This is a genomic window from Pseudomonas sp. S07E 245, from assembly GCF_019599025.1.
Lineage (GTDB): Bacteria > Pseudomonadota > Gammaproteobacteria > Pseudomonadales > Pseudomonadaceae > Aquipseudomonas > Aquipseudomonas shirazensis.
Window position 1 is genome coordinate 4851611 of the sequence record NZ_CP080625.1, and the last position, 56769, is coordinate 4908379.

General features: G+C 62.5%; 49 protein-coding genes and 2 tRNA genes (2 of these 51 only partly in view). 25 read left to right on the forward strand and 26 right to left on the reverse strand.

What is annotated here, in order from left to right; all coding sequences use genetic code 11:
- The 13 genes from K3F44_RS22270 to K3F44_RS22330 form a co-directional block, all read right to left on the reverse strand.
- Positions 1 to 368 carry the 5' portion of an extracellular solute-binding protein gene (locus K3F44_RS22270; RefSeq protein ID WP_101315923.1) on the reverse strand. 646 nt of this gene lie to the left of the window's left edge, so 368 of the gene's 1014 nt are visible here — the first part of the coding sequence; the start codon lies at positions 366 to 368; its stop codon lies beyond the left edge, outside the window.
- 135 nt (positions 369 to 503) lie between these two features.
- Complete coding sequence (locus K3F44_RS22275) at positions 504 to 1562, reverse strand: glucuronyl hydrolase (RefSeq protein ID WP_220632981.1); 1059 nt, start codon at positions 1560 to 1562, stop codon at positions 504 to 506.
- Positions 1546 to 2724, reverse strand: coding sequence for a CynX/NimT family MFS transporter (locus K3F44_RS22280; protein WP_220632982.1), 1179 nt, complete (start codon positions 2722 to 2724; stop codon positions 1546 to 1548). The genes K3F44_RS22275 and K3F44_RS22280 overlap by 17 nt, the downstream gene beginning before the upstream one ends.
- Positions 2721 to 3929 (reverse strand): acyl-CoA dehydrogenase family protein, encoded by a 1209-nt coding sequence (locus K3F44_RS22285; protein WP_220632983.1) that lies wholly within the window; start codon positions 3927 to 3929, stop codon positions 2721 to 2723. The genes K3F44_RS22280 and K3F44_RS22285 overlap by 4 nt, the downstream gene beginning before the upstream one ends.
- Positions 3930 to 3932: 3 nt before the next feature.
- Positions 3933 to 5582, reverse strand: a complete 1650-nt coding sequence (locus K3F44_RS22290) for a class I adenylate-forming enzyme family protein (protein ID WP_188035226.1) — start codon at positions 5580 to 5582, stop codon at positions 3933 to 3935.
- A complete protein-coding gene (locus K3F44_RS22295; protein ID WP_220632984.1) occupies positions 5579 to 7387 on the reverse strand; it encodes a CoA transferase in 1809 nt (602 codons plus the stop codon). Before K3F44_RS22295 ends, K3F44_RS22290 begins: the two co-directional genes overlap by 4 nt.
- A 57-nt stretch (positions 7388 to 7444) precedes the next feature.
- A complete protein-coding gene (locus tag K3F44_RS22300) occupies positions 7445 to 7717 on the reverse strand; it encodes a MoaD/ThiS family protein (protein ID WP_101315935.1) in 273 nt (90 codons plus the stop codon).
- Positions 7718 to 7770: 53 nt separating this feature from the next.
- A complete protein-coding gene (locus K3F44_RS22305) occupies positions 7771 to 8181 on the reverse strand; it encodes a Mov34/MPN/PAD-1 family protein (RefSeq protein WP_150571127.1) in 411 nt (136 codons plus the stop codon).
- Between the two features lie 10 nt (positions 8182 to 8191).
- Entirely contained in the window at positions 8192 to 9367 is a 1176-nt protein-coding gene (moeB, locus tag K3F44_RS22310) for a molybdopterin-synthase adenylyltransferase MoeB (protein ID WP_150571128.1), read from the reverse strand.
- Between the two features lie 178 nt (positions 9368 to 9545).
- Positions 9546 to 12065, reverse strand: coding sequence for an aminotransferase class III-fold pyridoxal phosphate-dependent enzyme (locus K3F44_RS22315; RefSeq protein ID WP_220632985.1), 2520 nt, complete (start codon positions 12063 to 12065; stop codon positions 9546 to 9548).
- On the reverse strand, positions 12065 to 14440 hold the full coding sequence (locus tag K3F44_RS22320; RefSeq protein WP_220632986.1) for a thiamine pyrophosphate-binding protein: 2376 nt from the start codon (positions 14438 to 14440) through the stop codon (positions 12065 to 12067). The genes K3F44_RS22315 and K3F44_RS22320 overlap by 1 nt, the downstream gene beginning before the upstream one ends.
- Positions 14437 to 15717: an MFS transporter gene (locus K3F44_RS22325; RefSeq protein WP_220632987.1), complete on the reverse strand. Its 1281-nt coding sequence runs from the start codon at positions 15715 to 15717 to the stop codon at positions 14437 to 14439. The genes K3F44_RS22320 and K3F44_RS22325 overlap by 4 nt, the downstream gene beginning before the upstream one ends.
- Positions 15718 to 15721: 4 nt before the next feature.
- Positions 15722 to 16765, reverse strand: coding sequence for a class I SAM-dependent methyltransferase (locus tag K3F44_RS22330; protein ID WP_220632988.1), 1044 nt, complete (start codon positions 16763 to 16765; stop codon positions 15722 to 15724).
- A 220-nt stretch (positions 16766 to 16985) separates the two neighbouring features.
- On the opposite strand from K3F44_RS22330, the gene K3F44_RS22335 reads away from it, so the two are divergent.
- From K3F44_RS22335 to K3F44_RS22350, 4 genes are all read left to right on the forward strand, one after another.
- Positions 16986 to 17948 carry an AraC family transcriptional regulator gene (locus K3F44_RS22335; protein WP_220632989.1) on the forward strand — a complete coding sequence of 321 codons (963 nt, stop codon included), beginning with the start codon at positions 16986 to 16988 and terminating at the stop codon, positions 17946 to 17948.
- 144 nt (positions 17949 to 18092) lie between these two features.
- Positions 18093 to 21218: a TonB-dependent receptor domain-containing protein gene (locus tag K3F44_RS22340; protein ID WP_220632990.1), complete on the forward strand. Its 3126-nt coding sequence runs from the start codon at positions 18093 to 18095 to the stop codon at positions 21216 to 21218.
- A gap of 58 nt (positions 21219 to 21276) precedes the next feature.
- Positions 21277 to 22101 (forward strand): Slam-dependent surface lipoprotein, encoded by an 825-nt coding sequence (locus tag K3F44_RS22345; protein ID WP_220632991.1) that lies wholly within the window; start codon positions 21277 to 21279, stop codon positions 22099 to 22101.
- A 73-nt stretch (positions 22102 to 22174) separates the two neighbouring features.
- Entirely contained in the window at positions 22175 to 23668 is a 1494-nt protein-coding gene (locus tag K3F44_RS22350; RefSeq protein WP_220632992.1) for a porin family protein, read from the forward strand.
- Positions 23669 to 23757: 89 nt separating this feature from the next.
- Here K3F44_RS22350 and K3F44_RS22355 read toward each other — a convergent pair.
- Positions 23758 to 23844: transfer RNA gene (locus tag K3F44_RS22355), tRNA-Leu, on the reverse strand.
- Positions 23845 to 23924: 80 nt separating this feature from the next.
- Positions 23925 to 24011 (reverse strand) — tRNA-Leu (locus K3F44_RS22360).
- Positions 24012 to 24280: 269 nt separating this feature from the next.
- Here K3F44_RS22360 and rnr point away from each other — a divergent pair.
- The 8 genes from rnr to K3F44_RS22400 all read left to right on the forward strand — a co-directional run bounded on the left by rnr (position 24281) and on the right by K3F44_RS22400 (position 33945).
- On the forward strand, positions 24281 to 26935 hold the full coding sequence (rnr, locus tag K3F44_RS22365) for a ribonuclease R (RefSeq protein ID WP_220632993.1): 2655 nt from the start codon (positions 24281 to 24283) through the stop codon (positions 26933 to 26935).
- Positions 26932 to 27678: a 23S rRNA (guanosine(2251)-2'-O)-methyltransferase RlmB gene (rlmB, locus tag K3F44_RS22370; protein ID WP_101315960.1), complete on the forward strand. Its 747-nt coding sequence runs from the start codon at positions 26932 to 26934 to the stop codon at positions 27676 to 27678. The genes rnr and rlmB overlap by 4 nt, the downstream gene beginning before the upstream one ends.
- Positions 27679 to 27936: 258 nt before the next feature.
- Positions 27937 to 28359: a 30S ribosomal protein S6 gene (gene rpsF / locus K3F44_RS22375; RefSeq protein ID WP_101315962.1), complete on the forward strand. Its 423-nt coding sequence runs from the start codon at positions 27937 to 27939 to the stop codon at positions 28357 to 28359.
- Between the two features lie 28 nt (positions 28360 to 28387).
- Positions 28388 to 28618, forward strand: coding sequence for a 30S ribosomal protein S18 (gene rpsR / locus K3F44_RS22380; protein ID WP_101315965.1), 231 nt, complete (start codon positions 28388 to 28390; stop codon positions 28616 to 28618).
- A gap of 33 nt (positions 28619 to 28651) precedes the next feature.
- Positions 28652 to 29542: a hypothetical protein gene (locus K3F44_RS22385; protein ID WP_150571557.1), complete on the forward strand. Its 891-nt coding sequence runs from the start codon at positions 28652 to 28654 to the stop codon at positions 29540 to 29542.
- A 20-nt stretch (positions 29543 to 29562) separates the two neighbouring features.
- Positions 29563 to 30009, forward strand: a complete 447-nt coding sequence (rplI, locus tag K3F44_RS22390; protein WP_101315969.1) for a 50S ribosomal protein L9 — start codon at positions 29563 to 29565, stop codon at positions 30007 to 30009.
- A 111-nt stretch (positions 30010 to 30120) separates the two neighbouring features.
- Positions 30121 to 31518, forward strand: a complete 1398-nt coding sequence (dnaB, locus tag K3F44_RS22395) for a replicative DNA helicase (protein WP_101315971.1) — start codon at positions 30121 to 30123, stop codon at positions 31516 to 31518.
- A 129-nt stretch (positions 31519 to 31647) separates the two neighbouring features.
- Positions 31648 to 33945, forward strand: coding sequence for a YgiQ family radical SAM protein (locus K3F44_RS22400; protein ID WP_101315973.1), 2298 nt, complete (start codon positions 31648 to 31650; stop codon positions 33943 to 33945).
- 146 nt (positions 33946 to 34091) lie between these two features.
- On the opposite strand, the gene K3F44_RS22405 is transcribed toward K3F44_RS22400, so the two are convergent.
- Positions 34092 to 34679, reverse strand: coding sequence for a TIGR00730 family Rossman fold protein (locus K3F44_RS22405; protein ID WP_220632994.1), 588 nt, complete (start codon positions 34677 to 34679; stop codon positions 34092 to 34094).
- 346 nt (positions 34680 to 35025) lie between these two features.
- On the opposite strand from K3F44_RS22405, the gene azu reads away from it, so the two are divergent.
- Complete coding sequence (gene azu, locus K3F44_RS22410; protein WP_101315977.1) at positions 35026 to 35475, forward strand: azurin; 450 nt, start codon at positions 35026 to 35028, stop codon at positions 35473 to 35475.
- Between the two features lie 65 nt (positions 35476 to 35540).
- Here azu and nadE read toward each other — a convergent pair whose 3' ends face one another.
- A complete protein-coding gene (gene nadE, locus K3F44_RS22415; RefSeq protein ID WP_150572870.1) occupies positions 35541 to 36368 on the reverse strand; it encodes an ammonia-dependent NAD(+) synthetase in 828 nt (275 codons plus the stop codon).
- A 3-nt stretch (positions 36369 to 36371) separates the two neighbouring features.
- On the reverse strand, positions 36372 to 37577 hold the full coding sequence (gene pncB / locus K3F44_RS22420) for a nicotinate phosphoribosyltransferase (protein WP_220632995.1): 1206 nt from the start codon (positions 37575 to 37577) through the stop codon (positions 36372 to 36374).
- 663 nt (positions 37578 to 38240) lie between these two features.
- Between pncB and K3F44_RS22425 the strand changes: the two genes are divergently transcribed.
- The 6 genes from K3F44_RS22425 to K3F44_RS22450 all read left to right on the forward strand — a co-directional run bounded on the left by K3F44_RS22425 (position 38241) and on the right by K3F44_RS22450 (position 44801).
- Positions 38241 to 39377 (forward strand): branched-chain amino acid ABC transporter substrate-binding protein, encoded by a 1137-nt coding sequence (locus K3F44_RS22425; protein WP_101315983.1) that lies wholly within the window; start codon positions 38241 to 38243, stop codon positions 39375 to 39377.
- Between the two features lie 154 nt (positions 39378 to 39531).
- Positions 39532 to 40446, forward strand: a complete 915-nt coding sequence (locus tag K3F44_RS22430) for an ABC transporter permease subunit (protein ID WP_101315985.1) — start codon at positions 39532 to 39534, stop codon at positions 40444 to 40446.
- 2 nt (positions 40447 to 40448) lie between these two features.
- Positions 40449 to 41738, forward strand: coding sequence for a high-affinity branched-chain amino acid ABC transporter permease LivM (gene livM, locus K3F44_RS22435; RefSeq protein ID WP_101315987.1), 1290 nt, complete (start codon positions 40449 to 40451; stop codon positions 41736 to 41738).
- Positions 41735 to 42610 carry an ATP-binding cassette domain-containing protein gene (locus K3F44_RS22440; protein WP_101315989.1) on the forward strand — a complete coding sequence of 292 codons (876 nt, stop codon included), beginning with the start codon at positions 41735 to 41737 and terminating at the stop codon, positions 42608 to 42610. The genes livM and K3F44_RS22440 overlap by 4 nt, the downstream gene beginning before the upstream one ends.
- The gene (locus K3F44_RS22445) at positions 42607 to 43323 is read left to right on the forward strand and encodes an ABC transporter ATP-binding protein (RefSeq protein ID WP_103435867.1); all 717 of its coding nucleotides are present in this window, start codon (positions 42607 to 42609) and stop codon (positions 43321 to 43323) included. The genes K3F44_RS22440 and K3F44_RS22445 overlap by 4 nt, the downstream gene beginning before the upstream one ends.
- Positions 43324 to 44033: 710 nt before the next feature.
- Positions 44034 to 44801, forward strand: coding sequence for an SDR family oxidoreductase (locus tag K3F44_RS22450; RefSeq protein ID WP_103435868.1), 768 nt, complete (start codon positions 44034 to 44036; stop codon positions 44799 to 44801).
- Between the two features lie 48 nt (positions 44802 to 44849).
- Here K3F44_RS22450 and K3F44_RS22455 read toward each other — a convergent pair whose 3' ends face one another.
- The 3 genes from K3F44_RS22455 to K3F44_RS22465 form a co-directional block, all read right to left on the reverse strand.
- Positions 44850 to 45959, reverse strand: coding sequence for an AGE family epimerase/isomerase (locus K3F44_RS22455; RefSeq protein ID WP_220632996.1), 1110 nt, complete (start codon positions 45957 to 45959; stop codon positions 44850 to 44852).
- A 58-nt stretch (positions 45960 to 46017) separates the two neighbouring features.
- Positions 46018 to 46650 (reverse strand): HTH-type transcriptional repressor FabR, encoded by a 633-nt coding sequence (gene fabR, locus K3F44_RS22460; protein WP_103435870.1) that lies wholly within the window; start codon positions 46648 to 46650, stop codon positions 46018 to 46020.
- Positions 46651 to 46773: 123 nt separating this feature from the next.
- The gene (locus tag K3F44_RS22465) at positions 46774 to 47139 is read right to left on the reverse strand and encodes a hypothetical protein (RefSeq protein WP_220632997.1); all 366 of its coding nucleotides are present in this window, start codon (positions 47137 to 47139) and stop codon (positions 46774 to 46776) included.
- 328 nt (positions 47140 to 47467) lie between these two features.
- Between K3F44_RS22465 and K3F44_RS22470 the strand changes: the two genes are divergently transcribed.
- The gene (locus tag K3F44_RS22470) at positions 47468 to 49531 is read left to right on the forward strand and encodes an AsmA family protein (RefSeq protein ID WP_220632998.1); all 2064 of its coding nucleotides are present in this window, start codon (positions 47468 to 47470) and stop codon (positions 49529 to 49531) included.
- A 60-nt stretch (positions 49532 to 49591) separates the two neighbouring features.
- Here K3F44_RS22470 and K3F44_RS22475 read toward each other — a convergent pair whose 3' ends face one another.
- Together K3F44_RS22475 and osmE are read right to left on the reverse strand one after the other, a co-directional pair.
- Positions 49592 to 50122, reverse strand: coding sequence for a bacterioferritin (locus K3F44_RS22475; RefSeq protein WP_101316002.1), 531 nt, complete (start codon positions 50120 to 50122; stop codon positions 49592 to 49594).
- Positions 50123 to 50165: 43 nt separating this feature from the next.
- On the reverse strand, positions 50166 to 50507 hold the full coding sequence (osmE, locus tag K3F44_RS22480) for an osmotically-inducible lipoprotein OsmE (RefSeq protein ID WP_101316004.1): 342 nt from the start codon (positions 50505 to 50507) through the stop codon (positions 50166 to 50168).
- A 123-nt stretch (positions 50508 to 50630) separates the two neighbouring features.
- Between osmE and K3F44_RS22485 the strand changes: the two genes are divergently transcribed.
- From K3F44_RS22485 to K3F44_RS22495, 3 genes are all read left to right on the forward strand, one after another.
- Positions 50631 to 51521, forward strand: coding sequence for a triacylglycerol lipase (locus K3F44_RS22485; protein ID WP_220632999.1), 891 nt, complete (start codon positions 50631 to 50633; stop codon positions 51519 to 51521).
- 78 nt (positions 51522 to 51599) lie between these two features.
- Positions 51600 to 51872: a PsiF family protein gene (locus tag K3F44_RS22490; RefSeq protein WP_220633000.1), complete on the forward strand. Its 273-nt coding sequence runs from the start codon at positions 51600 to 51602 to the stop codon at positions 51870 to 51872.
- Between the two features lie 71 nt (positions 51873 to 51943).
- The gene (locus K3F44_RS22495) at positions 51944 to 52951 is read left to right on the forward strand and encodes an AI-2E family transporter (protein ID WP_101316010.1); all 1008 of its coding nucleotides are present in this window, start codon (positions 51944 to 51946) and stop codon (positions 52949 to 52951) included.
- Positions 52952 to 53002: 51 nt separating this feature from the next.
- Here the strand turns inward: K3F44_RS22495 and K3F44_RS22500 are convergent, their stop codons facing one another.
- Positions 53003 to 54274 carry an Hsp70 family protein gene (locus K3F44_RS22500; RefSeq protein ID WP_220633001.1) on the reverse strand — a complete coding sequence of 424 codons (1272 nt, stop codon included), beginning with the start codon at positions 54272 to 54274 and terminating at the stop codon, positions 53003 to 53005.
- Between the two features lie 164 nt (positions 54275 to 54438).
- On the opposite strand from K3F44_RS22500, the gene cbpA reads away from it, so the two are divergent.
- Together cbpA and K3F44_RS22510 are read left to right on the forward strand one after the other, a co-directional pair.
- The gene (gene cbpA / locus K3F44_RS22505) at positions 54439 to 55401 is read left to right on the forward strand and encodes a curved DNA-binding protein (RefSeq protein ID WP_101316014.1); all 963 of its coding nucleotides are present in this window, start codon (positions 54439 to 54441) and stop codon (positions 55399 to 55401) included.
- Between the two features lie 2 nt (positions 55402 to 55403).
- Entirely contained in the window at positions 55404 to 55709 is a 306-nt protein-coding gene (locus tag K3F44_RS22510) for a chaperone modulator CbpM (RefSeq protein ID WP_150571347.1), read from the forward strand.
- A gap of 145 nt (positions 55710 to 55854) precedes the next feature.
- Here K3F44_RS22510 and K3F44_RS22515 read toward each other — a convergent pair whose 3' ends face one another.
- Both K3F44_RS22515 and urtE read right to left on the reverse strand, forming a co-directional pair.
- Positions 55855 to 56364 (reverse strand): GNAT family N-acetyltransferase, encoded by a 510-nt coding sequence (locus tag K3F44_RS22515; protein ID WP_150572861.1) that lies wholly within the window; start codon positions 56362 to 56364, stop codon positions 55855 to 55857.
- A gap of 31 nt (positions 56365 to 56395) precedes the next feature.
- On the reverse strand, positions 56396 to 56769 hold the 3' portion of the coding sequence (gene urtE / locus K3F44_RS22520) for an urea ABC transporter ATP-binding subunit UrtE (protein WP_101316020.1). The gene runs 325 nt beyond the window's last position; 374 of the gene's 699 nt are visible here — the last part of the coding sequence; its start codon lies beyond the right edge, outside the window — the gene reads right to left on this strand; its stop codon occupies positions 56396 to 56398.

Genomic DNA, 56769 nt, shown 5'->3' on the forward strand with positions numbered 1-56769 from the left:
CCGTTGCTGGCCACGTATTCCTTGGGCAGCATGTTCAGGGTGGCGTCGTCGATCTTGGCCAGCAGGCCGAGCTCGCCGAGGTTGTTCAGCGGTGGCGACTCTTCGGTATAGATGACATCGGCGGGCGAGCGGTCGCCTTCTTCGATGATCTGGCTGGCCAGCTGGTTGCTGCTGCCCTTGCGGATATTGATATGGATGCCGGTCTTGGCCTCGTAGGCCTTGGCGATGGCTTCGCCGATTTCCTTGTGCTGACCGTTGTACAGGGTCAGGCTGACCGGCGCGTCTGCCATGGCGGCCGGTGCGCCAATCACCAGGCTCAGAACAGCGGCGGCCAGGGTGCGCATCAGCGGTTGCGGACGGATCGTCATGCGGGTACTTCCTCGCTTACGGCTACATATTTGGAAACAATGGTAAACGAAATCGTTTCTCATGTGGCCGAGTGACGAGAAATTCATGGGCGGTCTAGCGCCTGACCAGCGCTGCGCGCCCCGCTCCGGTGGTACTCACCAACCGGCAATGCCGCCGCGTAGTGCCAACACCTGATCCTGAGCGATCAGCGCTTCTAGCAGAAAATAGCTCGCACAGGCTGATTCGACCAGTTGCTCCTGATCTGGCCCGATTCGGTACAAGTGGCCGACGAAGCAGCCCTGCTGCACCGGAGCGGACAGCAGCGTGGCAAGTTGCCGGCAGGCCTGCTCGCGCCAGTGGTTCAACCCCGGCAGGCACTGCCACAAGCGCAGCAGCGCCAGCGACGCAATCGCTACCGCGCAGGGGTCGGCCTCTTCGGCCTTGAGCGTGCCCTGGCCGGCAGCCAGGCCCCAGCGCCGGATCCAGTACTCACAGGCCTCGCGTGCCGGCTCGGCATAAGCCCCGCCGTATAAGCCGACCGCTTCTGCCAGACCTAGCATGGCCCAGGCCTGCCCACGCGCCCACTGCCCGGCCGGGCCCTGCACGACCCAGCCTTCGGCGTGCCAGCGGGCATGGCTGGCCCACGCGCCAGACGCGGTCCGCAACGTGCGCAGGCACAACTGCAGGTGGCTGCGGGCCATGGCCATCTGCTCGGGATCGCGCTGCAGGTGCATCAGCGCCAGGGTTGGTGCCAAGGCGTCGATATCCAGGCTCAGCTGGCCTTTGTCGCCTGCGCCCATGCCGGGGCCCAGCGGCCAGCCGCCGAGGTCTGGGCGATAATCCCGGGCCAGGGCATTTGCCGCGCGGCAAGCCAACTGGCGTGCGTCGTTGGCTGCGCTCAGGCGGCCGCCAAGCGCGGCGCCGTACCAGAATACGAAGCTGCGATTGACGCTCGGTTCGTCCAGTTGAGCGGCCAGTTGCCGGCTCCAGAACGAGGCCTGGTCGAAGTCCTCACTAAGCTCGGTGAGTGCCGCACGGCGCCACCACAGCGCCGCCCAGAAGCCGCCAAGCCAGGAGCCGCGGCGGGACAGCTTCCACTGTTTTTCCCGCGCCAGGCGGTACAGTGGAAATTGCTCGCCGCACTGGCGTGAAACCGCCTCCAGCTGCTTGAGCAGTGCGTTGATCGTGGCGTGGCGTTTACGCTGTTCCGGCATGCTTGCAGGCCTCCTCGGCACGGCGCGCACGGTACAGGCTGCGGCACAGCGCAGCCCCTGCGCAGAGGGCGACGAGCAGCAACGACCACGCTGCGGAAAAACCACCTGGCTGGCGCAGCAGCAGGCCGAATAGCGGTGGGCCGAGCGCGATACCGCCAAAGAACCCCAGCGACAGCATGCCTGCGCTGCTCGCTGCAGCGCCGAAACGTGGCTCGCGCAACAACATGCTCATCGCCACCGCATTGCTCGCCACCAGGCTCAGGCCCATACCGCTCACGCCTGCCCACAGCGGCCAGTGGCGCCCCGCTGTGGCCTGCTGCATGGCCAGCAGCGTGACCAAGGCAAATAGGAACAGCCCGCCCAACAGCACTGTTTCGTCCTTCAGGCCAGCGGCCAGTGGGGTCAACAGCAAGCGCGAAAGGATGCCCATCAGACCAAACACACTGACCATCAGGCCGATGGCGGCAGGATCGACGCCAAGGCTGTTGGCATACACCCCGAAATAGCTGATGAAGCCCGACAGGCACAGCCCGGCGCAGGCCTGAATCGCCATCAGCCGCAGCAGCCAGCCGTTGGTTCTGATCAGGCGCAGCGGTGGTTTTGGCCCTGCCGCCGGCGGCGGGATGCGCAAGGGCACCAGCAGCGCCAGCAATACCGCCAGCGGCACCCAGCAGGCCAGTGCCAGACGCCAGCCGAGCCAGGCGCTGAGGGGCGGCAAGGCCAGCCCGGCGATCAGCGCCGATGCCTGCACCCCAGCCTGCTTGAGGCCCACCAGCGTGGCCTTGGGTGCATTGGCAGTGAGGGCGATGGCCTGGTTGGTAGCGGGGTTGGCCAGCGCCTGGGCAATGCCACAGAACAGCAGCGCGATGACCACGCCAGTGAAGCCAGGCAGCACCGCCATCAGGCTGAACGACAGCGCCACCAGCAGGAACAGCGCCATCAAACCTGCGCGCGAACCGATCCGCTGCACCAGCGTGCCAGCCCATGGCGACAGCACTGCCGCCAGGCCAAAGGCACTGGTGGTCAGCCAGCCCAACTGATCACGGCCGATACCGAGTTCGGCGATCAATTGTGGTCCGAGCACGCCGAGGGCGTAGAACACCATCATCGGCAGGCCCATGGCGCAGATCAACAGAACGGCCAGTGGCGCGTGCTTGCTCATGGCGCCACCTTGTCCAGGCTCAGCGACGGCGAGCGGTAGTCGAAAGCACGACCCGGCGCGGTAGCGCTGAGCAGGTCGCGGCCGAGGTTGCTGATCAGCGCGTCGTCGGTGCCATCAAGAATGTGGGTCGTGCGCGCACAGCGATAGATCCCGGATAAAGGCGACAAGTCACTGAGGCCCTCGGCGCCCATGATCTGCACTGCCGAATCGACCGCAGCGGACAGTGCCTCGGATGCCGCCAGCTTGGCCAGGTTGACCTCGATGGCATTGGCCTGGCCACGATCGAACTTGTCGGCAGCATCTTCGAGCAGGCCACGGGCCGCAGCGATATCGCGAAACACCCGGTAGACCCGCGCGCGCACCAGCTGCTTGTCGGCCAAGCGCGCCAGCTCGCCGCGGGGCGAATGCACCCGCTTGCAGAGGTCGTCGAAACAGCGCTGGGCCAGGCCCAGCCAATGCGCAGCGCGCAGCAGGCGGCCAAGGCCGAGCCGCTGTTGCATCAGCGCGATGCCCAGGCCGGCTTCCCCGAGCACATGCTCAGGCTCGACGCGCACGTCCTTGAACAGCAATTCGCCCTGGCCTTGCTGACGCCCAAGCAGGGCCAGCGGGCGCACCCACTCGAAGCCTGGGCTGTCGGTGGCGACCAGCAGCATCGACAGCGACTGCTGCAGCGGGCCATCGGCAGTGCGCGCGATAACAGTGGCGAAGTCGGCCCGGCCGGCCCGGCAGATGAACCACTTGCGGGCGTTCAGCGTCCAGTGATCGCCCTGCCACTGGGCGTGGCTGGTCATGGTTGCCGGGATCGAGCCGATGCTGTCCGGCTCGGACATGGCGTAACACGGCACCCGCTCACCGCGCAGCAACGGCAGCAGATAGCGTTCGCGTAGCTCGGCGTTGGCATGGCGGCTGAGCATGTAGGCGTCGAGGCTGGCATCGCCGCCCAGAATCGCCGGCGCGAACTCGCTGCGGCCCTCTTCAGCTGCGATGGGCAGATACTCGCGCAGGGTCAGCGGCCGTCGACCATCAGCGTGCGGGTAGAAATTACCGAATACCCCGGCGGCCTTGGCTTGGTCCTGCAGGCTGGCTGCGAGCGTGGCGGCGGCCGCATTACAGGCGCCCAGTTCAAGCTCGCGCGGCAGAATGTGCTGCTCGACGAAGCTGCGTACGCGCGGCGCGAGTTGCAGCTGGTCAGGATTGATTGGCATGGCTCAGCCCACCTGCCGTACGGGTTCGGTGAGCCCAGCGGCATCTTCGGCAAGCGCGCGCTTGTCGATCTTGCCGGCAGGGGTCAGTGGGAGATGGCGGTAAAAGCGCAGGTACTCTGGGAGCTTGTTGACCTCCAGGCCCTGCTCGCGCAAAAAGCTGCTGATGTCAGCCAGGGCGAAGCGCTGCGCACCGTCGCGCAGGGTTACGCACAGGCACACGCGCTGCCCCAGGTCGGGGTCTGGCACCGCCACGCAGGCCACGGTGACCACATCAGGGTGAGCCATGACCAGGCCTTCGATCTGTACCGGGCTGATGTTGGCGCCGCCGCGGATGATGATGTCTTTCTTGCGCCCTGCCAGCACCAAGTAGCCCTGGGGGTCGATAAAGCCGAGGTCGCCAGTCTTGACCCAACCCTCCGCATCCCGGTAGCGCTCGTCGAGCTCGGGTGCGTTGACGTACTGCATCGGGCTCAGCGGTCCGCGCGCGGTGATCTCGCCGACATCGCCCTGGGGCAGCTCATGGCCGAGGTCGTCGACAATGCGAATTTCACATACCGCAGGGTTCGGTTTGCCAACGCTGCCCAGCACCACCTCGATGGGGTCGTCGAGGGTGTTGTGGCAGTTCACGCCGTCGGCCGAGCCATACAGGCTGATGAAGCCGCAGCCGAAGTTTTCCGTGCAGCGCAGCACCGTCGCTTCATCGATCAGCGAGCCCCCGCAGATCAATCCGCGCAGGCTGGACTTGTCGATGTTGGCCAGGGCGGGGTCGGCGGCAATTCGCTGAAGCATGGTCGGCACGCCGAGAATGAAGCTTGGGCGCAGTTGCTCGATCGCCTTGATCGCTTCAGTGACGTCGAAGCGTGGTAGCACCACCAGCGATCCGCCCAGCCAGCTCAGTACACCAAAGGTTGCGGTCGAGCCGAATGACGAACCCAGCGGAACCAGGTACAGCCCGCGAAATGCCGCGCCGTCGTCGCTGATACGTTGCAAAAACCGGCCGCGGCCTCCCACCAGCGCATTGTGTGAATAGGCTACCAGCTTGGGTTCTGACTCGGTGCCGGATGACACCAGCAAGCGTACCGGCGAGTCTGGGCAGACTGCGCACAGGCTGGCCAGCGCCAATGGCGGCTGGGCGAGCAGCGCGTCCAGCGTCGACCACCCGGCGCGCGGCGCGCCATCGACGATCAACACCCGCAACGAGAGCAGGGTCGGGCGCAGCGACTCGATCACTTCGCACAGGTCGATGTCGGCATAGCTCTGCGGCACGATCACTGCACGCGCATCACAACGGCGCACCATGGCCTGGATATCGAGCTTGCCGCGTCCTGGCGGGAACGGCGCGACAATGGCGCCCAGCGCGGCCACCGCCAGGTCAATGGCACAGCAGCGCCAGCTGTTACTCAGCTGATAGGCGACCACGTCGCCGGCGACGATGCCCGCCTGGCGCAAGCTGTTGGCCAGGCGCAGGGCGGCGTCGAGCAGTGCGGCATAGCTGATGTTGCCCTCTGGCGACAACACGGCAGCTTTGTCAGGTGCTTGCGCAACCCGCGCGCGGAACAGGCTGAATACATCCTGATTGGGGTAGCTGCCGTCTTCAGCCCAGCGGCGGCGGGTATGCAAAGGGACCAGGTCGATGATGCCGGCAGTATTCATGTGAAACTCCACGGAGATTGGACAGATCGATAGGCGCGTTGGCCCAGTCTTGGCGCCAGGCGCGGATCGGCAGCGAGTACGGCAAGGTCTTGATGGGCAATGCTGGCGGGGACGCCGGCTTGTTGGCAGGCATCCAGCCAGTCTTCGCCGCTGGCGTCAGCCAAGCGCTGCGGCAGGTGCCGTGGATCAGGCTCGGCACCCAGCACTTGGGTCAACGCCTGGTACTGCTGGCGGGTCTGGCAGTCGATCGCGAGCAAGCCATCGGCGGTGGCGAACACACCTTGCAGCAGGCTTGTCGCAAGCGCGCCGCTGTCGCGGTCGAGCAGCAGGTCGGCAGCGCCTAGCAGAGAGCTGTGCAACTGGCTGCCGTGGCCATGCAGCTCACGTTCGAGCAGCGCGGCGCAGATCCCTTGGGCGCTGATGACTCCGCCGAGGACATCGAGTGCGGTAAACAGCGTACCGCCCCGTGTGCCGGAAGCGCTGGCAACGCGTGCTGCCACCCCTGACCAGGCTTGCACGGTGAAGTCGGTGCCCGGCGCGTCGACCTGCGCTGCACCCCAGCCGCCGGCATAGGCGTGTATCAGAGACGGTTGGCTGGCATGCAGGTCAGCTGCATCCAAGGCCAGCTCGGCAGCCTTGCCCGGGGCCCAGTTGTGCAGGAAGACGTCGGCGTCGGCGCACAGTGCATGGATCTGCGCACGGCCTTGAGCCGACTTGATATCCACTTCAATCACCTGCTTGCGATGGTTGAGGGCATCGAAGCGCACCGAGCAGCCGTCGGCGCAGGGCGGCATGCTGCGCAGTGGATCACCGCCTGGCGGTTCGAGACGGATCACTTCGGCGCCAAGCAGCGTCAGCAGATGGCCGGCCAGCGGGCCTTGGATCCGGCGGCACGACTCCAGCACCCGAATGCCTTGTAGCGGCAGCGTGGCGGGGGCCTGGCGTGGGCCGGGCACGGCGGCGGGGCCGTGCTGCATCTGCCAGGGCGCAGCCGCACTGGCCGGGTAATCGGCATCGGCGTAGCGCTGCGCCGGGCTGCGCAGCACCACCAGCGCCACGCCGCAGTCTGCCGCCATCGCCTGAATACGGGCCAGCGGCAGCCGTGCCAGGGCGTCCAGGCACTCGGCCGGCATCGGCGCGACCGCGCGGGCATAGCGCAACAGAAACTGCTGCCAGGCCCGACCGGCAATCGCATCGCTGACCTGCAGTGCAGTCCAGAAACGGCGCCACGGTTGGCTGTCGAGGGTTTCCAGCTCGAACAGCACACCCTCGGCGGAAACGAACGGTGGCCGGGCAAGGGCGTCATCCTGGCCTGGCAGCAGCTGTTCTGCCTCGTCGGCAGCGGTAGCGCCGGCGAGGTACTGGCCGATGCTGAGCAGGGCGCCGCCGGCCGGGGCCAAGCTGACATCAGTGAAGGCGCCGCCGCGCAGTTGGCCAACGGCGGCGGCCAGAGTGCCTTGCCAGGCCAGTGCGGCGTTGATGCTGGCGAGGTAATTCACGCCCAGAGCCTGCGGCCTGCCACTGGCGCGGCCGTGCACCGACATGAGACCACAGGCGGCCTGGAGCGTGAACTCGGTAGACAGCTCCAGAGGCAAGGCGGGCAAGCCCACCAGGCGGGTCTGGAGCGGACGTAGATCGGAATGCAGCAGTTGCAGCGCCGGGCTGCCAGGCTCGGCCTGGCTGTCCTGATGGCGCAGGCCCAGGCACTCACCGTGGCGCGCCAGTGCCGCGCTCAGGCTCTGCCACGCGGGCAGGCAGGCGCCGCTGCGCCAGGCGAAGCCGCCTTGTTGCAGAATACGGGACATGTGGGGGTTACCTTGGAGTAGGGCGGTGGTGCCAGGGACTGCGTGCTGGGGCCGATTTCAGCCGCCGGCCACGGCCGGCAGCACGGTAAGGCGGTCGCCTGCGGCGATCACTGTGGCGAGGCCGTCGGCGAAGCGGATGTCGTCATCGTTGACGTAGATATTGACGAAGCGGTGCACTTGGTCGTCGTGCACCAGGCGTCCCTTGATGCCTGGGTAACGTTGGTCGAGCTGGTCGATCAGCTGGCGCACTGTCTCGCCTTGCGCTTCGACTTTTTTCTGGCCTTCGGTAAGGGGACGCAGCAGGGTTGGGACCATGACTGAAACCGACATGTGACTCTCCTTGAAAGGGTGCTGTTGGGTCAGCCGTGTGTGGCTGACCAGGTTCATTCCTGGATGGCCAGGTGTTCTTCGAAAACCCGCCCGGCGACGATGCGAAAGCTGCGCAGTGCGTGCCTGGCTGCGGGCCAGGTCGAGACGATCAGGTAGTGCAGCTCAGGGTCGCTGGCGTGGGCGATGTCATCGCGGCTCGGCCAGGCTTCGCTGGCCGTGTGCGAGTGGTAGATCACCCGGCATTCCTCATCACGCTCGTCGAGTTCGCTCCAGACCCGCAGTTGCTCGCGCGAGTCGAAGCTGAACCAGGTCGGCGAGGCCGCCTGATTGCGCATCGCGACAACGCGATGGGCCAGCGCCGAGCCGCTGGCGGCAGCGACCAGGCCGCAAGCCTCGAGCGGGTGTTCGGCAGCGGCGTGGCGGCGGATCTGCTCCAACGCCTCGCGGGTAATGCACAGTGGCATGGCTGCGCCCTCAGTAGCTCGGCAGCGCCGGGTCGACTTCGCGCACCCAGGCCAGTACGCCACCGTCTAGATTGCGCACCTTGTCCAGCCCCAGCTTGCGCAGGTCACTGGACACCGCCTGCGAGCGCACCCCCGATTTGCAGGTGACCACCAGGTCAGTGTCGCGGCCAAAACGCTCGACGATCTGTGCGGCCAGCTCGGCGGTCTTGGGCATCAGCAGGGCGCCGTCGATGTGCACGATGTCCCACTCGGTCTGTTCGCGCACGTCGATGATCACCGGTGCCTTGCCGGCGTCCTTGAGCGACTTCAGTTGCAGGCTGCTGATCAGCGGCACGCTGTAGTCGTGATCAGGCTTTGCCTGACCAAGACCACAGAACGCCTGGTAGTCGCTCAGGGCGGTGACCGCCTGGCGATCACGCAGCGGTCGGATGCGCAGTTCGCGATAGCTCATCTCCAGCGCGTCGTAGACCATCAGGCGGCCCAGCAGCGGCTCGCCGATACCGGTCAGCAGCTTGATCGCCTCAGTACTCATGATTGACGCGATGGCTGCGCAGAGCACGCCGAGCACGCCGCCTTCGGCGCAGGAAGGTGCCAGCTCGGGCGGCGGAGGCGCTGGATACAGGTCGCGGTAGTTGAGCCCACGGCCGTCCGGGGCATCCTCCCAGAACACCGAGGCCTGGCCTTCGAAGCGGAAGATCGAACCCCATACGTAGGGTTTGTTGGCCAGGATGCAGGCATCGTTGACCAGATAGCGCGTGGCGAAGTTGTCGGTACCATCGAGGATCAGGTCATAGCGCGAGAACAACTCGACGGCCATCTCAGGTTCGAGCCGGTCATTGTGGGCAATGACCTTGACCAGCGGGTTGAGCCGGGCAATCGCCTGGCGGGCGCTCTCGACCTTGAGCTCGCCGATGCTGTCGACGGTGTGAATCACCTGGCGTTGCAGGTTGGATTCGTCGACCCGGTCGAAATCGATCACGCCCAGGGTGCCAATGCCGGCAGCAGCCAGATAGAGCAGAGTCGGCGAGCCCAGGCCGCCGGCACCGATCACCAGCACCTTGGCGTTTTTCAAGCGGCGCTGGCCGATCACTCCGAGGTTGGGGATCAGCAGATGACGGCTGTAGCGGTTGATTTCTTCACGCGTGAGCTCGGCACCGGGCTCGACCAGCGGCGGTAGGGTGGTCATATCGCTTTCTTCCATTCAGTAGATACGAACTGGAACCATTTTCAATTGTGTCGGAGGTGGATTCAATCCACTCAAGGAGGGCTTTTGTATGAGCCTGGGTGAAAAACCTATGCAGAGTGCTGAAGCGCTGCGGCGGCCGCCTGCGCACCTGCTGTGCACTGCGGCCGCCGCGCCTGATTCATGACTCGAAGGTCGCCAGGTCGGCGCAGCTGCTGGCAAACGCCTGCAGGAAACCCTCTGCTTCAGCCATGCTCAATACCAGCGGAGGCTGGATGCGCATCACCCGGTTGTTGTTGGCGGTGACGAAGGTGAGGATGCCGTGTTCCTCTGAGAGTTTGGTCATCAGGCGCAGTACGAACATGTCTTCCAGGCTCTGCTCGAGCTCGACCATGGCCGCCTGCAGATGCTGGCGAGCCTTGCTCGAAAGCATGCGGTAGATGGCCGCCGGCTGCCCCGGAATCCGCCCTGCCATCTCCCTGACCAGTGCCTCGATGGCGCCGCTCATGTCGTTGTGAAACTCGATCGCCAGCATCAGCCCGCGGCCGCGCACCGCCTTGATGAACGGGTAGCGCGCGGCCACCTGCTGCAAGCCTTGCTGCAGGTGCGCGCCGACCCGTGCGGCATTGCCGGTGAGGTCCTCCTGCTCGTGCACATCCAGCGCCGCCAGTGCCGCGGCTGCCGCGAAGTTGTTGCCGCCGAAGGTCGAGGTGTGCAGGGCGAAGGTATCGATGTCGCCATAGGCGCGGCGCCACACCGCCGCGCTGGCCAACGTCGCGCCGATCGGGACGAGGCCGCCGGACAGCGACTTGGACAGCACCATGATGTCTGGCGCAGTAGCCTCCCAGTCGCAGGCGAAACGTTTGCCGGTGCGGCCCAGACCGGTCTGGATCTCGTCCAGAATCCACAGGCAGTCGAACTCGTCGCACAGTGCACGCACCCCGGCCAGATAACCCTCAGGCGGCAGGATCACGCCCCCTTCACCCTGAATCGGCTCACAGATGAAGGCCGCGACGTCGCCCTTGGCCAGCCGCTCGCGCAGGGCTGGCAGGTCACCGAACGGCAGGCTGTCGCAACGTGGCAACAACGGTTCGAACGGCGTACGGTGCTTGGCCCGGCCGGTCACTGACAGCGCGCCGAGGGTCTTGCCGTGGTAGCCGTTGTCGCAATACACCACGCAGCGCTTGTCGCTGGCTGCCAGGGCCAGCTTGAGGGCGGCCTCGACCGCTTCGGTGCCGGAGTTGCTGAAAAACACCCGGCGCAAATCGCCGGGCGCAAGCTCAGCAAGGCGCTTGGCCAGCAGGCTGGTGTGCAGCGGTGCCGACGAATACTGGATGAAGGTTGGGAACTGCTCTTGCAGATAGCGCTGCAGAGCCTGGCTGATCGCTGGATGGTTGTGTCCCGCATTGAGGCAGCCGTAGCCGGCGACGAAGTCCAGGTAGCGGCGACCGTCCAGGTCGGTCAGCCAGCAGCCTTCGCCGTGGCTGAACACCCGTTCGATGTGGTTGAACCGATAGAACTCACGCAGCACCGGATTGATGTGTTCGCCAAAGCTGTTGAGCACTTCCCGGCGCAGGCTCAGTGGGTCATCGCGGCTGTCACTGGCGCGCACCGGCCGCTGGCCATGATGGTGGCGGCGCAGGCGAGCGAAGTCATCGACGCCGAGGGATTCGCCGTCGCTGGCCATCGGCGAAGGCGTGAAACCATGACGCGCGGCGATCTCGCCGATTTCGAGGACCTTGTCCACCGGCAGCTCGCGACCAATCGAGAACGCTTCGGCGCGGCCTTCGAGGGCAAGGATAATGGTTTCGGCCAGGCAGCCGTTCATGCTGCGTTTGGGCTCAAGGCCCATGGTGCGCATGCCTAGATGCACCGCCTGGCTGGCCGAGACCAGACCGCCGTCGACCAGCAGAATGTCGCTGCGGGAATGGGCAACGGTCATGACGTCCTTGGGCAGTGCGGCATCGATCACCACGGAGCCTGGCAGCAGCCGACGCGGGTCGATCAGGCCACCGCTGGAGGTCGCTGCCACGTAGAAACGCACATTCGCATAGCAGTCTTCGACGCTGTCATGCAGGCTGACCTGGGCGTGGTAGCGGGCCGGCAGGAACTCCAACTGTGCCTGTGCCTGGCGCGGGCTACCGCGGTGCACCAGGCGCAACCGGCAGCCTTGCTCGGCAAGCAGGCGTGCCACGGCCAGGGCGATCGAACCGGGGTAGCCGAGGATCGCCACTTCGGCGTTCTCGGCGGCTACGCCGACCAGTTCGAGGCTGTCCAGCAGATTGATGTAGGCGGCGTAGGCAGTCAGCGAATTACCGGTAGTGACAGCTACGTCGGCTTGCTCCATGGTGGCTACGCCGCGGTTGCCGACAATCGCTGTGAAGCCGCCCAGGCCAACCAGCTCGGCGCCTTCGGCCTTGAGCGTATTGACCCCCTGCAGCACCCGTTCGGCGATGGCGCGGGGCTGGCGTAGCATCTGCTCGGCGGTCAATGGCATGAACTGGAGGATCCCCGAGCACTCGGCACCGCTGGCGCTGACGATGCGGCCGAAGTCGACGAACGGCACCAGGTTGCGCTGGCGCCAGCGTGCGCTGCTGTAGCCCCAGGCTTGTTCGCCCAAGGTACGTTCAAGCATGTCGACCAGCTTGACCTGATGCAGCAGGCCGGTGGAGGTGGGGTGAGCAATGAATCCGAATTTCATCAGAGGGTCTCTGTGTTGAGGCGGCTCCAGGCCGTTTCGGAGACCAGGCTCAAGCCATCGCCCTCCGAATTGTGGCCAAGCCAGACGTCGAAGAAGTTGAGCCGGCCAGGGGTGGTGAGGGCCTGGCGCAGGGTGGTCGGGCAGAACTGCAGGAGGCGAGCGCGGCACACGCTGATAGGGCCGAAAGCCTGCTCCTGCCAGAGTGGGCCGTCGGCAACCGGCACATTGACCTGAGCGGCGCCGTGGCAGGCGTAGCGTTTATCCAGGTAGGTCTGGATCATCGACAGCACACCATTGGCCAGGTACATCACGGTGACGTTGCGTTGGCTGCCATCGGCGCTGCTGGCCAAGGACATTGCCAGGCGCTGTTCGATGTCCGGCACCAGTGCCCGCGCGCCGTCGCCGATGAAGGCGAGCACGTGCTGGCGGTTATTGACGGCGATGTAGGGTAGCGACATCAACGCATCGCCCATCAATGCCCGGCCGTACCAACCGGAAAAGCCAGCATCGGTGCGGGGCAGGTTGCGCATCGCCGAGATGCTGCAGCGACCGACGTCATACACGCCGGTGTAGCGATAACCGTCTGCCTCGATCAGTTCGGCCAGCAGCTGGCCAAGCCGGTGAAAGAAGAAGTTCGGCGTCATCGGCAAGGTTTCGATCTGGTCGCTTGGCAGCGCCTCACGGGTGCGTTGCAGCTGTTGCAGGCGCTCGCGCCGGGCCTTGAGCAGCGCTGGCGGGACTGCCAGGTGCTGTTCCAGATAATCAAGCAGGGTGGTCAGCGGCAGGTCCACCGCCAGCTCGGTGAAAGGCGCAATGTGCTCGCGGCGCCGGTTGACCTGAGCGATGTGGAACAGGCGCTTGAGGCGGCCCTCGGAGTAGGGCGTGGCTGACTGGTCGATCTTGCTTTTGATGAAAAACAGCCAGGGCTTGCCATGCTCGGTCTCGGGTTGTTCGAGGAAGGCATGGATGCGCCGGCTGAAGCCGTACATCGACAGCGGGCCAAGATAGTTGAGCACCGGCTCCTGATCGGCATAGGCGGTGACGCTGCCAGGCGCGATGATGCTGTCGGCCAGCGCGATGCCACTGCGTTGGGCCAGGGCCATGACCCGCTGGCGCTCGCACTCGGTCAGCCTGCCGCACTGCCAGAGGATGCCTGCGGGTTCGTTGTTGAGTACCTCGAGCACCTGCGCCAGGGCCGCCTGCTGGCCAGGGTCAAGCGATTGTGCAGGCGTTGCAGTAGCTGCCAGGTGTTGCTGTGGGCCGGTGTCGACTCGCGATTCGAGTACCGCCTGGGTGGCGAACAGGAAGGTCGGCGCGGGTTGCCCGTCAAGCGCGGCAAAGGCGGCCTCAACGCAGCTGCGCGATTGCTCCGGGCGCTGGATGAAACGCTGCCACAGGCCGCGTGCGGCAATCACCTGATGACCGTCGTTGTCGTTGTCCACAGTGCCTTGGAAGGCGTACCAGACGCTTGCCGCCGAGTCGGCGCAGATCACCAGCCCCGGCGCCCCGGCACGCTTGAGGTTGGCGAGCGTGCCGCGCATCTCGTCGAGCATCCCCGAGGTCATCACGATCACGTAGGCACGTCGGTACAGTTGCCAGCCGGCCATGGCGCTGACGGCCAGGGCGTGCTCGTTGCTGGCGGTATGGAAACCACAGCCACTACCCTTGAGCAGCGCGCCCATGGAGTCGATGAAGCCTGCAACCATGGAACCGGTGAAGAAGTGGCAGTCCCATTGCCCGGTCCAGCGTGCGTTCATGCGTTGCTGGATATCCCGGGCCAGTGCCACCGGTTCATTCGATTGCAGTGTGGTGCGGGCCAGCAGGCGGTTGAAGTAGGCGTGTTCAAGGTGATCGACAAACAGCCGCAACAGATCAGCCCGGCGCAGCGCCTGGTCGGCGTGTGGCACCCTCAGCAGGCGGTTGCCGCCAAGCCGGTTGAGCCAGTGGCCAAGATCGTCTGCGTTACACAGCAGCAGCGCAGAGCTGGGCGAACGTTTGGCTTGGGGCTGGGCTGCGAGCAGTTCGAGCAATGGGTCGCTGGCTGGTTGCGGCGCCAGCTGGCGCGTATCGAACAGCACATAATCGCTGTCGCTGGCATGCTCGCTGTGCAGGGCCGAGCGTGCCGCCTCGGCCCTGCCGAATACCTGCAGATCCAGATACAAGCCATGGCTCTCGGCATGCTCGCGAACGTACGCCTGAGCCTGCTCGGCGACCTGCCGGTACAGGCACTGTGGGTCGTTGTCCGGCCATGACTGGCTGGCGGCGGGAGTCTCGTGGCCTAGCCAGTGGTTGAGCCGATCCAGCACAGCTTGCACATCGTCGCGCAGCGCGCTGTCGCCGCTGACCAGGCAGATGCCGACGGTTTGCTGCTTCATGCTTTACCCTCGCTGATGCCGCGAGCCAGGCCCACTGCGGTGTGACGCTCGCTCGCCAGCACAGCGGCGGTGCTGCCGGCGATGCTGTGACGCACCCGCCAGGCCAGCAGCAGCGCCACCAGCAGACCTGCGCTGAGGCAGGCCAGCATGCCGTGCTGGCCCAGCCGATCAAGCAGCAGCCCGGCGGCAACCGGCACAGCCAGACGGCTGATGACAAACAGGCTGGACTGCAGGCCGTAGTCGCTGGCGGTGTTGCCGCGACGGCTGAAGCACAGGGTCAGGCCGAACATCAGCGCGGACACCGCGCCCATGCTTGCCGCGAGCAGCAGCACGCTGGCGGTCAGCCAGGCAGGCCCCAGTCGCAGCCATACGCTGACGGTCAACAGCAGCAGCGCCAGCAGGGCGGCGAGCAGGTAGCACAGGATCGCCCGGGCCGTGCCAAGCACCGGTATCAGCCGGCCAGACAGCAGGCTCGATATGGCGCCCGTGGCGCCGCCGGCGATTCCCACCAGCCAGGCTACCTGTTCCATGGCCATGCCCTGATCAAGCATCAACGGCTTGAGGTACAGCCAGGCGGCGCCGATGAACGGGAACGCGCTGAGCAACACCCAGCTCCATTGGCGTGCACCGGGCTGAGCGAAGAAACTCATCCACTCGGCGACCAGGCCAGGTGGCTCGACAGGTTCGCTGGTAGCCGCCTGTGCCCGTTTGCGCAAGACCAGCAATGGCAGCAGGCCCAGCACCAACGCAGCGGCCATCAACAGAAACGGCGCCTGCCAGCCCAGCCGGGACTGAACCAGCAACATCGCGCCACCACCTACGATTGCGCCGATGAACAATGCCGCCGAGCGAATGCTGCCGGCGCGCAGCTGTTCGCTGCGTGGCAGCCACTGCACGGCCAGGGCGTTCAGCGGGATGTCCATCCAGGTGGCGATGATGCTGATGGCGAAGGTCATGGTGAACAGCGCCAGACGCTGTTCGATCAAGTCATGCCGACCAATCAGCCAATACAGGGCCAGCAGCAGGGCGCCGAGCAACAGCATCCAGTGCACCAAATGTCCGTTTCCCAGGCGCACCCGCTGTACCGGTACGGCGAGCAGGAACTTGAACACTGCCGGCAGCCCAGCCAGTTGAAACAGGCCGATCTCGGTGCCACTCCAGCCGTACTGGCGCATTACCAGCGGCATGCCGAACATCAGGTAGATGCTGGGCACCGCCAGCGCCAGGTTGAGCCAGCCAAACAGCAGTTGCAGGCCGGCGATTCGAGTGCGATTCATCACGTTATCCCTGAGGTCTGCGAGCGATGACGGCGTTCACCGGGGTGACCGGAAAACGCAGCCCGTTGAGTTGCTGTACCGCGCTGAAGCCCTCGGCCTGAAGCAGGTGCGCCATTTCACCCTCGGCCAGTACGTGGCGCCCTTGCAGGCGCATGTGCAGGTAGTACGGCAGGACCTGCGCTGCCGCAGCGCGCTCGCTGGGCACCTCGGCCTGGCAGCACACCAGCAGCCCGCCGGGGCGCAGGGCGGCGTGCAGGCGGCGCAACATGGCGGGCAGGTTGTGGACAAAGTGCAGCACCGACGAGCACCAGATCAGGTCGAAGCCGCTGCCGATGTCGTCGTCGTTGAGGTCGCCGCCAAGTGCCTGCAAACGCTCGCCAAGCCCGGCGCGCTGGATGTTGTCGTCCGCCACGGCGGCCGCCTCGGGGTACTCGAAGACCACTCCGGTCAGGTTCGGCAAGCGTTCGGCGAGTGCGATGGCGACCAGCCCCGGCCCACCGCCGAGGTCAAGCACACGTTCCAACTGGGCGCATTCGGGCAGGCGCTCGATCAGCGCGCAGGCCAACTCGGTGGTAACTGCGCGTTGCTCCTGAGCGATCTGCAGGCGAGCGGCGTTGGCCCAACTGCGAGCGATCGCCTGTGGGCTGGCGGACGGCGTCGCCATACCGCTGCGCAGGTAGTCGCCGAGCTGGCTGCCGGTCTGGCGCAGTACCTGATGGCGGAACAGCAGGGCATCGCCGCAGTAGTCGTCGGCCTCGGCCCGCAGGTGGCGTTCGGCGGTGGGCAGGTTGCGATACAGCGCAGGCTGCTGCTCGTTGCGCTCGAGCAGGCCCTGGCACCACAGCAGCTCCAGCAGATAACTGGTGGCTTGCTGGTCCAGTGCCAGCGCCTCTGCCGTGTGCCGGGCACTGGTGAACTGGCGCAACTGGTCGAACACGCCGTACTCAAGGGCTACCCGCAGGGCATCGGCGCCAAGGCCGCCCAGTTGCAGGTCCCAGCAGGCCTGGAGGGGGTGACTGCTACGCAGGTCCTGGTAGTTGCAAGTCATCGTTCACCCGCTGGGTTGCTCAGGTGTACGCGGCAGCAGTGTGGCTTCGCAGATTGAGGCACGGTAACTCCCTGTAGTGGCCGCTTGTATGAAACGAAACAAGGCATGGCCGAATCACTGATAAAGGTGATATATATTAAATGAGAATCATTCAGTATAAGTATGCGAGTCGGAGCCGTTCCTATGCGACGCGAGCTCGCGGACCTTCAGGGAAGTCAGCATGAGCACATTGAAAGGGAGTTGCCGTCTCGGTCTGGATCAAGCGCGCGAGCGCAGCGTGTTGGCTGATGGGCGCCTGCGCATGCAGCTGAGCGAGGACCTTGGCCAGTGCCACTCCGAGCTGTTGCAGTTGGAGCGGGGCCTGTCACTGGGGCGCTTGCATTACCACCCGCTGCGCCCCTTGATCGAAGAGACCTGCGGCCCGCATGACGGCCATGTGATGGTGGTGACGATTGGCTTGCAGGGTAAATCGGGGTTCACTGGCAAGGATGGCAACCACCTCGCTTTCGAGGCTGGCCACACCACCATCACGGCGTTCAAGGCGACCCCCGGCGAGCGCCGCTATCAGGCCAATCAAACCGCCTCGCAGCTGCGCCTGGTGATCGATGAGCAGACCCTGTGCAAGTACGTCGGCGAGGAGCGGGCGGCGCAGGTGCTGGGTACCGGGCATCTGCATCGCCTCGACTTTCGCCCAAACTCGCAAGCCGCGCAGGCGCATGCCGCGGCGTTGGTGCGCTACCTGCAGCCAGGCCTGCTGAACCCGGCCAACCGCCTTGATCTGCACATCCATACGCTGAGTCTGTTGGCCGAACAGTTCAATCTGCTGGCGCCGCAGGACAGCATCAGCTCGGCGCTGAGCAGCAGCGACGTCGAGCGCATCGAGCGTGCGCGCAACCTGCTCTGCGAGCAGTTGCATCAGCCTCTGACGGTCGAGTACTTGGCCACGGCGGTGGGGATGAACGAGCACAAGCTCAAGGAGGGTTTTCGTCACCTGTTCGACTCGACCCCGGCGCGCATGCTCCTGGACATGCGCATGCGCAAGGCGATGACCCTGCTCGAGTCCGGCCAGCAAGTGGCCCAGGCCGCCTGGCAGGTGGGCTACAAATATCCGAACAATTTCACCGTGGCTTTTACCCGCTACTTCGGCCGGGCGCCGAAGTCGATTTTCGGCAAGAAGCGCTAGCGACGTGGTCGGGCTGTGCGCATAGATTTTTGTTGTTTTCGCATATCAATCTAAACGAGATTCATTTGCATTTATCGTTAGTATCACTGCGCCGCGATTCAGCGGCCATGAAACTGCCATGTCACGATAAATACAGGTCTCGCCATGTCTTTGCTCACCCCACCGCCATCGCCAATGCGCCTCAAGCCGTTGGCGTGGTCGATCCTGCTGACACTGTCCAGCCCAGCAGCACTGGGCGAGGAAAACGCCCCGGGAGCTCAGGCGTCCGCGCCGAATATGGGCGCCATCGAGATCGAGCTGCCGGCAGGTTTCGAGGATGAGCTGAGCAGGCCAGGTACTTCGCAGCAGGGCCTGCAGGTGCTGGAAGCGTTGGAGGTCAAAGGTGAATGGGAGGACCAGACCGAGAAGGGCGAGAACGACGTTTACCGCAAGGACGTCTCCAACGTTTATGTCGGCAAGGAAGATATCGAGCGCTACAAGGGCACCAGTGTTGGTGACCTGTTCAAGGGCTTGAATGGCGTCTACAGCGGCGAGTCACGCAACAGCGGCGCGCTTGATCCGAACATTCGCGGCATCCAGGGCGAAGGGCGGATCCCGGTTACCGTGGATGGTACCGAGCAATCGACCTCTGTGTGGCTGGGCTCGGCAGGGGTCTCCAACCGCAACTACGTCGATCCGAACATGATCGGCGGCATCTCGGTGGAGAAAGGGCCATCGCTGACCGCTGGGGTCAAGAGTGGCATCGGTGGCTCGGTGGAGATCCGCACGCTGGACGCCGAGGATATCGTCCGGCCAGGCGAGACCTACGGGCTCGAGCTCAAGAGCGAAACCGCAAGCAATTCGGTAGCGCCCAATGAAGACGGCATGCGCAGCTTCGGCCGCGACTACCGCGATATCGAAGGCGCGTATACCGGCGGCACTTCCGTTTATTTCGCCAATGGCGGCGGTACCCGTTACACCCCGCATACCGACTCCCGGTCGGATGACTTCGACTTCGAGGACAATGCCTACCGCATTGCCGCCGCGACCCGCCAGGACAATTTCGACCTGCTTGGCGCTTACAGCTATCGCAAAAAGGGGAACTATTTCAGCGGCAAGAAGGGCAGCAAGCGTTACGAATCCGAAAGCGGTTATGAGGGCGTTACAGCGGAGAATACGCCGGTAGTGGGCGACACCTCCGCCAACTACCTGGCCAGCTTCTACAACCCGGGTGGCGAGGTAGCGGGCACGTCCAACGAGATGCGCACCACGCTGCTCAAGGGCACGCTGTACTTGCCTGATGAGCAGCGCATCAAACTCTCTTACATGCACAGCGATCTCGAGTTTGGCGAAACCATCCCTTACATGATCAACGAGGTCATCAAGCAGGTCCCCAGTGGCAGCAATTTTGGGTTTCAGCTGCCGTACAGTGAAGTCAAGCAAGACACGTTTTCAATCAATTACAGCTGGAGCCCTGAAGATAATCGCTGGGTCGACCTCCAGGCTGGTTTCTGGCTGACCAAGAGTGACTCCAAGCGCTACCAGAATGGCGAGCAGATATATGCCATCAATGGTATTGACGGTAGGGGCGATGCCGCCTGGGACAACTATGTGCAGTGTCGCTACAGTCTGTTCGGCTGCAATGGCGATAGCGCCATGCCGGACAAGTTAGCCAACACCGACGGGCGCTTCAACTTGTTCTCGCGCGCGCTGCAAGTGACCCAGCACGACCGTTGGGGGGTGACACTGGGTAATAAAATGCAATTGACAGACAGTTGGATGCTGACGCTGTCCGGGGACTTCAGCAAAGAAAAGCTGGAGCAGGGCAACAATCTCGATCAAGAGAGTGGTGGTGTGGTTGCCTACGCCATCAACTACTTGGGGCCGCGCGGCGGCAGGCGGGAGCAGTATAACTTTAGTTTTAATAACGAGTGGGCTGCAACGCCGTGGTTGACGTTTACGGCGGGGGCGCGTTACAGCGATTACAACTCGTTCGATACGACGCTGGATGAGAATCGCAAAGGGCAAGTTGAAGGTTGGGGTGTTAACAGTTATCAGACCATCCGTGACTTTGGATATGTCAAGCTGCTCAGCGACGAAGAGGCCAAAAATTATGAAGCCTCGGTGAGGGACATGGTGGAGAGTTGGGGGTTGGACAACCCAGCTGAAATTGAGGAAGCTGTTGCCGGCGAACTGGCGAATGCTACTGTAGATGGAGTTTATTACGGTCCCGTCGAGGTGGCGCAGGTTCCGCTCAAAGGCACGCGGTTGGACAGCAGTGCAAATCCATTCACCAACGGCACCATTAACTTTAGTGAACAGGTAGCCAATGCTCAAGGCAGTGGCCGCACGGTTGCCCGTTATTTGAAAGCACCCTCAAGCGGTGGGGTATACCAGCAGATACCCGAGGATGAGCGTTGGGCCAAGCCGAAGAAACGCAGAGACAGCGCTTGGGCGCCGATGGCAGGGGTGACCCTCAAGCTGAGTGACAGTGCCAGGGTGTACGCAAGGTATGTCGAGTTCATTCGCTTTCCCACAATCTACGAAGACACTCAAGCGTTCTCGGGTAGCCGTTCAAGCATCACTTCCAATCAGCCGAGTCCAGAACATGCGTATAACTGGGAAGTCGGTTACGTTCAGGACCTGCTAGGGTTTGTACCCGAGTGGAGGAACGCGGATTTTCGCATCAATTATTACAAGAGTGAGATCAAGGATTATATCGACAGGGATTTTTCCTACAATATTATCCAGTACGAAAAAAAGCTGCTGTCAGGTATCGAGTTGCAAACACGCTTTGATACCGGTAAGTATTTCAGCAGTTTTGGTGCCAGCTATCGACTGGATCAGCGCCTGTGCGACAAAGACATGGCCAGCACCGTTGATCCCTATTATGGGCGGGTCAAGGAGTGTGTAACCGGTGGCTTCCCGACGACGTTCTCCAGGACCAGCTTGCAGCCTCACTATTCTTTGAACCTGGACAGCGGCATGCGCCTGTTCGATGAGCGCCTGGAGATCGGCGCACGCATGGTCTATCACAGCAGCGCGAAGAACAAGGAAGAGGCTAAGTGGATCAAGCAGAATCTTGATATGGTCAAAGGCATCAATCAGCCTTACGAGTGGCACCCTATTTGGGTATTCGATACGTATGCGACGCTGCATATCAATAAGAATATTGATGTCGACTTCGGCGTCAACAATATAACCAATCGATATTATCTTGACCCGTTGGCGCGCACGGTCATGCCAGCGCCCGGGCGCACGCTCAAGATGGGGCTGACTGCACGTTTCTAGATTTTTTGCTGTTTTTTGTAAAACAGCGTTGTTCATAAACTATGACAAGGAGAGTGTTGTGAAAAAACTATTTGTAATGACAGCGTTGTCGTTGGTGACCTCCGGTGCATTTGCCGCTACGGTCAGCGGTGGTTCCTCTTCGACTTATGTGCAGGCACTGCCTTCGAACTTGATGGCAGTAGGCACAGCGGGTATCGCTATGCCAACGGTAGCCGGCGCTACCGCGAGCACCTCAGCCGTTGTCAGCTTCAAGGCAGGGCCTATTGCTCAAACCAATGCGCTTCTCAGCGGCTATGGCACCACCTCGGCGCTCATCACCAACCCCGGTACAGGCGTAATTACCTCGCAGACCTGGAAAAACAAGGCTGCCTACAATACCGAGGTTTATGCCTATCGCCAGATCGCAGCGCCGTCCCCCGGCTTCCCGCAATTCGGCGGTGAAGTCATCGCCAAGGTATCGGGTGCCGAGGTGTACTTCGGCGAGTGGGCGCCAGCCAAGAGCGGTACCCAGCCGACCAACAGCACTGACCTGAACCTGTCGCATGCCAACCGTACGGTCTGGTTCGTTGGCGAAAATCCAACTACCAGCATGCCGGCCTTGGTCAATGCCAAGTACAACGTCGTGGGCATCAACCAGTACAACCCAGGTACGGCCGCCGGCGTGACCAGTGGTGTGCTGACCGCCAACTATGGCGGCGGCTCCGGCACGCTGGCGGGTAGCGTAGGATCTATCAACTTCGCGGGCACTACCATCGCAGCCAATGGGTCATTCGCTCGTTCCAATCAGATCAAAGGCCAGTTCTACGGCAACAACGCCGAGGCCCTGGCGGGTATCTACACCAGCGGCACCACCAAAGTCGCCTTCGGCGGCGCCAAGCAGTAATACCCCTGTGCAACGGAGGGGGCGCTGCGGCGCCTGCCTCCCACTTTTTGTCCCTGTCTCTGGATCGATCACCATGCTGCCGTCCATGCGGGTGCACGTCGCCCTGCTGTGTCTCTCGACCTTGTTCTCCCCCGTACTGCTGGCCGACGATGACGACACCCGTCTGCTGCTGAACAAGATTGACCGCCGCGCCGAGGCGCGGGAGCGGGCCAACCTGGGCGCACCGGACCCGGCCGAGAATGACGCATCCTTGATCACCATCGAGGGGCAGACGTACAACGTGCAGAACAGCCTCGCAGACCTCGGCCCGGCTATCTATGTGTCGATCAACCTGCAGCAGTGGAGCAAGGTGCGCCAGTTTGTCGAGCGCTACCGGCAACTGCCCGGGCACGAACAGGCATTGGTGGAAATGGCCGAAGGCCTGATCGATCGCCAGGGGCGCAAGTACAAACAGGCGATCGCTCACCTGCGCCGCGCCGATCAACTGCAGCCCGGCTTCGTCCGTGCCCGTCTGGAGCTGGCGCGTACGCTGTTCGAAGACAACCAGACCGCTGAAGCCGAAGCGTTGTTCGCTGAGGTCGCCAGTGCTGAAGTGCCCGATGCGGTGCTCGAAGTGCTTGGTCAGTACCGCAGTGCCATCGACAGCCGGCGCGAGTGGCACGGCTCGGCATCGCTGGGGTTTGGCTACAACAGCAATATCAACCAGGGCAATGGCATGCTCACCACCACCCAGGTGTGCACGATTTTCTTCGAGTGCTTTGATTACTCACGGCAGATGCCCAAGCCGATCAAGTCAGCCAGCACGGTCTATGACGTGGCTGCCGAGCGGCGCTTTCAGCTGGCTGGTAATCACCACCTGCTGGTGCGCGGGCTGAGCTATGGCAACAGCTATGACAAACATAGCGAAACGCAGGAGAACCAGACCTGGTACGACGACAACACCAGCGTGCTCTACGCCGGCTACAACTTTCAGAGCGCGCTCAACGATGTGTCGCTGACGCCGTTGTTCGAAAACTACTACAGCGACCACCACACCAAGTACCAGGCCAGCGGCGTACGCGGCGAATGGAAGCACAACCTGAGCAACCGTCTGCAGCTCAGCCTGCAGCTGCAGAACAAGTACTTTCGCTTTCAGGGTGAGCAACGCGATTATTTCGATGACTACGACGAGCGGCAGGTCGGTACTTCGCTGTCGTACATGCTCGATCCACGGACCCTGGTATTTACCGGAGTGACCTATACCCGGCGCAGCCAGGACGCCGCCAGTGCCAGCAATCGCGAGTACCTGGCCAGCCTCGGCGCCTATCACAGCTTTGATGCCGGGCTGAATCTGAGCGTCGTCGGTCTCTACCGCAAGACCCGCTACGACCAGCCCGATGCGTTTCTCGGCGGCTTGCGCAAGGATCGCCAGCAGATCTATATCGCCACGCTCAGCGTGCCGCGGCTGGCGTTCGCTGGCGTGGTACCGAGCCTGTACGCCAAACGCACGGTGACTGACAGCAGCATCGACTGGGCCTATGCCTATCGCCAGACCGAAGTGGCGCTGAAATTCGAGAAGAGTTTTTGAAGGAGGAGGGCTGCTCAGGCCGGTCATGGCGGGGCATACCAAATCGCAGGCAAGAAAAAACCCACTAGCAAGCTAGTGGGTTTTTAATTTGGTGCCCAGGAGAAGACTCGAACTTCCACGACCTTGCGGTCACTGATACCTGAAACCAGCGCGTCTACCAATTCCGCCACCTGGGCAAAGCTTTACATCTACAGCGTACTGCGATGAATCTCTTGCTGAATCACAGACAGACCTGCTATCTATGCTTCGAAATATTTGGTGCCCAGGAGAAGACTCGAACTTCCACGACCTTGCGGTCACTGATACCTGAAACCAGCGCGTCTACCAATTCCGCCACCTGGGCACACTGTCAAGATTAGAGGATGCTTTACAACATCGCTTATCTCAACTACAACGGCGGTGTCCGTCGTTGTGGTGCGCACTATACGGACGCCATTGGGGGCTGTAAAGCCCTCGTATCAAAAAAAAAGTAAAAAACTCAACACGTTGATTCTGTTGAGCTTCCCTCGCCAACAAGACTGTCAGACGGGGGCTGTCCAACGACGACATTTCCGGTTTCAATAGGCCTATGCCAAACTTCTACTCTATATATACCAAGGTGAACCCCTCCTGATGGCCGATTGGCAATCCCTCGATCCAGAGGCCGCTCGCGAAGCGGATAAATACGACAACCCTATTCCCAGCCGTGAGCTGATCCTGCAGCGCCTTGCCGATCGTGGCGAGCCAGCCGCGCGCGAGGAGCTGGCCGCAGAGTTCGGCCTGCTCGAAGAAGACCAGATCGAAGCCCTGCGCCGCCGCCTGCGCGCCATGGAACGTGACGGTCAGCTGATCTATACCCGGCGTGGCACCTATGCCCCGGTAGACAAACTGGACCTGATCTGCGGCCGCGTGTCTGGCCATCGCGATGGTTTCGGCTTCCTCATCCCGGATGATGGCAGCGCTGACCTGTTCCTCAGCCCGTCGCAGATGCGTCTGGCGTTCGACGGTGACCGTGCCCTGGCACGGGTTTCCGGTACTGACCGTCGTGGTCGCCGCGAAGGTGTGCTGGTCGAGATCATCTCCCGCGCCCATGAGAGCGTGGTTGGCCGTTACTTCGAAGAAGGCGGCATCGGCTACGTAACCCCGGACAACCCGAAGATCCAGCAGGAAGTGCTGGTCACTGCCGGGCGTAACGGTGGCGCCAAGATTGGCCAGTTCGTCGAAATCAAAATCACCCACTGGCCAACGCCGCGGTTCCAGCCGCAGGGTGATGTGGTCGAGGTGATCGGCAACTACATGGCGCCGGGCATGGAAATCGACGTTGCCCTGCGTAGCTATGACATCCCGCACGTGTGGCCGCAGGAAGTGGTCAAGGAAGCGCGCAAGTTCCGCTCCGAAGTCGAAGAAAAGGACAAGGAACGGCGCATCGACCTGCGTCACCTGCCGTTCGTCACTATCGACGGCGAAGACGCCCGTGACTTCGACGACGCCGTCTATTGCGAGCCGCAAGGCAAGCTGCGGCTGTTCTCCGGCGGCTGGCGCCTGTACGTGGCGATTGCCGACGTGTCCAGCTACGTGCGCCTGGGCTCGGCCCTGGATATGGAAGCGCAGCAACGCGGCAACTCGGTGTATTTCCCTGAGCGGGTGATCCCGATGCTGCCCGAGGAGCTGTCCAACGGCCTGTGCTCGTTGAATCCGCACGTCGATCGCCTGGCCATGGTCTGTGAAATGACCATCAACAAGTCCGGGCAGATGGTCGACTACCAGTTCTGCGAGGCGGTGATCCACTCCCATGCACGCCTGACCTACAACAAGGTCAGCAGCATGCTCGAGCACTCGCGTACCCGTGAAGGCAAGGCTCTGCGCGATGAGTACAGCGAAGTCGTGCCACACCTGAAGAACCTGCACGCCCTGTACAAGGTCCTGCTGGCGGCGCGCCATACCCGTGGCGCGATCGACTTCGAGACCCAGGAAACCCGGATCATCTTCGGTGATAACCGCAAGATCGAAGAAATTCGCCCGACCGTACGTAACGAAGCGCACAAGCTGATCGAAGAGTGCATGCTCGCGGCCAACGTTGCGACCGCTGCGTTCATGCAGAAGCACGAAGTGCCGTCGTTGTACCGTGTGCACGACGGCCCGCCACCGGAGCGTCTGGAAAAACTGCGCGCCTTCCTCGGCGAGCTGGGCTTGTCGCTGCACAAGGGCAAGGAGCCTTCGCCGAAGGACTATCAGGCCCTGCTGGCGAGCATTTCCGGGCGTCCGGACTTCCACCTGATCCAGACGGTGATGCTGCGCTCGTTGAGCCAGGCGGTGTACAGCACCGACAACAATGGCCACTTTGGTCTGAACTACGAAGCGTACACCCACTTCACTTCGCCGATCCGGCGTTACCCGGACCTGCTGGTGCACCGTGCCATTCGCAGCGTGATCCGCTCCAAGATCGACACCCCGCACGTCAAGCGTGCCGGCGCCGTGGCCATCCCCAAAGCGCGCATCTACCCGTACGACGTTGCCACCCTGGAGCAGATGGGCGAGCAGTGCTCGATGACCGAGCGGCGCGCCGACGAGGCCACCCGCGACGTGGTCAACTGGCTCAAGTGCGAGTACATGAAAGACCGCGTGGGCGAAGTCTTCCTGGGCGTGATCACCGCTGTGACCGGTTTTGGTTTGTTCATCGAACTGACCGACATTTACGTCGAAGGTCTGGTCCACGTCAGCGCGCTGCCGGGCGACTACTACCACTACGACGCCGTGCATCATCGCCTGTCGGGCGAACGCACCGGCCGCAGCTTCCGCCTGGGCGACACGGTTGAAGTCAAGGTCATGCGGGTCGATCTCGACGAGCGTAAGATCGACTTCGAAATGTCCGAAGCCACCGTCAATGCGCCGGTTGGCCGCAAGCAACGTGGCGCCGCCGAGACGGCTCCGGCGGGCAAGTCCGCGCCGGCAGGCAAAGGTGCTGGCACGGGCAAGCGTGACGTGAAGCAGGACAGCAAGCGCGAGGCCACGTCGCAAGCCAAGCCAGAAGCCAAGGCCGAGCCAGCACCGCGTCGGCGCAAGAATGAAAGTTCGGATGCCTACTTCCCGAGCGATGCCGTGCAGCGCAACGCCGAAGTCCGCAAGAGCCGTGAAGTGAAAAAAGCGCTGATGGGCGAAGCCCGCAATGCGCCGACGGCAAGCAAGTCCGGCAAAAGTTCGAGCAAGTCCGCCAGCGACAAGCCAAGCAAACACCGTAAAGGGCCGTCCAAGTCCGGCGCGCCACGCAAGAGCAAGAACAAGTCATGAGTCAGTTGGAAAAAATCTACGGCGTGCACGCCGTGCAGGCGCTGCTGCAGCACCATCCCAAGCGGGTCAAGCAGATCTGGTTGTCGGAAGGGCGCAGTGAGCCGCGTCTGCAAACCCTGCTGGCTCTGGCCGCAGAAAACCGCGTAGCGGTCGGCCAGGCCGAGCGTCGCGAGATGGACGCCTGGGTTGAAGGCGTGCATCAGGGCGTGGTGGCTGAAGTCAGCCCGGCGCAGGTGTGGGGCGAGTTGATGCTCGAGGAGTTGCTCGAGCGCACCGAAACCCCGCCGCTGATTCTCGTGCTCGATGGCGTTACCGACCCGCACAACCTCGGCGCGTGCCTGCGCACCGCCGATGCTGCCGGTGCCACCGCAGTGGTGGTGCCCAAGGACAAGTCGGCGACCCTGACTCCGGCTGTGCGCAAGGTTGCTTGCGGCGCTGCCGAGGTGATCCCGCTGGTCGCCGTGACCAACCTGGCGCGTACCCTGGAGAAGCTCCAGCAGCGCGGCCTGTGGGTGGTCGGCACTGCCGGCGAAGCCGACAAGGAGATCTACCAGCAGGACCTGACCGGTCCGCTGGTGGTGGTCATGGGTGCTGAAGGCAAGGGCATGCGTCGTCTGACCCGTGATCATTGCGACTTCCTCGTGAAGCTGCCGATGGCTGGCAGCGTCAGCAGCCTGAACGTGTCGGTGGCTACCGGTGTGTGCCTGTTCGAAGCCGTACGTCAGCGCCAACTGAAGCGCTGATCCAGTCGTCTGCAGCGATCCCGGCGTAGCTATTTGCCCGCCGGGATCAGTCTGCACCCTGGCGATTTGGGCAGATCCCTGCCGCTGTTCAAATAATCGCCAATCACCTTGCTTGTGCGTCCCGCCTTCTCTACAATTGCGCCCCTTGCCCAGCAGGCAGGCGCGCATGTGCCTTCTGCACAAGGCAAGTCATACAGTGTCATTCACTCCTTGTCTGACCAGATTCCCTGGCAGGCTTATAACCCGTAAGGAGCATTCATGCGTCATTACGAAATCATCTTTCTGGTCCACCCGGATCAGAGCGAGCAAGTCGGCGGCATGGTTGAGCGTTACACCAAGCTGATCGAAGAAGATGGTGGCAAAATCCACCGTCTGGAAGATTGGGGCCGTCGTCAACTGGCCTACGCAATCAACAATGTTCACAAGGCTCACTACGTGATGCTGAACGTTGAGTGCACTGGCAAGGCCCTGGCCGAGCTGGAAGACAACTTCCGTTACAACGATGCCGTGATCCGTAACCTGGTCATCCGTCGCGACGAAGCCGTTACTGGCCCGTCCGAGATGCTCAAGGCCGAAGAGAACCGCAGCGAGCGCCGTGAGCGTCGTGAACGTCCTGAAGCTGATGGCGCCGATGGCGACGACAGCAATGACAGCGACGCCAGCGATAGCGCTGACGAGTAATCCACGGACCTTTTGAGGAGCCTATTACATGGCACGTTTCTTCCGTCGTCGTAAATTCTGCCGCTTCACTGCTGAAGACGTGAAAGAGATCGACTTCAAAGATCTCAACACCCTGAAAGCTTACGTATCCGAAACCGGCAAGATCGTTCCAAGCCGTATCACCGGTACCAAAGCTCGTTATCAGCGTCAGCTGGCTACCGCTATCAAGCGCGCCCGCTTCCTGGCCCTGCTTGCCTACACCGACAGCCACGGCCGCTGAGGCCTGGCTTTCGACAAGTAGCAAGGGATAAGCATGCGAGCGTTGGCTGATTTCATCATGCGCGGTCGCGTGCAGGCCGCTGTAGTAGTGGCCGGTTGTGCGGCATTGCCGCTGTTGTTCTGGTTGTGTGCCGCCGCTGGGAGCCTGGTGTTCCTGCGGCGCGGTTTCAAGGACGCTTCCTCGGTCATCGTCTGGGGCATTTTGCCGGCGTTGGTCTGGTGGGTCTTCGGCGAGCCGCGCACCTTGATGGTGTTGCTGGGTACGCTGGGGTTGGCTGCGCTGTTGCGCGCCGGGCATTCCTGGAACCGGGTGCTGTTGTCCAGCATTGCACTGGGCCTGTTGTATGGCCTGATTCTCAGTTCGGTGTTCCGTGAACCGATTGAAGCTCTGGCGCGAGCGCTTGAAAAAGCCCTGCCGCAGATGCTCGACGGTCTCTACCAGCAGTTATCGGTAGAGGAGCAGGCACGCCTTGGGAGTCTTGTCGTACCGGTGCTCAATGGCCTGATTGCGGCTTTGCTGCAGGTTGTCAGTGTGTTGTCCCTGATGTTGGGGCGCTACTGGCAGGCCTCGTTGTACAACCCGGGAGGTTTCGGCCGCGAGTTTCAAGCGGTACGGATTCCCTTGGTGCCAACGCTGGTATTGCTGGGGTGCATGGTGTTGGGTCCGAACCTCGGTTCTGCCCTGGCGCTGCTCACGCCGCTTTGCAGCGTACCGCTCATGTTTGCCGGGCTTGCCCTGCTGCACGGGTTGGTGGCACAGAAACGTCTGGGCAGATTCTGGCTGGTCGGGTTGTACGTGACGCTGGTGCTGTTCATGCAGCTGACTTATCCGCTGCTCGTGGTCCTGGCCATTGTCGATAGCCTGGTTGATTTTCGCGGTCGCAAGTCGCCTCAGGGTGACGATTCCGCGAACGGTGAAGGTTAAAAGTTAAGAGGTTTTACCAAATGGAACTGATCCTGCTGGAAAAAGTCGCTAACCTGGGCAACCTGGGCGACAAAGTTAAAGTTAAAGCCGGTTACGGCCGTAACTTCCTGCTGCCGTTCGGCAAGGCCACTGTTGCCAATGCCGCCAACGTCGCTGCGTTCGAAGAACGTCGCGCCGAGCTTGAAAAAGCTGCAGCCGACAAGAAATCTTCGGCTGAAAGCCGTGCTGCCCAACTGGCCGAGCTGGAAGTGACTATCACTGCCACCGCTGGCGACGAAGGCAAGCTGTTCGGTTCGATCGGCACCCACGACATCGCTGATGCCCTGACCGCCTCCGGCGTTGAAGTGGCTAAAGCTGAAGTTCGTCTGCCGAACGGCACCATCCGTAACGTTGGCGAATACGACGTAGCCGTGCACCTGCACAGCGACGTTGAAGCCACCGTTCGCGTGGTTGTCGTTGCAGCCTAAGCTGTAGCACTCGGCTGGCTCCCTGTGGGCTAGCCGGTTAACATTGGGCGCGGCTCTGCTTTGCAGGCCGTGCCCTTTGTTTTTCTCATCACCCAGAATTCTATTGTGGCCATGAACGAGATCACCCATCCAGAACAGCTCGACCTGCAAACCGCCGCGCTGAAAGTGCCGCCGCATTCCATCGAGGCCGAACAGGCCGTGCTCGGTGGTCTGATGCTGGACAACGAAGCCTGGGAGCGGGTGCTGGATCAGGTCTCGGATGGCGACTTCTACCGGCATGACCACCGCCTGATCTTCCGTGCCATCCACAAGCTGGTTGACCTCAACCAGCCGTTCGACGTGGTCACCCTGCACGAACAGCTCGACCGCGAAGGCCAGTCGAGCCAGGTCGGCGGCCTGGCGTATCTGGCCGAGCTGGCCAAGAACACCCCGTCGGTTGCCAACATCAAGGCCTATGCGGCGATCATTCGTGAGCGCGCCACGCTGCGCCAGCTGATCAGCATCAGCACCGATATCGCCGACAACGCCTTCAACCCGCAAGGGCGCAACGCCGCTGAGATTCTTGACGATGCCGAGCGGCAGATCTTCCAGATCGCCGAGGCGCGGCCCAAGACCGGCGGCCCGGTCGGGGTCAACGACCTGCTGGCCAAGGCCATCGACCGCATCGACACGCTGTTCAACTCCGACAGCGACATCACCGGTATCTCCACCGGCTATACCGACCTGGACGGCAAGACCAGCGGCCTGCAGGCGGCCGACCTGATCATCGTTGCCGGCCGTCCGTCGATGGGTAAAACCACCTTCGCCATGAACCTGGTGGAAAACGCCGTGCTGCGCAGCGACAAGGCGGTGCTGGTGTTCTCCCTCGAGATGCCAGGCGAATCGCTGATCATGCGGATGCTCTCGTCGTTGGGTCGCATCGACCAGACCAAGGTGCGTTCCGGTCAGCTTGATGATGACGACTGGCCGCGCCTGACCTCCGCAGTCAACCTGCTCAACGACCGCAAGCTGTTCATCGACGATACCGCCGGTATCAGCCCTTCGGAGATGCGCGCGCGGACCCGCCGCCTGGCCCGCGAACACGGCGAGATCGGCATGATCATGGTCGACTACCTGCAGCTGATGCAGATCCCGGGCTCCAGTGGTGACAACCGTACCAACGAGATTTCGGAGATTTCCCGCTCGTTGAAAGCCCTGGCCAAGGAATTCAACTGCCCGGTCATTGCCTTGTCGCAGTTGAACCGCTCGCTGGAACAGCGCCCGAACAAGCGCCCGGTCAACTCCGACTTGCGTGAATCGGGTGCAATCGAGCAGGACGCCGACGTGATCATGTTTGTCTACCGGGATGAGGTCTATCACCCCGAGACCGAGCACAAGGGCGTCGCCGAGATCATCATCGGCAAGCAGCGGAACGGCCCTATCGGGTTTGTCCGCCTGGCGTTCATCGGCAAGTACACCCGCTTCGAGAACCTCGCCCCGGGGGCGTACAACTTCGACGACGACGAGTAACAGCCGGCGGTGCTGCTGCGCCGCCCGAGCCCCTCATCATGAATCCGACCATTACCGTCGGATTTGATCAAAATTTGTGCTATATTCCGCGCCCGCGATTTCCCTGCACACCAAGAACCGGTCACTGACATGCACGCAGCCAAACCACTTTACGACTATCCCAAGTACTGGGCCGAATGCTTCGGGCCAGCGCCTTTCCTGCCGATGAGCAGGGAGGAGATGGATCAGCTCGGCTGGGATTCCTGCGACATCATCATCGTGACCGGTGATGCCTACGTCGACCATCCGTCGTTTGGCATGGCCATCATCGGCCGCCTGCTCGAAGCCCAGGGCTTCCGGGTCGGCATCATTGCCCAGCCGAACTGGCAGTCCAAAGACGACTTCATGAAGCTTGGCGAGCCGAACCTGTTCTTCGGCGTCGCGGCCGGCAACATGGACTCGATGATCAACCGCTACACCGCTGACAAGAAGATGCGCTCCGACGATGCCTACACCCCTGGTGGTCTGGCCGGCAAGCGCCCTGACCGTGCCAGCTTGGTGTACAGCCAGCGCTGCAAGGAAGCCTACAAGCATGTGCCGATCGTGCTCGGCGGCATCGAGGCTTCGCTGCGCCGCATCGCCCACTACGATTACTGGCAGGACAAGGTCCGCCATTCGATCCTGATCGACGCCTGCGCCGACATCCTCCTGTTCGGCAACGCCGAGCGTGCGGTAGTTGAAGTCGCGCAGCGCCTGTCCAACGGCGAAACCATCGAGCAGATCACTGACGTGCGCGGCACCGCCTTCGTACGCCGCGACACCCCGGCCGGCTGGTTCGAAATCGACTCGACGCGCATCGACCGTCCGGGCAAGGTCGACAAGATCATCAACCCGTACGTGAATACTCAAGACACCCAGGCCTGCGCCATCGAGCAAGCCAAGGGCGAGGTCGAAGATCCGAACGAAGCCAAGGTGGTGCAGATCCTCGACAGCCCGGGCATGACCCGCGACAAGACCGTGCTGCGTCTGCCCTCGTTCGAGAAGGTCCGCAATGACCCGGTGCTGTACGCCCATGCCAACCGCGTTCTGCACCTTGAAACCAACCCGGGCAACGCCCGTGCGCTGGTGCAGAAGCACGGCGACGTCGACGTCTGGTTCAACCAGCCGCCGATTCCGATGACCACCGAAGAAATGGACTACGTGTTCGGCATGCCGTATGCCCGTGTGCCGCACCCGGCCTACGGCAAGGAGCGCATCCCGGCCTACGAGATGATTCGCTTCTCGGTGAACATCATGCGTGGCTGCTTTGGCGGCTGCACCTTCTGCTCGATCACCGAGCATGAAGGCCGCATCATCCAGAACCGCTCGCACGAGTCGATCCTCAACGAGATCGAGGAGATGCGTGACAAGGTGCCGGGCTTCACCGGCGTGGTCTCCGACCTTGGCGGGCCGACCGCCAACATGTACCGCATCGCCTGCAAAAGCACCGAGATCGAGAAGCACTGCCGCAAGCCGTCGTGCGTGTTCCCGGGCATCTGCGAGAACCTCAACACCGACCACACTTCGCTGATCGAACTGTACCGCAAGGCCCGTGCCTTGCCGGGGGTGAAGAAGATCCTGATCGCTTCGGGCCTGCGCTACGACCTCGCGGTCGAGTCGCCGGAGTACGTCAAGGAACTGGTTACGCACCACGTCGGCGGTTACCTGAAGATTGCCCCGGAGCACACCGAGCGTGGCCCGCTGGACAAGATGATGAAGCCGGGTATCGGCAGCTACGATCGCTTCAAGCGCATGTTCGAGAAGTACTCGAAAGAAGCGGGCAAAGAGCAGTACCTGATCCCGTACTTCATCGCCGCGCACCCGGGCACCACCGACGAGGACATGATGAACCTCGCCCTGTGGCTCAAGGGCAACGGCTTCCGTGCCGACCAGGTGCAAGCGTTCTACCCGTCGCCAATGGCCTCGGCCACGGCGATGTACCATTCGGGCAAGAACCCGCTGCGCAAGGTCACCTACAAGAGCGAAGGCGTCGAGATCGTCAAGAGCGACGAGCAGCGTCGGCTGCACAAGGCATTCTTGCGCTACCACGACCCGAAAGGCTGGCCGATGCTGCGTGAAGCACTGGAGCGCATGGGCCGCGCCGACCTGATCGGCCCGGGCAAGCACCAGTTGATCCCGCTGCATCAGCCGCAGACCGACGGCTACCAGAGTGCACGGCGCAAGAACTCCACGCCGAGCGGCAGCCACAAGGTCGGCAAGGAACAGAAGATCCTCACTCAGCACTCCGGGTTGCCACCGCGCGCCAGTGACGGCAGCAAGCCGTGGGACAAGCGTGAGAAGGCCAAGGCCGAGGCGTTTGCGCGTAACCAGCAGGCGGCCAAGGAGCGTAAGGAAGCGGCCAAGGGCGGCGGCAAGAAGAAGCCGCGTCAGCCAGCGGTTCCGCGTTGATCTGAAGGTTGATGGGGCCGCTTTGCGGCCCTTTCGCGACGCAAGGCCGCTCCCACATGGTCAGCGCCGCCTTCGAGGCGTGCACCGGATCTGTGGGAGCGGCCTTGTGTCGCGAAAGGCCCGCGCAAGCGGGCCCAGATGCACGGTCAGTCAGGTGCGCGATCGATCCACTTGGGCACCACCGGCGCGACGAATTCATCCATCCCGTCCAGCAGCGCATCCGCCTGCTGCCCGAGCAACAGCATCGCCCGGTGCTGCGGCCGCACAAAACCTTCTTCGACAATATGGTCGAGGAACCCGCCCAGCTTGGTATAGAAGCCGTTTACATCGAGCAGTCCCAGCGGCTTGGCGTGGTAGCCCAGTTGCCCCCAGGTCCACACCTCGAACAACTCTTCCAGCGTACCCAGGCCACCCGGCAGGGCGATGAAGGCATCGCTGAGCTCGGCCATGCGCGCCTTGCGCGCGTGCATGCCGTCGACCACTTCCAGCCGGCTCAGGCCCTTGTGGCCAACCTCGGCGTCCAGCAGGCTCTGCGGGATGATCCCGACCACCTCACCGCCGGCCGCCATCGCCGCGTCGGCAACCACGCCCATCAGGCCGACCGCGCCGCCGCCGTAGACCAGGCATAGGCCACGCCGGGCAATCGCTTCGCCGAGGGCAACGGCCGCTGCGCGGTAGGCGGGGTTGGCGCCGATACTGGCGCCGCAGAACACACAAACGGAACGTACAGGCATTGCTTATCTCCCTTTACAGACGTCCAAGGGTAAAGCGCATGCCTGTCGCTTCCAAGATCGGATTTATTCGGGACGGGAAAACTCGCAGGCCGCGCCAGTGGTGCCATGGGCGTAAGCGGCGAGCAGGCTGTTCATCAAGCTACCAAGGGACATGTCGTTTGCTCCTAAATGAGAGGTTGTCCCATCGTCGGTTATGCAGGCATGATGTGCACTTAGATTGGTTGTATACAATCCATAGAACAAATTTACTGGCTGCCAGCCGAACACTGCCTTGATGCATATCAGGCACGCTCGTTCCGCTTTCAGGCAGACTCGCAATTGATAAACCCTGCCAAGGAGATTCACGATGTTTGCGAAAGCTGTAGCGGTATCCCTGCTGACCCTCGCCAGCGCTTCTGTGTTTGCAGCCGAGTGCGCGGTGACCATTGATTCGACTGACCAGATGTCCTACAACAGCAAAGAATTCACCGTCGACAAGAGCTGCAAAGACTTCACCGTGACCCTGACTCACTCCGGCAACCTGCCGAAGAACGTCATGGGCCATAACCTGGTGGTCAGCAAGACTGCCGACATGCAGGCCATTGCCACCGAAGGCATGACCCAAGGCATCGACAAAGGTTACCTGAAGGAAGACAACGCCAATATCATCGCTCACACCGCGATGATCGGTGCGCCAGAGAAAGAAACCAAGGTCACCTTCGACACTTCCAAGCTGGAAGCTGGCGGCGACTACAGCTTCTTCTGCACCTTCCCAGGCCACATCTCGATGATGAAAGGCAAGGTCGTGGTCAAGTAAGCCACGCCACAAACAAAGCCCGGCCGCGATCAACGTCGCGGTCGGGCTTTTTTTATCGCCGCCGATTACGGCGCGAACGGCAGCTCGCGCTTGTGCTGAGTCTTGCGGTAGGTGCTGACGATGATATCGAAAGCATGCTGGTCGACAGGCTCACCGTGCAGGAAGGCATCGATCTGCTGGTAAGTGATGCCGTGCGCTGCTTCATCTGGCTTGCCTGGCTCAAGGTCTTCGAGGTCCGCGGTCGGTACTTTCTCGACCAGTGACTCAGGCGCACCAAAGGCACGAGCAATGGCACGTACCTGGTTCTTCACCAGGCCGCTGAGCGGCGCCAGATCACAGGCGCCGTCGCCAAACTTGGTGAAGAAGCCCATCACCGCCTCGGCCGCATGGTCGGTGCCGATCACCAGGCCGCCACGGGCGCCGGCGACGCTGTACTGGGCCACCATGCGCATGCGCGCCTTGATGTTGCCGACCACGAAATCGACCATGGCCGGTGCGCCGTCCTGCAGCACATCGACCTTGCTCTTGAGCCCAAGCACGGCGGGAGCGATGTCGATGGTGTGCACTTCATCGGCCTTGATCACATCCAGGCAGGCCTGCGCGTCGTGTTCGTCGTGCTGCACGTTGTACGGCAGACGCACGGCGATGAAGCGATAGCCGTCGTCGCCGCTGCTGGCGCGCAGTTCGTTGACGGCGCGCTGGGCGAGCAGGGCGGCGGTCAGCGAGTCGACCCCGCCACTGATGCCCAGCACCAGGGTCTTGAGCCGGGCGTTGGCCAGGCAGTCCTTGATGAAGGCCACACGCCGGGCAATTTCGGCTTCGAGCGCGGCGGCATCGGCGAATGGCGGCTGCACCTTGAGCTGCTGCGCGATCTCTTGCTGAACGGCTTGCATGGGTTACTCCTTGTGGGCAACTTTGAATACGTGACGCAGGTAGGCGACGAAGTTTTCATCGCGGCACTGCGTCTTGGCGGCCTCGTCGGAAATCTTCGCTACCGGCGAGCCATTGCAGTCGGTCATTTTAAGCACGATGCTCATCGGCGCTACTCCCGGCAGGTCGCAGGTGAGGTTGGTGCCGATGCCGAAGCTGACATTGATGCGACCACGCAGGGCACGGAATATCTGCAACGAACGCGGCAGGTCGAGACCGTCGGAGAACACCAGGGTCTTGGTCATCGGATCGATGCCCAGTTGCTGGTAATGGGCGATAGCCTTTTCCGCCCAGGCCACCGGCTCGCCGGAGTCGTGGCGCAGGCCGTCGAACAGCTTGGCAAAGTACAGATCGAAATCATTGAGGAAGGCATCCATGGTGATGCAATCGGTCAAGGCGATGCCGAGCAGGCCGCGGTACTCGCGGACCCAGCAGTCGAGCGCGGCGATCTGGCTGTCAATCAGGCGCGGGCCGAGTTGCTGGTGGGCCATCAGCCATTCATGGGCCATGGTGCCCAATGGTCTGATATCCAGTTTCCATGCCAGATCGACATTGCTGGTGCCAACGAAGCGCCCCGGGAAGTCATCGCGCAGGACCCGCACGACTTCTTCCTGTACGCGGCTGGAGAAGCGTCGCCGGGTGCCGAAGTCGGCTACCTGCAGTTCGGCCAGTTCGTCCTCGCTGGCGTTGTCCCTGAGCCAGTCGAACTTGCGGTAGAGCTGATCGCGGGCAGCCGCCAGCGGCATGTGCGGGTGCAGGTGACGGTTGCGCACCTCGCTGATCAGCGCCAGCAGCGGCACCTCGAAGAGGATCACATGCAGCCACGGGCCTTTTAGACGCAAGCACAGCTGATCGTCTTCGATGCCCAGATGGACATAACGCAGGTTGAAGCGGAACAGGCGCAAAAAGCGCAGAAAGTCTGGCTTGAGAAAGCTGATGCGCTCAAGAAACGCCAGCTGGCCGTCGTCCAGGGTCAGCTCGCTGAGCAGCTCGATCTGGCGGCGAATCTCGCCCAGATAGGGGCGCAGGTCTTCGCCGTTGCGGCAGCGAAACTCCCACTCGACATCAGCATCGGGATAGTTGTGCAGCACCGCCTGCATCATCGTCAGCTTGTAAAAATCGGTGTCGAGCAGGTTGTGCACGATGCGCTCAGAGAATGCGCTCTCGCTCATTGAAAGCTCCAGGTCGGCGGCGCTCGCTGAAACGGCGCAAGCGCGCGGGAATGGCGATCATTGTGCCAGCCTTTGCGCTTCACAGGGCACTCACAGTTGACCGCATTACCTTTACCTCGCGCGGAGCCTCTGTAGGAGCGGCCTTGTGTCGCGAAAGGCGCGCGCAGCGGGCCCGGCGATCTTGCGGTGCAGCACAAATGCTGGGGCCGCTACGCGGCCCTTTCGCGACACAAGGCCGCTCCTACAGCTGACCGTGTCGCGGCTGGTGCGGGCAGGCTTCGCGCAGCCCTGCAACGGGGCTGTAACTGCCAAAACCCGGACGTTTTCGCGCGCAGCGACTAGCCTTGAAACAGTGCCCCCGTAGCAGTCACGCACCAGCGGTGTGCACTTCGGTGACGTCGACAGTTACCGGTAGGTTGCACGTTGACACTGGTGCTGGTTGCAATGATGGCACTGCTCGGTTGCGCCTATATTGGAGGAATGGTGGCGCCCGCTTCGTTGTAGACGGTTGCACGCTCAATGAACGATGCCCGGCGCCGGCCTCCAGACGGCCAGCCAGGCGTGTTTGCTCGAAATGCAAAGTCAGTGGCACGGCGCTTGCTCTGATCAGCAAGCAGAACGTTGTAGTGCCAACCAAAAAAAAGACTCTAGGAGCACCACCTCATGTCGCAGACGTTTTACAAGAAAGGCTTCCTGGCTCTGGCCGTGGCAACGGCACTGGGTGTTTCTTCGTATGTGCAGGCCGATATCAAGATCGGCGTCGCGGGGCCAATGACCGGGGCCAACGCAGCGTTTGGCGAGCAGTACATGAAAGGTGCGCAGGCTGCGGCCGACGCGATCAACAAGGCCGGTGGGGTCAACGGCGAGCAGATCAAACTGGTAGCCGGCGATGACGCCTGCGAACCGAAACAGGCCGTAGCGGTAGCCAACAAGCTGGTCGACCAGGAGAAAGTGGTTGGCGTGGTCGGGCACTTCTGCTCGTCCAACACCATCCCAGCCTCCGAGGTGTACGACGAGGCCGGCATCATCGCGATCACCCCAGGCTCGACCAACCCGCAGGTCACCGAGCGGGGCCTGTCGGCCATGTTCCGCATGTGCGGGCGTGACGACCAGCAAGGCATCGTTGCCGGCGACTACATCGTTGATGTGCTCAAGGGCAAGAAGGTCGTGGTGCTGCACGACAAGGACACCTATGGCCAAGGCCTGGCCGATGCGACCAAGGCGCAGCTGGAAAAACGCGGCGTCAAACCGGTGCTGTATGAAGGCCTGACCCGCGGCGAGAAAGACTTCAGCGCGGTGGTCACCAAGATCCGTGGCGCCGGCGCCGATGTCGTCTACTTCGGCGGCCTGCACCCGGAAGCCGGTCCGCTGGTACGTCAGCTGCGTGAAGCTGGCCTGAAAGACGTCAAGTTCATGTCCGATGACGGTATCGTCACCGACGAACTGGTCACTACCGCAGGCGGCGCGCAATACGTCGACGGCGTGTACATGACCTTCGGCGCCGACCCGCGTCTGCTGCCAGACAGCAAGGCGGTAGTGGATCAGTTCCGCAAGAACGGCACCGAGCCTGAAGGCTACACCCTGTATGCCTACGCCTCGGTACAGGCCCTGGCTGCTGCATTCAATGGCGCCAAGTCGAACAAGGGCGAAGACGCCGCCAAGTGGCTCAAGGCCAACCCGGTGCAGACCGTCATGGGCGAGAAGACCTGGGACGCCAAGGGTGACCTGAAGATCTCCGACTACGTGGTCTACCAGTGGGATAAAGACGGCAAGTACCACCAGCTGGAAAAACAAAAATAACAACGGCGCAAGGTCCGGGCACAGACCCGGGCCGACGCCCAGGCGGTATCTGTCTTTATCCGTAGATCTGCACCTGTGCTGCACCACGCGGGCCGCCTGACGGCAGCCCCGCTGTGGCCAGCGCAGGGGCGATCTCACTCAGCGAGATTGCGTTATGGATGGTATTTTCCTGCAGCAACTGGTCAACGGCCTGACCCTCGGGTCGGTCTACGGCCTGATCGCCATCGGCTACACAATGGTCTATGGCATCATCGGCATGATCAACTTCGCGCACGGCGAGGTGTATATGATTTCCGCCTACCTGGCGGCAATCAGCCTGGCATTGCTGGCTTATTTCGGTGTCGAATCCTTCCCGCTGCTGATGCTCGGCACGCTGCTGTTCACCGTGGTGGTGACCGGTGTGTACGGCTTCACCATCGAACGTATCGCGTACAAACCCCTGCGTAACTCCACCCGCCTGGCGCCGCTGATCAGCGCTATCGGCATCTCGCTGATCCTGCAGAACTATGCGCAGATCAGCCAGGGCGCTCGCCAGCAAGGCGTGCCGACCCTGCTCGAAGGCGCGCTGCGGGTCGAGGTTGGTAGCGGCTTCGTGCAACTGACCTACACCAAGATCTTCATTCTGATTGCTGCCTTTGCCGGCATGGCCCTGCTCACCTATGTGATCAAGTACACCAAACTTGGGCGGATGTGCCGCGCCACCCAGCAAGACCGCAAGATGGCCTCGATTCTGGGTATCAACACCGACCGAGTGATCTCCTACGTATTCGTCATCGGTGCGGTCATGGCCGCCCTGGCTGGCGTGTTGATCACCATGAACTACGGCACCTTCGACTTCTATGCCGGCTTCATCATCGGCATCAAGGCGTTCACCGCCGCGGTGCTCGGCGGCATCGGTTCGCTGCCTGGAGCCATGTTGGGCGGGATCATCCTGGGCATCTCCGAATCACTCTTCGCCGGCCTGATCAACTCCGACTACAAGGACGTGTTCAGTTTCTCGCTGCTGGTGTTGATCCTTATCTTCCGGCCACAAGGCCTGTTGGGCCGCCCGCTCGTGGCTAAGGTGTGAACATGTCTGCTGCCAATTCTGCTTCTTCCGGTTTTGATATCAAACGCAGCCTGATCGAGACCATCGTCGCCGGCCTGCTTGCCCTGATCGTGTTCGGCCCGGTGGTCGGCGTGGTGCTCGATGGCTATACCTTCAACGCCGAGCCCGCCCGTGTGGCCTGGCTGGTCGGCGCGGTGATGGTCGGGCGCTTCGTGCTCAGCCTGTTCTTCCAGAGCGGCACCGGCCAGCGCATGCTGCAGGGCTTCGACAGTGGTGGCTCGGGCGTGCATGTGCTGGCGCCGGACTACAAGTCGCGGCTGCGCTACATCATTCCGGCGCTGATCGTGATCGCCATCGTGTTCCCGATCTTCGCCAACAAGTACCTGCTGACGGTGGTGATTCTCGGCCTGATCTACGTGTTGCTGGGCCTTGGCCTGAACATCGTAGTCGGCCTGGCCGGCTTGCTCGACCTTGGCTACGTGGCGTTCTATGCCATCGGCGCCTACGGCCTGGCGCTTGGTTACCAGTACCTCGGCCTGGGCTTCTGGACGGTGTTGCCGCTGGCCGCCATTGCAGCGGCACTGGCCGGCTGCATATTGGGCTTTCCGGTATTGCGCATGCACGGCGACTACCTGGCGATCGTGACCCTGGGCTTTGGCGAGATCATCCGCCTGGTGCTGAACAACTGGCTGTCCTTCACCGGCGGGCCGAACGGTATGCCGGCGCCATCACCGACCTTCTTCGGCCTGGAGTTTGGCCGCCGGGCCAAGGACGGCGGGGTGCCGTTCCATGAGTTCTTTGGTCTGGACTACAACCCCAACGTGAAATTCCTGTTCATCTACATCGTGCTGTTCCTGGTCGTGCTGGCGGTGCTGTACATCAAACATCGGCTGACCCGGATGCCGGTTGGCCGCGCCTGGGAAGCGCTGCGCGAAGACGAGATCGCCTGCCGCTCGATGGGGCTTAACCACGTGCTGGTGAAACTCTCGGCATTCACCCTGGGCGCTTCTACCGCGGGCCTGGCGGGGGTGTTCTTTGCCACTTACCAAGGCTTCGTCAACCCGTCCTCGTTCACCTTCTTCGAGTCGGCGTTGATCCTCGCCATCGTGGTGCTGGGCGGCATGGGCTCGACCGTTGGCGTGGTGATTGCGGCGTTCGTGTTGACCGTGGCACCCGAGCTGCTGCGCAGCTTCTCGGAATACCGCGTGCTGCTGTTCGGGGTACTGATGGTGCTGATGATGATCTGGCGACCGCGTGGGCTGATCCGGATCAGCCGCACCGGGGTAGTCCCGCGTAAAGGAGTGGCGCCATGAGCGACGAAGTCATTCTCTCGGTCGAACACCTGATGATGCAGTTTGGCGGCATCAAGGCATTGAGCGACGTCAGCCTGCAGGTCAGGCGCAACCAGATCTTTGCCTTGATCGGCCCCAACGGCGCCGGCAAGACCACCGTGTTCAACTGCCTGACCGGCTTTTACAAGGCCAGCGGCGGGCGCATCCAGCTCAACCTGCGCGGTAACCAGACCGACGTGATCCAGTTGCTGGGCGAGCGCTTCCAGCCCAGCGACTTCGTGTCGCCGGCGCGTTTTGCCAGTCGCGTGTACTACAAGATGTTCGGCGGCACCCACCTGGTCAACCGCGCCGGGCTGGCGCGGACCTTCCAGAACATTCGCCTGTTCAAGGAAATGTCCGTGGTGGAGAACCTGCTGGTGGCGCAGCACATGTGGGTCAACCGCAATCTGCTCGCCGGCGTGCTCAACACCAAGAGCTACCGCAAAGCTGAAAGCGATGCGCTGGACCACGCTTTCTACTGGCTCGAAGTGGTCGACCTGGTCGACTGTGCCAACCGCCTGGCTGGCGAATTATCGTACGGCCAGCAGCGCCGCCTGGAGATCGCCCGGGCCATGTGTACCCGGCCCAAGATCATCTGTCTGGACGAACCGGCCGCCGGCCTCAACCCGCAGGAAACCGAAGCACTGAGCCGGATGATCCGCGTGCTGCGCGACGAGCACGACATCACCGTCGTGCTGATCGAGCATGACATGGGCATGGTCATGAGCATCTCCGACCATATCGTCGTGCTCGACCACGGTACGGTGATCGCGCAAGGCGCGCCGCAGGAAATTCGCCACAACCCGACGGTGATCGCCGCCTACCTGGGTGCAGATGAAGAGGAACTGGTATGAGTGCACCCATTCTCGAGCTGAAGGAGCTGGACGTGTTCTACGGGCCGATCCAGGCCCTGAAAAAGGTCTCGATGCACATCAACGAGGGCGAGACGGTCAGCCTGATCGGCGCCAACGGTGCCGGCAAGTCGACGTTGCTGATGTCGATCTTTGGCCAGCCACGGGCAGCATCCGGGCAAATCCTTTATCGCGGCACCGACATCACCCGCAAATCGCCGCACTTCATCGCTTCCAACGGCATTGCCCAATCGCCGGAAGGGCGCCGGGTGTTCCCCGACATGACCGTCGAGGAGAACCTGATGATGGGCACCATCCCCATCGGCGACAAGCACGCCAGCGAAGACATGCAGCGTATGTACGAGCTGTTTCCGCGGCTCAAGGAGCGCCGCAGCCAGCGGGCCATGACCATGTCCGGCGGCGAGCAGCAGATGCTGGCAATCGCCCGCGCGCTGATGAGCCGGCCCAAACTGCTGCTGCTCGATGAGCCATCGTTGGGCCTGGCCCCGATAGTGGTCAAGCAGATCTTTGCCACCCTGCGCGAGCTGGCCCAGAGCGGCATGACCATCTTTCTGGTGGAGCAGAACGCCAACCATGCCTTGAAGCTGTCGGACCGCGCCTATGTGATGGTCAACGGCGAGATCCGCATGACCGGCACCGGCCAGGAGCTGTTGGTCAACGAGGATGTGCGCAACGCCTATCTTGGCGGCCATTGATGGTCAGGGGCCGCTATGCGGCCCCTTCTTTCAGCAAATGTGGACAACTTGTCGCACACCATTGATTTCGCTTCTTCGAATCCCTCGCCAAGCCCTTGTTTGCATAGGTAGAAACTTGTCCACGGATCGTGTGGAACTGCCTGTGGACAACATGGTGGCACTCTGTTGCAGCCCTTTGTAATCAAGGCTTGTAGAGGTTTGATCATATTTTGATCAATGCCCTTTGGATACCTGTAACGGCGCCCTGATTAGCCCTGCAGCGGATGGGTTTCGCGCCTGATCAGTCTGTGGATAACTCTGTGCAAAAGCCTTGGACAGACTGCTGCAAGTGGCAGCTAGCATGGCTTTGCTCGACTTAACCTTTATAGGGTGCACGCTGACCCTGTAGGAGCGGCCTTGTGTCGCGAAAGGGCTGCGTAGCGGCCCCACGATTTAGGCAACGCCGCAGAACTGCTGGGGCCGCTACGCGACCCTTTCGCGACACAAGGCCGCTCCTACAGAGACCGCGTCTAAGCTGGTTGCAAGTTGCCCCCAATCGGTGGGGAAAGCCCTGTGGATAACATGCGCATAGCCTGCACCGGGCCTTATACGGCAAGGCTTTGCGCAATGTGTACGTTTTTTGACCAGTCGCTTAAACGGCTTGCTGGCTGGGCCGGCCACGGGCATGCTTCAAGGCCTGCCGACGACACCCCATTGCGAAGGAGAACAGCATGACGTCTACCGTATTCATCACGGGCGCCACTTCCGGTTTCGGCGAGGCCACCGCCCGCCTTTTTGCTGACGCAGGCTGGAAGCTGGTCCTGACCGGCCGACGTAAAGAACGCCTGGATGCGCTGTGCGCCGAGTTGTCGGCCAAGACCGACGTGCATGGCATCGTGGTCGACGTGCGCGACCGCGCGGCAATGGAGCAGGCCATCGCCAACCTGCCGCCGGCGTTCGACAAGCTGCGCGGGCTGGTCAACAACGCAGGCCTGGCACTGGGTGCAGACCCTGCGCAGAAGTGCGACCTGGACGACTGGGACACCATGGTCGATACCAACATCAAGGGCCTGATGTACACCACTCGCCTGCTCCTGCCGCGGCTGATCGCTCATGGTCGTGGCGCGTCGATCCTCAACGTGGGTTCGGTGGCGGGTAACTATCCATACCCTGGCAGCCACGTCTATGGCGGCACCAAGGCGTTTGTCGGTCAGTTCTCGCTGAGCTTGCGCTGCGACCTGCGTGGCACTGGCGTGCGGGTCAGCAACATCGAGCCAGGCCTGTGCGAAAGCGAGTTTTCGCTGGTGCGCTTCGGTGGCGATCAGTCCAAGTACGATGCAACCTACGCTGGCGCCGAAGCGATCCAGCCGCAGGACATCGCCGAGACCATCTTCTGGATTCTCAACCAGCCGGCGCACATCAACATCAACAGCCTTGAGTTGATGCCGGTGAGTCAGGATTGGGCTGGGTTCTCGATCGATCGCTCGCCCAAAGGCTGAGCGCAGCAACGGGGCCGGCCTGCGGCCCCTTGGTGCGACGCGTAACCGTCAGGCCAGCGCGTCCAGCCCTTGCAGGCAGGTCGCCAGGTGATAGGGCGTGGTCGACGGCATGTCGTGCCGGCTGACCGCGCCGGTGGCGTCCAGGCATTCGCGCCAGCCGCCTGCATGCAGGAACTTGTCCTCCAGCGAGCGTAGCTGTTGCAACAGCTGCTGCTCACTGCCCGGGCGCAATGCCAACGCGCGCAGGTATTCTGCCTTGGCCCAGATACGCTGGGTTGGGTCGAGCACCTTGCCATTGATATCCAGGCTGGCGAGTACCGCCGCATCGATCACGCCATGGCGCTCGGCGTAGTCAAAGCCACGGGCGATCGACCCATGCAGCGCGCTGCTGTTGAGCAGCGGCGATGTTTCGAGCAGGTAGAACCACTCGAACTGATGACCAGGTTCGAACCAGTTATCCACAGCGCCGCGCGGTTTTTCCAGCATCAGGCCGTGCTCGGGCTCGATGAAGTGCGTTTGCAGCGCCTCACACAGTTGCAGCAACGCTTGCTGTACGTCCTGATCGTCGCGTACTGCGAGGGTTTGCAGGAAGGCCTCGGCCAGGTGCATCTGCGGGTTTTGCAGCGGGCCGCTGCCCAGGTCGGCCCAGTCTTCGCCCAGGTTTGCTTCATACAGGCCATCGTCGCGCGCGAAGCGTTCGGCTACCACTTCCAGCGCTGCGTTCAGTGTGGCTTCGACCAGCCCCTCCTGCACCTTGCCCCAGTAATGCGCGCAGGCGAACACGATGAACGCATGGGTGTACAGGTCCTTGCGCCGGTCCAGCGGCTTGCCAGCGGCGTCTACGCTGTAAAACCAGCCGCCGTGTTCGGCATCGTGGAAGTGGCGCTGCAGCGAACGGAACAATGCTGCGGCGCGCTCGGAGGCGCCGGCTTGCTCGATACGGCTGCTGAACAGGTACAACTGACGCGCGACGGCCATCGCCCGGTAGCGCTGCACGGGCAGTGGCTGGTGCTGTTCATCGAGGGCTTCGAAGGGCAGGGCTAGTTCGTCGTTCCAGCCTGGGCCTTGCCACAACGGCACGATGCGTTCAGCGAAGTGCTGACGGAAGCGCTCGAGGCGGGTGCTCAGCTCGGGCAGGGTAGGGCGGGGGTCGGACATGGCAACGCTCGTCGCAATCGGGCAGGGCGCCATGATAGCAGCTAGCGGCCAGGCGCCGTCAGCCAGGGCTGCTCAAACCCTGCCAGTGGCGTGCACCGACAAAGATGAAACGCAGCTGCTGAGTGATCTTCTCTTGCGCGCTGAGCGGCTGGGCGGTGTGTGGGTCAGGACTGTCGATCAGCTCGGGCAGGGTGGCGAATACGGTCTTGACCACCAGGTCGGCCATCACTTCCAGGGCTGCCGCATCAAGGTGCTTCCAGCGCGGCATCAGGCCGAGGTCAGTGGCAAGGTCGGAACTGATGTGCTGGCGCAGGCGAGCGATGGCCTGGCGCACGGGCTGCGAGCCGCCGTATTGCTCGCGGGCGAGAAACAGGAACTGAGTGCGGTGCGCGGCGACCATGTCGAGAAAGATGCGTACCGAGGCATCGGTGATGCCACCCATTTCAAATTCGTTTTGCCGCACCAGGCGGATCGCGTGGCGGAAGGTCGCGTCGACCTCTTCGACCAAGGCCAGCCCGAGCGCGTCCATGTCGGGGAAGTGCCGATAGAAACCGGTGGGCACGATGCCGGCGGTCTTGGCCACTTCACGCAGGCTGATGCTGCCAAAGCCACGGCCGCTCTCCATCAACTGGCAGGCAGCGTCCAGCAAGGCTTGACGGGTCTGGAGCTTCTGTTCGGCGCGAGGCAGCATGGGGCAGGCTTCTGTGGCTGTACGACGGGGTTATTCTGGATAAAAAAACAAAGCCCGGTCAATGGACCGGGCTTGGAGGGTAGCAGGCGCAATATCGAGGATCGACCTTTTCTGCCATGGCAATCAGCTCACACGGCTGAGTTCAAGCAGACGATCCGAGCCACCTTCGGCTACTCGGCCACTGCGCTCGATCAGACGGTCCGAGCCACCTTCGGCAACACGGCCACTGCGCTCGATCAGACGGTCCGAGCCACCTTCAGCGACGCGGCCACTGCGTTCGATCAGGCGATCAGAGCCTCCTTCGGCGACACGGCCACTGCGTTCGATCAGACGGTCCGAGCCACCTTCGGCAAGGGTGTTCAAAGGCTGCACGGCGGCCGCGTCGCTGGAGCGCGATTCGGCGGTCAGGTGCTGCTCCTGACCAGGCAAGGCGAAGGCACTGGTGGCCGCGATGGACAGGGCAAGGCTAAGCAGTAATTGGCGTTTCATGATCAGGGCGCTCCTCTGGAGGGCTGGAAAGTGGGTACGAAGCCAATGCTACCCGCCGCACCGCCAGAGAAAAGTTCATAAGGATAATGGTAACAATCGACAGGATTGATACTGTTGCAGCAGCGGCTCTAGCCCAGGCATTTCGGCGCAGCGCGCATGCCACTGAGCAGCTTGGTAACCAGTCAATCTCACGGCAAAGCTGATGAGGTCGTCAGAAAATTCTTGGCTAGAATGCGCCATGGATTAAACCCAGCGGCTTTTCATCAGTCCCACTTATTAAGTGTCACCGTCGTGGCGCCATGAGCCATGCAGTCAGGAGAATCACGCAATGACGCGCCCCGCCAGAATCATCACCTGGACCCTCGCCACACTGATCACCTTGCTGGCGATCCTGGTGGTGGTGATCGCCACCTTCGACTGGAACCGCGCCAAGCCGCTGCTCAACGAGAAAGTCTCAGCCGCCTTGCAGCGACCGTTCGCCATCAACGGCAACCTCGCCGTCAAATGGCGCACCGAGCCTGAAGAAGGCGGCTGGCGCGCCTGGGTGCCGTGGCCGCACTTCATTGCCGAGGACCTGACCCTGGGCAACCCGGAGTGGCTCAAACAGCCGCAGATGGTCGGCCTGGAGAAGGTCGAATTTCGTCTGTCACCGCTGCCGCTGATTTTTCAGCACATTGTCATCCCGCGCATCAACCTGACCAAACCCAATGCCAGCCTGACCCGCCTGGCCGATGGCCGCGCCAACTGGACGTTCGATTTCGGGCCAAAGGATGAAAACGCCGAACCGTCGAAATGGGTGCTGGATATCGGCGCCATCGGTTTTGATCAGGGCAATGTCAGCTACAACGACCAGATCCTCAAGGCTGACATGAAGGTGCAGATCGACCCGCTGGGCAAGCCAATCCCGTTCAGCGAGATCGTCGGCAAGGCCCGCGCCGAGAAGAGCGCCGGCGCCCAGGACTACGCCTTTGGCCTCAAGGCCAGCGGCCGCTACAAGGATCAGCCGGTGTCCGGCACTGGCAAGATCGGTGGCCTGCTGGCGCTGCAGGACGCCAGCCAGCCGTTCCCGTTGCAGGCCGACGTGCGTATTGCCGACACCCATGTGGTGGTCGCCGGCACCCTGACCGACCCGCGTAACCTGGGCGCGCTGGACCTGCGCCTGAAGCTTTCCGGCGCTAGCCTGGGCAACCTCTACCCGCTGACTGGCGTGACCCTGCCGGACACACCTGCGTACTCCACCGACGGCCATCTGCTAGCCAACCTGCACGCTGCCGAGGGTGCGCGGTTCAGCTATGAAGGTTTCAACGGCAAGATCGGCGACAGCGACATTCATGGCGATCTGGCCTTTGTCGCGAGCAAGCCGCGGCCTAAACTGAGCGGCAAGCTGGTCTCCAATCAGCTGCTGTTCAAGGACCTTGCGCCGTTGATCGGCGCTGACTCCAACGCCGAGCAAAAGGCCCGTGGCGGTGCCAGCAAGCAGCCAGGCGACAAAGTGCTGCCGGTCGAAGAGTTTCGGACCGAGCGCTGGCGGGCAATGGATGCCGACGTCAGCTTCAGCGGCAAGCGCATCGTGCACAGCTCCAAGTTGCCGTTCAACGACTTGGCCGTGCACCTGATCCTCGATGATGGCCTGCTGCGCCTGCAGCCGCTGCGCTTTGGCGTGGCCGGGGGCAATCTCGCTGCCAACATCCGCCTGGATGGACGTAACGTGCCGATGCAGGGCCGGGCCCGGCTGACCGCGCGTGGCTTCAAGCTCAAGGAACTGTTCCCAGGCTTTGCACCGATGCAGACCAGCTTTGGCCAGCTCAACGGCGATGCCGATATCAGCGGCCGCGGCAATTCGGTCGCGGCGCTGCTCGGCACCGCCAACGGCGACATGCGCATGCTGATCAACGATGGCGCGATCAGCCGTGAGCTGATGGAACTGGCCGGCCTCAACGTCGGTAACTATGTGGTCGGCAAATTGTTCGGCGACAAGGATGTGCAGATCAACTGCGCGGCCGCCGATGTCGGCATCAAGGACGGCCTGGCGAGCACGCGCGTGTTTGTCTTCGATACCGAGAACGCGATCATCTATATCGATGGCACGGTCAACTTCGCCAGTGAACAGCTCGACCTGAAGATCACCCCGGAGTCCAAGGGCCTGCGCCTGTTCTCGCTGCGCTCGCCGCTGTATGTGCGCGGCAAGTTCGTCAAACCCAGTGCTGGTGTGCAGGCGCTGCCGCTGGCCCTGCGTGGCGCCGGTATGGTTGCCCTGGGCGTTGCGATTGGCCCGGCAGCAGGGCTGCTGGCGCTGATTGCACCGGGTGACGGCGAGCAGAATCAATGCACGCCATTGCTCGAGCAAATGAAAGCCGGCAAGGCGCCGGCTGAGGTCAAGACGAAGAAGTAAGGCGGGTTCGTTATCGGCCTCTGCACCGCAGGTTGCGGGCAGAGGCCAGAGGCTAGCGAATCACAGACCCTTGAGCAGGTCGGCCATGTCGTCGGCGTGCTCTTCTTCCTGGGCCAGGATGTCTTCGAAGATGCGCCGGGTGGTCGGGTCGCTCTCGCCGATGTACTGGATGATCTCGCGGTAGCTGTCGACCGCGATGCGTTCAGCCACCAGGTCTTCCAGCACCATCTCCTTCAGCGAGTTGCCCGCGACGTACTGCGCGTGGGAGTTCTTGCTCAGGTTGTCCGGATTGAAGTCCGGCTCGCCGCCCAGCTGGACAATACGCTCGGCCAATTTGTCGGCGTGTTCGGCTTCCTGGGTGGCGTGCTCGAGGAACTCGTCAGCTGCTGCTGCCGCCTTGATCCCGCTGGCCATGAAGTAGTGGCGCTTGTAGCGCAGTACGCAGACCAGCTCGGTTGCCAGCGACTCGTTGAGCAGCTGGATGATCTTCTCGCGGTCGGCGCTATAGCCTTCGGTCACGGCGCCGTCTTCAACGTGCTGGCGGGCGCGTTCGCGCAAGGTGTGTTTATCGGTCAGTTCAACGTTGCTCATGCTTATCTCCGAGATATCAGGGTTGTCAGGGCTTCAGGAAGACTCAGGCGCCAGTCGCGGCTTTCTTGTCTTCTTCTCGTTGTTTGCAGGTCTTGAAGCCTTTGGCATCGACGTGGCCGGTGGCATCGAAGCGCACGTAGTAGGGCTGCTGATGGCCATCACGGTTGAGGATGTAGTCGTTGCAGGTGCCGCCGTTGGGCAGGTCAATGACCATCGACGGGCTGCCACCGATGGCGATTACCTTCTGCATGGTCATGCCGTTCTCGACCTGCTTGACCAGCGGCTCGTCGCGGTAGGTAACGTAGTCCACCGGGTTTTCCGGACGGCTGCCGCAGGCGGCCAGGGTTGCGCTGGCCAGAAGGATTGCCAAAGTCTGTTTGTACATGGTCCCGCTCCTTGCTCAGGGTGTGTGCAGGATTGGAACCGCAGCGCGGCTCAGGAGTTCGATTGTGGCTGTCATCTACCTCGCGTTAGTGTTGGCGCACGGCCAAGCCCGAGGAGAACGGCAATGAAACAGGATCTGGCGACGCGATACCCGGTGGTGCTGGTGCCGGGCATGCTCGGTTTTGTCCGGCTGCTGGTTTATCCCTACTGGTTCGGCATCGTGTCGGCGCTGCGCCGCGGCGGTGCCAAGGTCTATCCGGTGCAGGTGTCGCCGCTGCATTCCAGCGAGGTGCGTGGCGAGCAGCTGTTGGCGATCATCGAAGACATCTGCCAGCGCAGCGGCGCCGCCAAGGTCAACCTGATCGGCCACAGCCAGGGCGCACTCAGCGCGCGCTATGCCGCTGCCAAGCGGCCAGACCGGGTTGCCTCGGTGACGTCGGTGGCCGGGCCCAATCACGGCTCGGAGCTGGCCGACCACCTCGAACGCAAGGCGCCCGGGCACTCGCTTAAAGGGCGTGTGCTGCGCGTCGTGTTGCACGGCCTGGCGCGGTTGATGGGCTGGCTGGAAACAGGCTGGCGCCGTGAGCGGCTGCCGATCGACGTGCACGCGTCGCATCAGTCGCTGACCTGCGCGGGTGTGGCGCTGTTCAACCAGGCTTATCCACAGGGCCTGCCGCAGCAATGGGGCGGCGAGGGCGCCTATGAGGTCAATGGCGTGCGCTACTACTCGTGGTCGGGCACGCTGCAGCCAGGCTTGACCGACCAGGGCCGCAACCGCTTTGACGGCAGCAACCGCTTCTGTCGCCTGTTCGCCCGCAGCTTCGTCCGCGAGAAAGGCCAGTGCGACGGCATGGTCGGGCGCAACAGTTCGCACCTGGGCCAGGTGCTGGGCGATGACCACCCGCTGGATCATCTGGACATCGTCAACCAGTCACTTGGTGCGGTGGGCAAGGGGGCTGAGCCGGTGCGGCTGTTTACCGAGCACGCCGCGCGCTTGAAAGCCGCGGGGCTCTGATGGCGCTGGCACGCGGAAATAGTTGGCTACACTCAGGCTTGGATCCGTGCATTGGGCGCGGAACAAGGAGACCACTCCATGAAGCGACTGCAAGCGCCATTGCTGGTATTGGGCATGTTGATCTGCGCGCAGGGCTTTGCCGCCACCGCCCAGCAGGAAAAGATGAAGAGTTGCAACGCCGACGCCACTGCGCAGACCCTCAAGGGTGATGAGCGCAAGGCATTCATGAGCAAGTGCCTGAAGGTCTCCCAGCAGGAGAAAATGACCCGCTGCAACGCCACCGCCACCGAGAAGACCCTCAAGGGTGACGAGCGCAAAGCATTCATGAGTACCTGCCTGAAGAAGAAATGAGCTGTATCTATGTTTGCGCGCCGAAGGCTGGCAGACTGCGATTCTTTTCTGCTGTCTGCCCCTGAGGCTGTATGACTTTCACCCCTCGCCAGGTCACCCTGGCCAGCTGGATCATCGTCTTTGCCGGCCTGTTGCTGGCCCTGCCGCTGAAGTTGTTGCCAAGCCTGCTCGCCGGCCTGCTGGTGTTCGAACTGGTCAATATGCTTACCCCGCGGCTACAGCCGATCATTGCCGGGCAGCGCGCGCGCTGGCTGGCGGTGGCGTTGCTGGGCACGCTGGTGGTGATCAGCCTGACGTTGCTGATTGCGGGCGCGTTCAGCTTCTTGCTGCATGAAGCGGAGAACCCTGGCGCCTCGCTGGACAAGTTCATGCTGCTGGTGGAGCAGGCGCGTAGCCAGTTGCCGCCGTTCATCGAAGGCTACCTGCCGGCCAGTGCGGCCGAGTTCAAGGTGGCGATTGGCGAATGGCTGAGAAGCCACCTCGGTGAGTTGCAGCTGGTTGGCAAGGGCATGGCGCACATGTTCGTCACCCTGCTGATCGGGATGATCCTCGGTGCCATCGTTGCCTTGCAGCGCATCCCCGATATCTCCCGGCGCAAGCCACTGGCAGCGGCGATGTTCGAACGGCTGGCGCTGCTGGTGCAGGCGTTTCGCAATATCGTCTTCGCCCAGATCAAGATCTCGCTGCTCAACACCTTCTTCACCGGGATCTTCCTCGCAGTGGTGCTGCCGCTGTTCGGCGTACACCTGCCGCTGACCAAGACCCTGATCGTGCTGACCTTCCTGCTCGGCCTGCTGCCGGTGATCGGCAACCTGATGTCGAACACGCTGATCACCATCGTCGGCTTGTCGCTGTCGATCTGGGTGGCGTTGGCGGCGCTGGGCTATCTGATCGTTATCCACAAGGTCGAGTACTTCCTCAACGCGCGGATCGTCGGCGGCCAGATCAGGGCCAAGTCGTGGGAGTTGCTGCTGGCGATGCTGGTGTTCGAGGCCGCGTTCGGCTTGCCGGGTGTGGTGGCCGGGCCGATCTATTATGCGTATCTGAAAAGTGAGCTGCGCCGCGCCGAGCTGGTGTAAGGGGCAGGCCTGACAGCACGCGCTAACGCGCTGCCAGGCTTGCGCTGAGGCTTACAGCGCGCCGTAGCGCTTGCGCGCTTCGATCGCCAGGCCGCTGCCGATGCTGCCGAAGATATTGCCTTCGACGTGGCGAGCATTGGGCAGCATCGCCGCAACGCTGTTGCGCAGCGCCGGGATGCCGCTGGAGCCGCCGGTGAAGAACACCGTGTCGACCTGGCCCTCAGTGACGCCAGCCTTGTTCAGCAATTCGCTGACGCTGCCGCGGACCCGTTGCAGCAGGCCGCCAATGGCGTCTTCGAACAACGCGCGGGTCAGCTCGACGGCCAGTTCCGGTTCGATCCGGCGCATGTCGATCTGGCGGCTGGGCTGGTCGGTCAGCTCGATCTTGCTGGCCTCGATCTCCATCGCCAGCCAGTGCCCGGCACGCTGCTCGATCAGCTTGAACAGGCGATCGATGCCCAGCGCGTCTTCGATGTCATAGCGCATGTTGCCCAGCGCCAGCTGTGATTTCTGCGAATACACGGCGTTGATGGTGTGCCAGGTGGCCAGGTTCAAGTGGTAGCTGGTTGGCATCAGCGCACCGCTCTTCATCTTGCTGCCGTAGCCGAACAGCGGCATCACGCCTTGCAGGCTCAACTGCTTGTCGAAGTCGGTACCGCCAATGTGCACACCGCCGGTGGCGAGAATGTCACTCTGGCGCTCGGCCAGATGGTGGCGATCGGGCGACAGGCGAATCAGGGTGAAGTCGGAGGTACCACCGCCGATATCGACGATCAGTACCAGCTCTTCGCGGCTGATGCCGGACTCGTAATCGAAGGCCGCAGCAATTGGCTCGTACTGGAACGACACGTCCTTGAAGCCGATCTTGCGCGCTACGTCGGCAAGGGTGTCTTCGGCTTCCTGGTCGGCCGCCGGGTCATCGTCGACGAAGAATACCGGGCGGCCCAGCACGACTTGCTCGAAGCTGCGGTCGGCGTCGGCTTCGGCGCGTTTTTTCAGCTCGCCGATGAACATCCCGAGCAGGTCCTTGAACGGCAGGGCAGTGCCGAGCACGCTAGTGTCGTGCTTGATCAGCTTGGAGCCGAGCAGGCTTTTGAGCGAGCGCATCAGGCGCCCTTCGTAGCCTTCGAGGTATTCGTGCAGGGCCAGGCGGCCGTACACCGGGCGACGCTCCTCGATATTGAAGAACACCACCGAGGGCAAGGTGATCTTGCCTTGCTCGAGGGCGATCAGCGACTCGGCACCCGGGCGGTGCCAGCCGACCGTGGAGTTGGAGGTGCCAAAATCGATGCCCAGGGCACGGGCCGGGGATACGTCGGACATGGACAATTTACTTCCGGAGGCAAAACGGCCGCGCAGTTTATGCCCTTTGCCAGCAGAATCAAGACCAGTCGTCTGCTCCACGGCAACCCCAAACCGCCCTTGAAAGGCTATGCTTGGTCCCTATCTTCAGATGCAACACGCAAATTCACACTGGTGATCCATAGATGGACTTCAAAGACTATTACAAGATACTCGGCGTAGAGCCCACCGCGGACGACAAGGCGATCAAGGCCGCGTACCGCAAGCTGGCCCGCAAGTATCACCCCGATGTCAGCAAGGAGCGCGATGCCGAGGACAAGTTCAAAGAGGCCAACGAGGCCTACGAAGTGCTTGGTGACGCGCAGAAACGCGCTGAATTCGACGAGATCCGCAAGTATGGCGGCCAGCACGGCCGGCCGTTCCAGGCCCCGCCCGGCTGGCAGGGTCGCGGCGCTGGCGCGGACAATGGTTTCGAAGGCGGCGACTTCTCCGACTTCTTCAGCTCGATCTTTGGCGCACGTGGCGGCAGCCCGTTCGGACGCGGACAGCAGCAACAGCAACGCAGTGCGGGCAGACGAGGGCAGGACGTGGAACTGGAGCTGGCGGTTTTCCTTGAGGAGACCCTGAACAAAGAGTCCAAGCAGATCAGCTTCCAGATCCCGCAGACCAACGCCGCCGGGCAGCGCACCGGGTTCACCACCAAGACCCTCAACGTCAAGATCCCGGCCGGGGTCACCGACGGCGAGCGCATCCGCCTCAAGGGCCAGGGTGCGCCAGGGGTTGGCGGTGGTGCCAATGGCGACCTGTTCCTGACCATTCGCATGGCGCCGCATCCGCTGTTCGATGTCGAAGGCCATGACCTGATCATCACCGTGCCGCTGGCGCCGTGGGAAGCCGCGCTGGGCACCAAGGTCGCGGTACCGACCCTGACCGGCAAGATCAACCTGACCATCCGCCCCGACAGCCAGAGCGGCCAGCGCCTGCGCGTCAAAGGCATGGGCTTGAGCAACAAGCAGGGCGAGCGCGGTGATCTGTACGCGCAATTGAAGGTGGTCATGCCGACCCAGTCGGACGACGCCACCCGTGAACTGTGGGCCAAGCTTGCCGAGAAGGCCGCGTTCAACCCGAGGACTCAATGGAGTAGTTGATCATGAGCAGCACCCTGATCGTTCAACTGGACATGCGCACCCTCTGCCAGGAAGCCAATATCACGGCTGACTGGGTGATCGAAATCGTCGAGCACGGCATTGTTCAACCATCGGGGCGAACGCCGGAAGACTGGCTGTTCGACGACCGCGCGCCGGTAACGCTCAAGCGCGCGGTCAAGCTGCATCAGGAGCTGGAACTGGAGTGGGAAGGCGTGGCGCTGGCGCTGGAGTTGCTGGAAGAAGTGCAGCACCTGCGCAGCGAGAACACCATGCTGCGCCAGCGTTTGGGGCGGTTTACCCAGATGTGACTCGCCGCAGGGCCATCGGCTGGCGCGTGACCTGTAGGAGCGGCCTTGTGTCGCGAAAGGCCCGCAAAGCGGGCCCGGCGATGTCAGCGGCGGAGCTGAAATTTTTGGGGCCGCTGCGCGACCCTTTCGCGACACAAGGCCGCTCCTACAGGTGCGCGGGGTTCAGGATCAGCTGCATGAAGGTCAGATCCAGCCAACGGCCAAACTTGATGCCGACCTGCGGCATCTGTCCGGTCACAACGAACCCCAGCCGCTCATGCAACCGCACCGACGCTGCATTGCCGCTCTCGATCGCAGCCACCATCACATGCTTGCCGCAGCCACGCGCACGCTCGATCAGTGCCGCCATCAGCAACGGGCCCAGGCCCTTGCCGCGTTGATCATCGCGCACATACACCGAATGCTCGACGGTGTGCCGAAAACCCTCGAATGGGCGCCAGTCGCCAAACGATGCATAGCCCAACACGCCGCTGTCATCGGCCACCACCAGGATCGGATAGCCCTGCTCAGCCCGCGCCGCAAACCAGGCCTGGCGGTTGGCCAGGTCCACCGGGGTCTCGTTCCAGATCGCCGTGGTATTGCGCACGGCATCGTTGTAGATGGCGAGAATGCCCGGTACATCAGCAGCCTGGGCATCGCGAATCGGGTAGCTCATGACAACGTCTCGCAGAGGGATTGTCTGCAGATTAAATGGTTACCAACCCGCGCACACCTTCGGCCTGCATGTTTTCGCCACGGCCTTGCTGGATGATCTCGCCGCGGGCCATCACCAGGTACTGATCGGCCAGCTCCTCGGCAAAGTCATAGAACTGCTCGACCAGCAAAATGGCCATGTCGCCGCGGTCGGCCAGCTTGCGGATCACCGCGCCGATTTCCTTGATCACCGACGGCTGGATGCCTTCGGTAGGCTCGTCGAGGATCAGCAAGCGTGGCCGGCTGGCCAGGGCACGACCGATGGCCAGCTGCTGTTGCTGGCCGCCGGACAAGTCACCGCCACGGCGCTGCTTCATCTGCTCGAGCACCGGGAACAGTTCGTAGATAAACGCCGGCACCTCCCGCG

What these genes read in the sequence shown, in the direction of transcription:
- K3F44_RS22275 (WP_220632981.1), bottom strand. Translation starts at nt 1,562, where the DNA reads ATGCCGGAACAGCGTAAACGCCACGCCACGATCAACGCACTGCTCAAG.
- K3F44_RS22280 (WP_220632982.1), bottom strand. Translation starts at nt 2,724, where the DNA reads ATGAGCAAGCACGCGCCACTGGCCGTTCTGTTGATCTGCGCCATGGGC.
- K3F44_RS22285 (WP_220632983.1), bottom strand. Translation starts at nt 3,929, where the DNA reads ATGCCAATCAATCCTGACCAGCTGCAACTCGCGCCGCGCGTACGCAGC.
- K3F44_RS22290 (WP_188035226.1), bottom strand. Translation starts at nt 5,582, where the DNA reads ATGAATACTGCCGGCATCATCGACCTGGTCCCTTTGCATACCCGCCGC.
- K3F44_RS22295 (WP_220632984.1), bottom strand. Translation starts at nt 7,387, where the DNA reads ATGTCCCGTATTCTGCAACAAGGCGGCTTCGCCTGGCGCAGCGGCGCC.
- K3F44_RS22300 (WP_101315935.1), bottom strand. Translation starts at nt 7,717, where the DNA reads ATGTCGGTTTCAGTCATGGTCCCAACCCTGCTGCGTCCCCTTACCGAA.
- K3F44_RS22305 (WP_150571127.1), bottom strand. Translation starts at nt 8,181, where the DNA reads ATGCCACTGTGCATTACCCGCGAGGCGTTGGAGCAGATCCGCCGCCAC.
- moeB (WP_150571128.1), bottom strand. Translation starts at nt 9,367, where the DNA reads ATGACCACCCTACCGCCGCTGGTCGAGCCCGGTGCCGAGCTCACGCGT.
- K3F44_RS22315 (WP_220632985.1), bottom strand. Translation starts at nt 12,065, where the DNA reads ATGAAATTCGGATTCATTGCTCACCCCACCTCCACCGGCCTGCTGCAT.
- K3F44_RS22320 (WP_220632986.1), bottom strand. Translation starts at nt 14,440, where the DNA reads ATGAAGCAGCAAACCGTCGGCATCTGCCTGGTCAGCGGCGACAGCGCG.
- K3F44_RS22325 (WP_220632987.1), bottom strand. Translation starts at nt 15,717, where the DNA reads ATGAATCGCACTCGAATCGCCGGCCTGCAACTGCTGTTTGGCTGGCTC.
- K3F44_RS22330 (WP_220632988.1), bottom strand. Translation starts at nt 16,765, where the DNA reads ATGACTTGCAACTACCAGGACCTGCGTAGCAGTCACCCCCTCCAGGCC.
- K3F44_RS22335 (WP_220632989.1), top strand. Translation starts at nt 16,986, where the DNA reads ATGAGCACATTGAAAGGGAGTTGCCGTCTCGGTCTGGATCAAGCGCGC.
- K3F44_RS22340 (WP_220632990.1), top strand. Translation starts at nt 18,093, where the DNA reads ATGTCTTTGCTCACCCCACCGCCATCGCCAATGCGCCTCAAGCCGTTG.
- K3F44_RS22350 (WP_220632992.1), top strand. Translation starts at nt 22,175, where the DNA reads ATGCTGCCGTCCATGCGGGTGCACGTCGCCCTGCTGTGTCTCTCGACC.
- rnr (WP_220632993.1), top strand. Translation starts at nt 24,281, where the DNA reads ATGGCCGATTGGCAATCCCTCGATCCAGAGGCCGCTCGCGAAGCGGAT.
- rlmB (WP_101315960.1), top strand. Translation starts at nt 26,932, where the DNA reads ATGAGTCAGTTGGAAAAAATCTACGGCGTGCACGCCGTGCAGGCGCTG.
- rpsF (WP_101315962.1), top strand. Translation starts at nt 27,937, where the DNA reads ATGCGTCATTACGAAATCATCTTTCTGGTCCACCCGGATCAGAGCGAG.
- rpsR (WP_101315965.1), top strand. Translation starts at nt 28,388, where the DNA reads ATGGCACGTTTCTTCCGTCGTCGTAAATTCTGCCGCTTCACTGCTGAA.
- K3F44_RS22385 (WP_150571557.1), top strand. Translation starts at nt 28,652, where the DNA reads ATGCGAGCGTTGGCTGATTTCATCATGCGCGGTCGCGTGCAGGCCGCT.
- rplI (WP_101315969.1), top strand. Translation starts at nt 29,563, where the DNA reads ATGGAACTGATCCTGCTGGAAAAAGTCGCTAACCTGGGCAACCTGGGC.
- dnaB (WP_101315971.1), top strand. Translation starts at nt 30,121, where the DNA reads ATGAACGAGATCACCCATCCAGAACAGCTCGACCTGCAAACCGCCGCG.
- K3F44_RS22400 (WP_101315973.1), top strand. Translation starts at nt 31,648, where the DNA reads ATGCACGCAGCCAAACCACTTTACGACTATCCCAAGTACTGGGCCGAA.
- K3F44_RS22405 (WP_220632994.1), bottom strand. Translation starts at nt 34,679, where the DNA reads ATGCCTGTACGTTCCGTTTGTGTGTTCTGCGGCGCCAGTATCGGCGCC.
- azu (WP_101315977.1), top strand. Translation starts at nt 35,026, where the DNA reads ATGTTTGCGAAAGCTGTAGCGGTATCCCTGCTGACCCTCGCCAGCGCT.
- nadE (WP_150572870.1), bottom strand. Translation starts at nt 36,368, where the DNA reads ATGCAAGCCGTTCAGCAAGAGATCGCGCAGCAGCTCAAGGTGCAGCCG.
- pncB (WP_220632995.1), bottom strand. Translation starts at nt 37,577, where the DNA reads ATGAGCGAGAGCGCATTCTCTGAGCGCATCGTGCACAACCTGCTCGAC.
- K3F44_RS22425 (WP_101315983.1), top strand. Translation starts at nt 38,241, where the DNA reads ATGTCGCAGACGTTTTACAAGAAAGGCTTCCTGGCTCTGGCCGTGGCA.
- K3F44_RS22430 (WP_101315985.1), top strand. Translation starts at nt 39,532, where the DNA reads ATGGATGGTATTTTCCTGCAGCAACTGGTCAACGGCCTGACCCTCGGG.
- livM (WP_101315987.1), top strand. Translation starts at nt 40,449, where the DNA reads ATGTCTGCTGCCAATTCTGCTTCTTCCGGTTTTGATATCAAACGCAGC.
- K3F44_RS22440 (WP_101315989.1), top strand. Translation starts at nt 41,735, where the DNA reads ATGAGCGACGAAGTCATTCTCTCGGTCGAACACCTGATGATGCAGTTT.
- K3F44_RS22445 (WP_103435867.1), top strand. Translation starts at nt 42,607, where the DNA reads ATGAGTGCACCCATTCTCGAGCTGAAGGAGCTGGACGTGTTCTACGGG.
- K3F44_RS22450 (WP_103435868.1), top strand. Translation starts at nt 44,034, where the DNA reads ATGACGTCTACCGTATTCATCACGGGCGCCACTTCCGGTTTCGGCGAG.
- K3F44_RS22455 (WP_220632996.1), bottom strand. Translation starts at nt 45,959, where the DNA reads ATGTCCGACCCCCGCCCTACCCTGCCCGAGCTGAGCACCCGCCTCGAG.
- fabR (WP_103435870.1), bottom strand. Translation starts at nt 46,650, where the DNA reads ATGCTGCCTCGCGCCGAACAGAAGCTCCAGACCCGTCAAGCCTTGCTG.
- K3F44_RS22465 (WP_220632997.1), bottom strand. Translation starts at nt 47,139, where the DNA reads ATGAAACGCCAATTACTGCTTAGCCTTGCCCTGTCCATCGCGGCCACC.
- K3F44_RS22470 (WP_220632998.1), top strand. Translation starts at nt 47,468, where the DNA reads ATGACGCGCCCCGCCAGAATCATCACCTGGACCCTCGCCACACTGATC.
- K3F44_RS22475 (WP_101316002.1), bottom strand. Translation starts at nt 50,122, where the DNA reads ATGAGCAACGTTGAACTGACCGATAAACACACCTTGCGCGAACGCGCC.
- osmE (WP_101316004.1), bottom strand. Translation starts at nt 50,507, where the DNA reads ATGTACAAACAGACTTTGGCAATCCTTCTGGCCAGCGCAACCCTGGCC.
- K3F44_RS22485 (WP_220632999.1), top strand. Translation starts at nt 50,631, where the DNA reads ATGAAACAGGATCTGGCGACGCGATACCCGGTGGTGCTGGTGCCGGGC.
- K3F44_RS22490 (WP_220633000.1), top strand. Translation starts at nt 51,600, where the DNA reads ATGAAGCGACTGCAAGCGCCATTGCTGGTATTGGGCATGTTGATCTGC.
- K3F44_RS22495 (WP_101316010.1), top strand. Translation starts at nt 51,944, where the DNA reads ATGACTTTCACCCCTCGCCAGGTCACCCTGGCCAGCTGGATCATCGTC.
- K3F44_RS22500 (WP_220633001.1), bottom strand. Translation starts at nt 54,274, where the DNA reads ATGTCCGACGTATCCCCGGCCCGTGCCCTGGGCATCGATTTTGGCACC.
- cbpA (WP_101316014.1), top strand. Translation starts at nt 54,439, where the DNA reads ATGGACTTCAAAGACTATTACAAGATACTCGGCGTAGAGCCCACCGCG.
- K3F44_RS22510 (WP_150571347.1), top strand. Translation starts at nt 55,404, where the DNA reads ATGAGCAGCACCCTGATCGTTCAACTGGACATGCGCACCCTCTGCCAG.
- K3F44_RS22515 (WP_150572861.1), bottom strand. Translation starts at nt 56,364, where the DNA reads ATGAGCTACCCGATTCGCGATGCCCAGGCTGCTGATGTACCGGGCATT.